Genomic DNA, 56,498 nt, shown 5'->3' on the forward strand with positions numbered 1-56,498 from the left:
TCGGCCTGCGCGGAAGATGTAACGGGGCTCAAACCATACACCGAAGCTACGGGTATCACTTAGGTGATGCGGTAGAGGAGCGTTCTGTAAGCCTGTGAAGGTGAGTTGAGAAGCTTGCTGGAGGTATCAGAAGTGCGAATGCTGACATGAGTAACGACAATGGGTGTGAAAAACACCCACGCCGAAAGACCAAGGTTTCCTGCGCAACGTTAATCGACGCAGGGTTAGTCGGTCCCTAAGGCGAGGCTGAAAAGCGTAGTCGATGGAAAACAGGTTAATATTCCTGTACTTCTGGTTATTGCGATGGAGGGACGGAGAAGGCTAGGCCAGCTTGGCGTTGGTTGTCCAAGTTTAAGGTGGTAGGCTGGAATCTTAGGTAAATCCGGGATTCTAAGGCCGAGAGCTGATGACGAGTGTTCTTTTAGAACACGAAGTGGTTGATGCCATGCTTCCAAGAAAAGCTTCTAAGCTTCAGGTAACCAGGAACCGTACCCCAAACCGACACAGGTGGTTGGGTAGAGAATACCAAGGCGCTTGAGAGAACTCGGGTGAAGGAACTAGGCAAAATGGCACCGTAACTTCGGGAGAAGGTGCGCCGGTGAGGGTGAAGGACTTGCTCCGTAAGCCCATGCCGGTCGAAGATACCAGGCCGCTGCGACTGTTTATTAAAAACACAGCACTCTGCAAACACGAAAGTGGACGTATAGGGTGTGACGCCTGCCCGGTGCCGGAAGGTTAATTGATGGGGTTAGCTAACGCGAAGCTCTTGATCGAAGCCCCGGTAAACGGCGGCCGTAACTATAACGGTCCTAAGGTAGCGAAATTCCTTGTCGGGTAAGTTCCGACCTGCACGAATGGCGTAACGATGGCGGCGCTGTCTCCACCCGAGACTCAGTGAAATTGAAATCGCTGTGAAGATGCAGTGTATCCGCGGCTAGACGGAAAGACCCCGTGAACCTTTACTATAGCTTTGCACTGGACTTTGAATTTGCTTGTGTAGGATAGGTGGGAGGCTTTGAAGCGTGGACGCCAGTTCGCGTGGAGCCAACCTTGAAATACCACCCTGGCAACTTTGAGGTTCTAACTCAGGTCCGTTATCCGGATCGAGGACAGTGTATGGTGGGTAGTTTGACTGGGGCGGTCTCCTCCTAAAGAGTAACGGAGGAGTACGAAGGTGCGCTCAGACCGGTCGGAAATCGGTCGTAGAGTATAAAGGCAAAAGCGCGCTTGACTGCGAGACAGACACGTCGAGCAGGTACGAAAGTAGGTCTTAGTGATCCGGTGGTTCTGTATGGAAGGGCCATCGCTCAACGGATAAAAGGTACTCCGGGGATAACAGGCTGATACCGCCCAAGAGTTCATATCGACGGCGGTGTTTGGCACCTCGATGTCGGCTCATCACATCCTGGGGCTGAAGCCGGTCCCAAGGGTATGGCTGTTCGCCATTTAAAGTGGTACGCGAGCTGGGTTTAGAACGTCGTGAGACAGTTCGGTCCCTATCTGCCGTGGACGTTTGAGATTTGAGAGGGGCTGCTCCTAGTACGAGAGGACCGGAGTGGACGAACCTCTGGTGTTCCGGTTGTCACGCCAGTGGCATTGCCGGGTAGCTATGTTCGGAATAGATAACCGCTGAAAGCATCTAAGCGGGAAACTAGCCTCAAGATGAGATCTCACTGGGACCTTGAGTCCCCTGAAGGGCCGTCGAAGACTACGACGTTGATAGGTTGGGTGTGTAAGCGCTGTGAGGCGTTGAGCTAACCAATACTAATTGCCCGTGAGGCTTGACCATATAACACCCAAGCAATTTGCGAACTCGAAAGAGGCCAGATTGCGGTGTGTGAAGACGAAACGAACCGAAAGTTCGAGCTGCTCACAAACACCGAGATCTATCACATACCCAATTTGCTGAAGCGAGACCAACAGGTCACGACTCAGTACCTGAATTTCTTGACGACCATAGAGCATTGGAACCACCTGATCCCATCCCGAACTCAGCAGTGAAACGATGCATCGCCGATGGTAGTGTGGGGTTTCCCCATGTGAGAGTAGGTCATCGTCAAGATTAAATTCCGAAACCCCAATTGCGAAAGCAGTTGGGGTTTTGTTTTGCCTGCGAGAAAGTGCTCATCGGCTGCACCAACGTCCGACCGTCGTTTTGGCCGTCAAGGACAGCCACTTGGGAAATTCCCTCTAAAGTGGTCGCGCAGTTTTTGGTATGGTGCAGCTCGTTTTTTAATGGACTGATGTCACGCGCAGGGAATGGCGTTTAACCCGGTCAAAGAGTTGCTGTAGAAATGCCCGAACCGATTCCGATCAAGGACCACGAAAAAGAAACGCGCCTGGTCAACAAACGGCTGTTGGCCTGCGCGCTGTTCGTGGTTGCAATTACCTGCGCGCTGGTTGTGCGCATGTACGTCCTGCAAGTGGTCGAGTTTGACTATCACTCGACGATCTCTGAAAACAACCGGGTACATGTCCTGCCCATTACCCCGACTCGCGGCCTGATCTATGACCGCAACGGCGTACTGCTGGCCGATAATCGGCCAAGCTACAACCTGATCATCACCCGCGAACGCGCAACCGATGTGAAAGGCGAGCTGGACTCGGTAGTCAATCTGTTGCACTTGCCTGCTGAAGACCGCGCACTGTTTGATAAGGCAATGAAGCAGGCGCGCCATCCCTTTGTTCCGGTCACCTTGTTTTACGAACTGACCGAAGAGCAGATTGCGACACTGGCGGTGAACGAGTTCCGCCTCCCAGGAATCGACGTTGAACCGCAGTTCGTGCGCAACTACCCGCTGGGTGCGCATTTCGCCCACTCGATCGGTTATGTCGGGCGTATCAACGAGAAAGAATCCAAGGCACTGGATACCGTCGAGTACCGCGGTACCCAGTCGATCGGCAAGACCGGTATCGAAAAATTCTACGAGTCCGAGCTGCATGGCCATGTCGGCTATGAAGAGGTCGAAACCAATGCCCAGGGCCGGGTGCTGCGAGTGCTCAAGCACACTGATCCGATCCCTGGAAAAAACATCGTGCTCAGCCTCGATGTAAAGCTTCAGGAAGCGGCAGAAGACGCGCTGGGCGACCGCCGTGGTTCAGTGGTTGCTCTCGATCCGGCCACTGGTGAAGTGCTGGCAATGGTCAGCAAACCGAGCTTTGACCCGAACCTGTTCGTCACCGGCATCAGCTTCAAGGAATACGCGGCGCTGCATGACTCCATTGACCGCCCACTGTTTAACCGGGTCTTGCGTGGGTTGTATGCGCCAGGCTCGACGATCAAGCCGGAAGTGGCGATTGCCGGGCTCGACACCGGCGTGGTGACGGCGTCCACCAGGGTCTTTGATCCGGGTTACTACCAACTGCCGGACTTCGACCATAAATACCGTAACTGGAATCACAGCGGCGACGGCTGGGTCGACATGGACGCAGCGATCATGCGTTCCAACGACACCTATTTTTACGACCTGGCACACAAACTCGGCATTGATCGCCTGCACGATTACATGGCGATGTTCGGCCTTGGCGAAAAAGTCTCGCTGGACATGTTCGAAGAGTCCCCCGGGCTGATGCCGTCCCAGGCATGGAAGCGCGCTACTCGCCGTCAGCCGTGGTTCCCCGGTGAAACGGTGATCCTTGGGATTGGCCAGGGTTATATGCAGGTGACACCGCTACAACTGGCTCAGGCGACTGCGCTGATCGCCAACAAAGGGGTGTGGAACCGACCGCATCTGGCCAAGACGATCGATGGCGTGGCACCGGTGGATGAGCATCCGATGCCGAACATCCTGCTGAAAAATCCACACGACTGGGAGCAGGTCAACCACGGCATGCAGATGGTTATGCACGATCCGCGCGGTATCGCCCGTGCGGCGGCCGTGGGGGCGCAATACCGGATTGCAGGCAAGAGCGGCACTGCACAAGTGGTGGCAATCAAACAGGGCGAGCGTTACGACCGTTTGAAGACCCGCGAGCGTAACCGCGACAACGCCTTGTTCGTCGGTTTCGCCCCGGCCGAACATCCGCAGATCGTGATCTCGGTGATGATCGAGAACGGCGAGGCCGGCGGTCGCGTTGCCGGCCCTGTGGTGCGGCAGATCATGGATGCGTGGCTGCTGGACAAGGACGGTCACCTGAAGCCGCAATACGCGAGCCCGAGCAAACCACCCAGCGATCCTCACGTTTGACGCGCTGAAAGCTACAGCACCTGCTCATGCCTGTTGAGCAGGTGCTGGAAGCTTTCCAGGAACACTGTTTCGGCCTGAGTCATTTTCTGCTCGCGATTCCAGAGCAACCGAATATCCAGATCCACCACACCCTCCTCAGGCGGCAAACGCCATAGCAACCCCTGCTCGACATCTCGCAGCACCAGGTGAACGGGTAAACAGCCGATCCCAAACCCTGCGCAGATCAGCCGGTGAATCTCTTCGAAGCTGGTCGATGATGCGACGATCTTGCCGGTAAAGCCTTGCTGGTCGCGAAACAGCGTCAGCGGCGAAAGGTTGCCGCCCAACTGGTCGCTGGTGAAGCTGACGAAGTGCTCGGCGGCAAGTTGTTCCAGCCTCAGATTTGTCTGCCCGAACAAACGGTGGCGTTGGCCGCAGAAGTACCCATATCGCTCGCGAAACAGCACCCGTTGCTCCAGCCGCGGTTGCGGCAGTCGGGATAAACCGATGCCGACCGTCGCAGTCTTTTGCAGCAGGGCACTGATGATGTTCGAACTGCCCATCACCTCGACTTCCAGTTCGACATTCGGATGGCTCTTATGGAAGTCCGCGAGGAACTCATCGTAGTGCGGGGACTGGATACCGCTGATGGTCAGGATCCGCACCTTGCCCACCACGTCATCGTGAGGACTCTCGATCACCGGCCCCAGGCGCGAAATATCACCATAGACATCGGCCGCGATACGCAGCACTTCTTCACCGGTTTCGGTGAGGTCGAAACGCCGGCCGCTACGGACAATCAGCACGCAGTCGAGTTGCTCTTCAAGACGCTTGAGCGCCTGGCTCACCGCCGATTGTGTGATGTGCAGGCGTGCAGCAGCGCGGCTCATGCTGCCTTCCTGGGCGATCACCAGATAGGTGCGCAACAGGTTCCAGTCGAGCCGGTCATTGAGAAAGCGTCGGCTGGATTGGGGGAGGGGTGAGGGCATAAGGAATCCTGCTATTAGCCAGGCTAATAGTTAGGTTAAGAATTTGAAAATTGACTAATCCTAGCCCGGCCGCGATAAAGCTCACAAGCACACCGTGCTGTTGATACCCGGCGTCTGCGCTTTGCCCGTCCAAGGGCAACCCGCTCGCCATCACACACAAAAAGAGGTGATTTGGTGGATAAGCCCGAGCACATGAACACCATTGAATGGCAGGCCCGCTGCGAGTTGGCGGCCCTGTATCGGTTGGTTGCGCACTTTCGCATGACCGACCTGATCGACACCCACATCACATTACGGATTCCAGGACCCGAACATCACTTCCTGATCAATCGCTACGGGGTGATCTTTGATCGCATGCGCGCCTCGGATCTGGTGCGCATCGACCAACAGGGCCGAATTGTCGATCCGGCGTATGCGGATCATCGGGTCAACACGGCGGGCTTCGTGATCCATTCGGCGATCCACATGGCGCGTTCCGATCTGAACTGCGTGATCCACACCCACACGGCGGCGGGCATGGCGGTGGCTGCGCAGAAGCGGGGCCTGCTACCGATCACTCAACACGCACTGAAGTTCTACGGCAAGCTGGCTTATCACACCTATGAAGGTATCGCTTTGTCGCTGGACGAGCGCGAGCGGTTGATTGCCGACCTGGGACCGCACAAGGCGATGATCCTGCGCAATCACGGACTGTTGGTGGGTGGCGCCAGTGTGGCTCACGCGTTTCAGGAAATTTACTTTCTGGAGCGTGCCTGCCAGGCGCAGGTACAGGCGTTGGCGGGCGGGTGTGAACTGAATTTTCCGTCGCCGGAGGTCTGTGTCCACACGGCTGAACAGTTCGAACAGGACGATGCCGAAAACATTATCGAGCTGGCCTGGTCGGCGGCATTGACCCTGATCGAATCGCAACGCGAGTCATATTGCTCATGAACACCGAGTCAGGCGCTCTACGGCACTTGCCAGTCTCTTGACGTTAACGTAAAGATAAGCGCTGGCGCCGAATTCCCATGGCGCAGGTTTTGCGTGAGGGAAGGGCTGTCCGAGGTCTCGGGCAAACTTCCCTTTACTGCCATCTGAACCGGGTAGATATTTCCCCATGACGTGCGTGCTTCGTCGCATGTCGGGAAGTGAACCGGCCAGAGACTGGGCGGACCAATCCGGAGCGCTTGATGACTCTTATAAAAACAATAACGCCACAACCGCAACATGAAGCCCGGCTGGCCCGGGAGAAACTTCACCTTGAAGGCGAAGTCCCGAACGGGGTGTTGCGCGCTGAAATCGATGCCTCATGGCGGCGCAGCTTAAGCCATGGCGTGCACTTCAATGGCAAGCATGAGTTGGCGCTGGAATCGAGCGCGAGTCTTGAGGTGTTGCTGGCGAGCAATCGCTTGCTGATCGACGCCGCGATGCCGGCCATCGATTACCTGGCCGAGCGTCAGGGCAAGGAAGGGCTGATCATCCTCGCCAATTCCGAGGCGACCATTCTCGCGGTCGAAGGCCGCGCCGACCGCCTCAAGGGCAGCGGCCTGCAAGACATCACCCTGGGCGCCTGCTGGAGCGAAGCTGCTCGTGGCACCAACGCCCTCGGCACTGCGCTGGTGGAAGCCCGGCCGACGCTGATCGACTGCGGCGAACATTACCTCGATCGTCTCAGCGATTTCTCCTGCAGTTCGGTGCCGATTCACTGCCCTCAAGGCGACATCCTGGGCGTACTCGATCTGACCCGCGAAGGCCCGTTGGGCCGGGCGCATGACAGCACCGCGTTGTTGGCGATGGCAGTCAGTCAGATTGAAAGCCGGGTGTTCAACGCCAGCTTCCCCGAACAGATCGTGCTGGCCTTTCATAGCCGTCGACAGTACCTCGAATCGCCCTGGCAAGGGCTGTTGGCGGTGAGCCTCGGCGGGCAGATTCTGGCGGTCAGCGCCCAGGCCTGTCAGTTGCTCAATGCCGAGCGTTCAGCCTTGGTTGGTCACCGCTGCGAAGAGTTTCTCGGGGTAGATGGCCTGCAACTGCTGGCGCGTCTGCAACAAGGCGGGATCGGCAGTCTGCAAACCGCCAAAGGCGAATTTTTCTACAAAACCCTGCGTGCGCCGCAGCGTTCGATCAATGTCACCAGCACTCCACGCAGTGTCGTCAAAAATCCAAAACCTCAACCCAATCTCGAATCCCTGGCCGGCAGCAATGCGCGGTATGCGCGTGCGTTGCGGATGGCCCGGCAAGGCCTGGCCAATGAGTTGCCGGTGTTGCTGCTGGGGGAAACCGGCACCGGCAAGGAAGTCATCGCCCGGGCATTGCACATGGCCGGCAGCCGTTGCGACAAACCCTTCGTTGCGGTCAATTGTGCGGCGATTCCCGAAGGCCTGATCGAGTCGGAACTGTTCGGCTACCGCGAAGGCGCGTTCACCGGCTCGCGGCGCGGCGGGATGATCGGCCGTTTGCAACAGGCCCATGGCGGCACGCTGTTCCTCGATGAAGTCGGCGACATGCCGCTGGCACTGCAAGCACGCCTGTTGCGGGTGTTGCAGGATCGCAAGGTCGCACCGCTGGGCGCCGGTGAAGAGCAAGACATTGACGTGGCGCTGATCTGCGCGACTCACCGCGACCTCAAGCGTCTGGTCGAGGAAAAACACTTTCGTGAAGACCTGTTCTACCGGGTCAATGGCATCAGCGTGATGCTGCCGGCGCTGCGTGAGCGCGATGATTTCAGTGAGTTGGTGAACCGTCTGCTCGGCAAACTCGATGCCCCGATGGTCAAGCTCAAGGACGACCTGAGCAGCCTGCTCGCCGGTTACCACTGGCCAGGCAACATCCGTCAGCTGGAAATGGTGCTGCGTACCGCGCTGGCGATGCGCGAACCCGGTGAAAGCGTGCTGAGCCTGGAGCATTTGCCCGACAGCATGCTCGACGAGTTGAATGCCTGCGAGCGTTCGACCTGCGGCAGTATCCGCGAGAACGAACTGGAGCTGATCCGCCAGTCCCTCGACAATCATCACGGCAACGTTTCGGCGACGGCCGATGCGCTGGGCATCAGTCGAGCGACGCTGTATCGCAAGCTCAAACAGTTGCGCAGCTGATGCGGCGCTTGATCGTCAGGCTGGTCGACAGTCACAACCCCCAGGCACTGGACGCCGCCTTACAGTGGCTGTACGGCTTCGTGCGCCCGCATCGGCTGGCGATTGCCGGGCTGCTCGGGTTGTCGGTGTGCGCCTCGTTGCTGGTGCTGGTGCAGCCCTGGCTGACTAAATTGCTGATTGACGATGGGCTATTGGCGCATAACTTTTCCATGCTGGTGCTGATCGCCGGTTTGATGATCGTCGCCGGATTGCTTGGCACCGCGTTGTCGGGGATCAATCGCTACCTGCACACACGATTGTCAGGGCGCATTCTGTTTGCCCTGCGCGACGACCTCTATCGGCATTTGCAGACCTTGTCGCCAAGCTTCTACGGGCAACGGCGGATCGGCGACCTGATGTCGCGTCTCGACGGTGATGTCGCGGAGATCCAGCGCTTTGCCGTCGACTCGCTGTTCTCGGCGGTTTCCAGCGTCATCGGTCTGGTCTGCGCGGTGGCGATGTTGCTGACCCTGTCGTGGAAACTCTCGCTGCTGGCGTTGGTGCTGATCCCGCTGGATGTGCTCTGGCTGCGCTGGATGCGGCGCAAGGTCGAGCGTGATGTGCGGCAGTTGCGTGAGCGTTCGGCGGACATGTCCTCGTTCATGGTCGAAACCTTGCCAGTGATGAAATTCATTCAGTCGGCTGGCCAGCAACAGCGCGAAGCACGGCGCCTCGAAACATTGGGGCAGGGCTACATGAGCCAGTTACTGCGCCTGCAAGTCACCGAGTTTTTCACCCAGGCGGTGCCCGGCACACTGACTTCGTTGTCGCGGGCCTGTGCGTTTTTGATTGGCGGTTACTGGGTGGTGCAGGGTACGTGGCAGCTCGGCGCGTTGATCGCGTTTTCGACGTATCTGGGGATGGCGGTCGGGCCGGTGCAGAGCTTGCTCGGGTTGTACGTGGCGATTCAACGGATGACCGTCAGCCTCGGTCGGGTGATGGAGCTGCGGGGTGAACAGCCGAGCGTCGTCACACCGGTCGCACCGCAGCCAATGCCGAGCTCTGGCGAACTGTGTTTTGAGGCGGTGCACTTCAGCCATCCCGGGCGGCCGACGACCTTACGCGGGATCGACGCGCGGATTCCCTACGGTTTGAAAGTTGCCCTGAGCGGCGGCTCCGGGGTTGGCAAGTCGACGCTGATCGACCTGCTACAGCGGCATCACGACCCGCAGTCTGGTCGGGTGCTGCTGGACGGGATCGACCTGCGCGAGCTTGCATTGTTCGAGTTGCGTCGGCGGATCGCTGTGGTCAGCCAGGACATCGTGCTGTTTCGCGGCAGCCTGGCGGATAACCTCGCCTATGCGGTGCCGGACGCCAGTCGTGAGGCGGTGGCCGAAGTGGCGCGGCTGGCGCAGCTCGACAGCCTGATCGCGTCCCTGCCCGAAGGCCTCGACAGTCCGTTGGGCGAGCGCGGTCAGCAGTTGTCCGGCGGACAGAAACAGCGGATTGCCATCGCCCGTGCGCTGTTGCAGGATCCGCTGATTCTGGTGCTCGATGAAGCCACCTCGGCGGTCGATGAGGCCACTGAACGGGAAGTCATCGAGGCCATCGATCGACTGTTTGCCGGACGTACACGAATCCTGATCAGCCATCGCCCCTCGACCCTGGCCGATGCGGATCTGCGCTTTGAGTTGTTTGACGGCGTGCTGACGCAAGTTAAGGTGCTGCATGAAGCTTGAGCTAAGGATTGGCGTGGTCGACAGCGGACATTCCGTGGCACAACGCGGACAAGTGAGCTCCGGGCGACGGTTTTACCTGGTCGAGGACGGACTCGCCGAAGACGAACTGCGTGACGATCCGCTCGGCCACGGCAGCGCAGTCGTCGAGGCGATCAGCCGGCGTGCAGCCTCGGCACGGTTTTGCGTCGCGCAAGTGTTCGACCAGCGTGGGGTCACCAGCGCCTTGCAGATTGCCACGGCGATCGATTGGCTGGTGACGCAAGACGTGCGAGTGATCAACCTTAGCCTGGGCTTGCGTCAGGACCGCAATCTGTTGCGTGAAGCCTGTTCGGCGGCATTGGCCCGTGGTGTTTTGCTGTGCGCCTCGAGCCCGGCGCAAGGCGAAGGCGTGTACCCGGCGAGTTACCCACAGGTGTTGCGGGTGACCGGCGATGCCCGTTGCGGCGAGCACGAATGGTCGTGGCTCAACAGCCAGCAGGCCGACTTTGCCGCCTGTGTTCAGGGCATGTACCCAGGGCAATCCGGTGCCAGTCTCGGTTGCGCGGCGTTGACCGGGCATATCGCCAACTTCCTTGCCGGGCACCTCGACGCGAGCAATGCGCAGGTCCTTGAATGGCTACGAGACAACGCCCGTTATCGCGGACCTGAGCGGCGAGTCTGGCAATGAGCGCCATCCTGATTCTCGGCGCCGGGCCTGCGGGCGCGGCGGTGGCGTTGGGTCTGCGCCGGCTGGGTTATGCGGTGACGCTGGTCAGTGACTGGCGTCGTTTTGCGGCGCTTGAAGGTGTTTCGCAGCGGGTGCTCGAAGCCCTGCGCGGTGCAGGATTGAATCAGGCACTGGCGCAGGTGGCGTTGCCGTCGCAGCGACAGGTGTCGTGGAACGGCCAGCAGCATGCGCAAAACATCGAGTTTCTGCTGGATCGGCCGAGCTTTGATCGCGGCCTGCGTGAGGATTTGCGCCTGGCCGGCGTCGAGTTGATCGAAGGCCGGGTGTTGGCGGTTCACTCCCAGGCGTCGGGCCATCGGGTTGAGGTCGAAGGTCATGCTGAGCTGAACAGCGAGTTTCTGGTGGAGGCTCGCGGTCGTCAGGCGCCAGCGCTTGGCAAAGGGCAACGTGGACCGGAGACGGTCAGCCTGCTCAACCGTTGGCAGGGCGCACCAGGCAGCACCGCCAGCGCGGTGGAAAGTTTGCCGGACGGTTGGGCCTGGATGGCACGGCGGGCCGACGGTCAATGTTATTGGCAGTTGACCGTGGATGTGGCCAGCGCCGAATTGCCGGGCAAAGCGCAGTTGCTCGACTACTGTCGCCAGCGCCGGCAGGACTCGCCGTTGGCCATCGATTTTTTCGGATCGCATCCTGAAATCGACCTGCAACTGCACGCCCGCAGCAGCACGGCGATTCTCAATCCGCAGGTGTGCGGCGATAACTGGGTTCGGGTTGGCGATGCGGCCATGGCGGTTGATCCACTGTCAGGCAACGGCATCTTTCAATCCCTGTCCTCAGCCTTGCAGGCGCCGGTGGTGATCAACACCTTGCTGGCTAAACCTGAGCGGGCTGCCTTGGCCCAGCGCTTCCATCAACAACGGGTCGAGCAACTGTTCTTGCGCTTTGCGCGCATTGGTCGGGACTTTTATGCCGACGAACTGCGCTGGTCGGAGCAACCGTTCTGGCGTGCACGTCGACAGTGGCCAGACACGGAGCTGGCTCATGCACCCGCAGATTTTGCGTCTCTGAGCATTGAGCGGGCGCCGGTGCTACACGATGGGTTTGTCGATGAGGCCGAGGTGGTGATCACGGCGGATCAGCCGTTGGGGATCTGGCATGTGCAAGGGGTTGAGTTGGCACCTTTGCTGCGGCGATTGCAAACCGAGCCGGCTGACCAGGCGTTGGAAGGTTTGACGGTGGAGCAGGAGCGGGTGGTGCGCGGGTGGCTATTGTCCCAAGGCTTCAAACCCCAACCGAATTGATCGTTCCCACGCGTGGGAACCGATCGTAGGCTCAGGGCTGCTGTTTACGCCCCGCCATATGCTTCAAATACCCCACCAGCAACGTCAGTTCCTCATCCGATAATACCTGTGTCGAGAACCCCGGCATTTTTGCCTGTGGCCATTGGCGCAAGCTTTGCGGGTCGCGGATATAGCGTTTGAGGAATTCAGCGCCAAAGTACTCGGTAGGGCTGAAGGGAATGTTCAGGTCCGGACCAAACTGCGCATCGCCCGCGCCGTTCAGGCGGTGGCACGCCAGGCAGTTTTTCTGGAACAACGCATAGCCCAGATTCACCGGGTCATTGGCGGCGAGCGCCGGGTCTGGAAGCAGGGCAGGGAAGCGTACGCCGACCGCCGCCAGGCGTTTGATACTGGCGACCTGGAATGGCCATTGCTCAGGGCTGATATGGCCAGCCTGAGGGTTGGTCCACACCAGATAAAACGGTCCGGCACTGGGTTTGCCTTCCGCCAGCGCTGGCCAAGGGTTGACCGGGTCTTCAATGGCCAGCCACGCCTGCGCACCCACCGTGTTGAGCAACGGTGCGGCAGCCAGTTCGGCAGCAAAACCGTCCAGGGCCACGGCTTGCAAGTGGTCGTCAGCCTTGATGCCAGTCAACAATACCGCCAGCGGCACCGCGCGATAACTCATGTTCCTTTTGTAGGAAACATCGTCGGTGATTTGAATCGTCTGGACCTGAGGATGCTTGAGCAGCTCCTCGGTTTTCCAGGTTCGGCTGCCGGTACCCAGGTCGAGCACCAGCTGTGCGGCATACGAGGGCGTGCTGAGCAGCAAGGCCCCAAGCAAAAGTAGAGCTTTCAAGTGATCGCCATCCTGTCGAAGGTATGCCGTAAAGGTTGGCACACACATGCAGGCCCGGAAAGCGAGCGAGTCAGTTTTTTAGTGAGGCGTCGTCAACAACCACGCTTGATTATCCGATCACCTTGGTAAGGTTCGGCAAAATCAGTAGCAGCGTAGTGGCGAACAAAATGAGCCCGGCTTGACGCACTTTCGAATGTTTGAACATGGCTGTTTGCCTTTTTTTGTTATTTCCTGAGCGTCGAATGCTTGCCTGCATTTCTCCATGACGGCAAAGCGCTGTAATTCCTTTCTCACGAGCGCCTCGGCAAAACCCGACGACAACTTCGTAAGGTTTACCTTAGGGGCCCCGCAGGCTGTGCTTTAGATCCATTTAGTATCAACTAAGAGCAAACTGCTTCTAAAAAGCTATGAGGCATACTGCCAGCTGCTTTACCGGCCTTTTGCTAGACCGTTCCGTGACCTGCATCGATTAATCCGATAGCTGACTACCGTTCGTCTGAGCGTGACCGTCAAGGCCGTTGAGCGCTTCGGTCATTGAATCCGCCGCTGCTGAGCCTAAGGTGAGAACTCGCTAATTATTCACCTGCCCAGCGGTACGAGGACGTCATGACCCAAGCTTTGATTTTCGACGCGTTACGTACGCCCCGTGGCCGTGGCAAGGCTGACGGCGCCTTGCACAGCGTCAAACCGGTGAACCTGCTGGCAGGCTTGCTCGGTGCGCTGCAACAGCGGACGCAACTCGACACCCGCGAGGTTGATGACATCGTGATTGGCTGTGTCACGCCGATTGGCGATCAGGGCGCCGATATCGCCAAAACCGCGGCGCTGGTGGCCGACTGGGACGTTAGCGTCGCGGGTGTGCAAATCAACCGCTTCTGCGCATCCGGGCTGGAAGCGGTGAATCTTGGGGCGATGAAAGTCCGCTCCGGTTTTGAGGACCTGGTGGTGGTCGGCGGCGTCGAGTCCATGTCGCGGGTGCCGATGGGCAGCGACGGTGGTGCCTGGGCGCTGGATCCGCAGACCAACCTGCACAGCCATTTCACCCCGCAAGGCGTGGGCGCCGACCTGATCGCCACGATTGAGGGCTTCAGCCGTCAAGACGTCGATACTTACGCGCTGCACTCTCAACAGAAGGCTGCGCGGGCACGGGCGGACGGCTCGTTCAAAAAATCCCTGGTGCCGGTGCAGGATCAGAACGGCATCGTCCTGCTGGATCATGATGAGTTCATTCGCGCCGAGTCGACGCTGGAAGGTTTGGGCAAGCTCAAGCCGAGCTTCGAGATGCTCGGGCAAATGGGCTTCGACGCTACCGCGTTGCGGGTCTACAGCCATGTGGAGCGAATCAATCACGTTCACACGCCCGGCAACAGCTCGGGGATCGTCGACGGCGCGGCGCTGATGTTGATCGGCTCTGAGGCCAAAGGTCGGGCACTGGGCTTGCAGCCACGGGCGCGAATCGTCGCCACGGCGGTCACCAGCACCGATCCGACCATCATGCTCACCGGTCCGGCGCCGGCCACTCGCAAGGCCTTGGCCAGGGCCGGGCTGCGGGTCGAGGACATCGATCTGTTCGAGGTCAACGAAGCGTTCGCCTCGGTGGTGCTCAAGTTCATCAAGGACATGGCCATCGATCCGGCCAAGGTCAACGTCAACGGCGGCTCTATCGCCATGGGCCACCCGCTGGGCGCCACCGGTTGCGCGATCCTCGGCACCTTGCTCGATGAACTGGAAGTGCGGCAGTTGCGCTACGGCCTGGCGACCCTCTGTGTCGGTGGCGGCATGGGCATTGCCACCATCATCGAACGCCTCTGAGCCCCGACTTCAAGGAAGCACCTTTATGACTGATGCCATTCGTTACGAAAAAGGTCAGGACCAGATTGTCGTCCTGACCATCGACATGCCGGGCCAGAGCGCCAATACCATGAACGCGGTGTACCGCGAGGCGATGGCTGATTGCGTTGCGCGGCTGGTGGCCGACAAGGACTCGATTGCCGGAGTGATCATCACCTCCGCGAAAAAAACTTTCTTTGCCGGCGGCGATCTCAACGAGCTGATCAAGGTCGGCAAGCCTCAGGCCAAAGCCTTCTACGACATGGTGTTGCTGCTCAAGGCTCAGCTTAGGACTCTGGAGACGCTCGGCAAACCGGTAGTCGCTGCGATCAATGGCGCAGCGCTGGGAGGCGGATGGGAAATCTGTCTGGCCTGCCATCACCGCATTGCGCTGGACAATTCGTCGGTGCAGATCGGTTTGCCGGAAGTCACGCTAGGGCTGTTGCCGGGTGGCGGTGGGGTAGTGCGCATGGTGCGCCTGCTGGGTCTGGAGAAGGCGCTGCCGTATCTGCTCGAAGGCAAGAAGGTTCGGCCGCAACAAGCCCTGCAAGCCGGTTTGGTCGATGAGCTGGCGGCGGATCGAGATGAACTGCTGGCCAAGGCACGCGCCTGGATTGCTGCCAACCCGACGGTCAAGCAGCCTTGGGATATGAGCGGTTACCAGATTCCCGGCGGAACACCGTCGAGCCCGAAAGTCGCGCAGATGCTGGCCATCGCGCCGTCGATTTTGCGCAGCAAAACCCAGGGTTGCCTGCCGGCGCCGGAGAAGATCCTCTGCGCCGCGGTTGAGGGCGCTCAGGTCGATTTCGACACGGCGCAGTTGATCGAAACCCGCTACTTCACCGAGCTGACTACCGGCCAGGTGGCGAAGAACATGATCGGCACCTTCTGGTTCCAGCTCAACGAGATCAACGCTGGCGGCTCGCGTCCTGCGGGTTTTGCGCCGCACGCGACGAAAAAACTCGGAGTGCTCGGCGCGGGCATGATGGGCGCCGGGATTGCCTACGTCAGTGCCGTGGCCGGTATCGACGTGGTGCTCAAGGACATCAATCTGGCGGCAGCCGAGAAGGGCAAGGCTCATTCGGCGGCACTGCTGGACAAAAAAGTCGCCCGTGGCCAGCTAAGCGCAGCGCAGCGTGACGCCACCCTGGCACGGATCAAGACCAGCGAGCAGGACGCCGATCTGGCGGGCTGTGATCTGATCATCGAAGCCGTGTTCGAAGACCGCGAGCTGAAAGCCAGGGTCTCGTCGGCCGCACAAAAAGTCGTCGGGGCCGATGCGGTCATCGCTTCCAACACCTCGACCTTGCCAATCAGTGGTCTGGCGACCGCCGTGCCGGATCAGTCGAAATTCATCGGCCTGCACTTCTTCAGCCCGGTCGACAAAATGCCGCTGGTGGAAATCATCAAAGGTGCCAATACCAGCGATGAAACCCTGGCCCGTGGTTTTGATTTCGTCCTGCAAATCAAGAAAACCCCAATCGTGGTCAACGATAGCCGTGGCTTCTTCACCTCGCGAGTGTTCGGCACGTTTACCAATGAAGGTATCGCCATGCTCGGCGAAGGCATCTCGGCGCCGATGATCGAAACCGAGGCGCGCAAGGCTGGAATGCCGATAGGTCCGCTGGCGATCTCCGACGAAGTTTCCCTGAGCCTGATGAGCCATATCCGTCAGCAAGCCGCCAAGGACCTGCAAGCCGAAGGCAAACCGCTGCCCGCGCACCCGGCGTTTGCGGTGATCGATCTGCTGCTCAACGAATGCCAGCGTCCCGGTAAAGCCGCGGGTGGCGGTTTCTATGAATACCCGGCCGGTGGACAGAAACATTTGTGGCCAGAGCTGAAAACGCGTTTCGAGAAAGCTGACGGACAGATATCGCCACAGGATGTACGTGATCGCTTGCTGTTTGTGCAAGCCATCGAAACCGTGCGCTGTGTGGAGGAGGGCGTGCTGCTGTCGACGGCCGATGCCAACATCGGTTCGATTTTCGGCATTGGTTTCGCCGCCTGGACGGGCGGGGCGTTGCAGTTCATCAACCAATACGGCGTGAAGGATTTTGTCGCCCGTGCCCAATACCTGGCCGAGCAGTACGGCGAGCGCTTCACACCGCCGGCTTTGTTGCTGGAAAAAGCCGCGAAGGGCGCGTTGTTCTGAGGGTGTCGCTCTGACGGATTGGCGGTGCGCACCGGGCTTGCCTGACCCCGCGTTTCAAGGCAGGCTCTGGGTGTGCACTATCGCCTCTATCGTGTCAGGTATTTTTTATGTCGTTACGCATCTGCATTCTGGAAACCGACATCCTGCGTCCAGAGTTGGTCGATCAATATCAGGGTTACGGGCAGATGTTCCAGCGTCTGTTTTCGCAGCAACCCATCGCTGCCGAATTCACTGTCTACAACGTCATGCAGGGCGAATACCCAAGCGATGAGCTGAGTTTCGATGCCTATCTGGTGACCGGCAGCAAGGCTGACTCGTTCGGCACCGACCCGTGGATTCAAACCCTCAAGACTTACCTGTTGTCGCGCTATGAGCGCGGCGACAAGCTGCTGGGCGTGTGCTTCGGCCATCAATTGCTGGCGCTGCTGCTGGGTGGCAAAAGCGAGCGCGCGACCCAGGGCTGGGGTGTCGGCACCCACAAGTACAAACTGGCCGCCAAAGCGCCGTGGATGAGCCCGGTGAAGGAAGAACTGACACTGCTGATCAGTCACCAGGATCAGGTCACCGCGCTACCGGAAAACGCTACGGTGATCGCGTCCAGCGACTTTTGCCCGTACGCCGCGTATCACATCAATGATCAGGTGCTGTGCTTCCAGGGCCACCCGGAGTTCATTCACGATTACTCGCGGGCGTTGCTGGAAATTCGCCAGCAACACCTTGGCGAACAGGTCTATCAAAAAGGCATTGAAAGCCTGGCAAATGAGCACCACGGCACCACCGTTGCCGAATGGATGATGCGGTTTGTGGCCCACAAACCCGAAACCAAATCGGTTTAAATCCTGAAAGCATCGCGGGCAAGCCACACTCCCACAGGATTTAGGTGTACCTGTGGGAGCGTGGCTTGCCCGCGATCGAGCGCGAAGCGCTCGCCATGCATCCTGCCGTTATAACCACCCCGACCGCTTGAAGCTCGCCCACAACGCGAAACATCCCACGGTCATAAACCCCATCACCACAAAATAGCCGTAGTGCCAGCTCAGCTCCGGCATGTTCTGAAAGTTCATCCCGTAGATCCCGGCCACCGCCGTCGGGAACGCCAGAATCGCCGCCCAGGCCGCAAACTTGCGCTGCACCACGCTTTGTCGGGCCGCTTCCAGCAATACACCAATCTCGATGGTCTGGCTGGCAATATCACGTAACGTCGTCAGGTCTTCCATCTGTCGCGTGACGTGGATCTGCACATCACGAAAGTACGGGCGCATGTTCTTGTCGATGAACGGGAAGTTCAGCTTCTGCAGCTCTTCGCTGATCTCCACCATCGGCGCCGCATAACGGCGCAGGCGCAATACGTCGCGCCGCAAACCATGAAGGTTCTGAATGTCCTTTTCGTTGAGCGTGCTGCACAGCACGTTGCGCTCCAGCTCATCGATCTCGCTATGGATCGCTTCGCCCACTGGCTGATAGTTTGCGATGACGAAATCGAGCAGGGCGTAGAGCACGAAATCTTCGCCGTGCTCAAGCAACAGCGGACGCGCCTCACAGCGTTGGCGCACATGCGCGTAGGACGCCGAGTGACCGTTACGGCAGGTGATGATGTAACCCTTGCCGGCAAAGATGTGGGTTTCGATGAACTCCAGTTTGCCCTCATGGCGCACCGGCGAGTACGTGACGATAAACAGCGCATCGCCAAAGGTTTCCAGCTTCGATCGGCTGTGTTTATCCAGGGCGTCTTCAATCGCCAGTTCGTGCAGGCCGAACTGGCGTTGCAGGTTGGCCAGCTCCTGGGCGTTCGGCTCTTCGAGGCCGATCCATACAAAGTGGCCTGGTTTTGCAGCCCAGGCGGCGCCCTCATCAAGGGTGATATCGGTGACTCTCTTACCGGCACTGTAGACCGCAGCCGCAACGACTCTACCCATAATTCTTATTCACTTCTTCTTGGCAAATGGCAATGACAGGCAATGACCAGATTATCCTGCTCTTAAGCTTGAGAGTCAGCAAAATCAGCGAAGTTCGCCGGCAAAAAGAAGCCCGCACGAGGCGGGCTTCATTCAGGCTGCTTGCAGCTGTCGATCCATCGATTCAATGCACTCGCGCATCTGTTCACGGCACTGGGCGATCAGCATCGGCATGTCGTCCATGCTCAAGCCGGCAGTAGGAATCGCCGGCAACGAGCGGATCAGGATCTTGCCACTGCGCCAGCGGTTCAGGCGCATATGATTGATGTAGCTGCTGACGCACACCGGCACGATTGGCACCCCGGCAGCGATGGCCATCTGGAACGCGCCTTTCTTGAATGGCAGCAATTCTTCACCCAGGTTGCGCGTGCCTTCCGGGAACACCCAGATCGAGGTGTCCTTGTGCTGCAAGGTGTTGGTGGTCGTGAGCATCGACTGCCGAGCCTTGTGCGCATTGCCACGGTCGATCAGCACATTACCGGCCAACCAGAACAACTGCCCGAACAACGGCACCCACTTCAGGCTTTTTTTGCCGATGCACACGGTGCGGTGCGGCACCACATTACCCAGCACAAACAGATCGTAGTTGGACTGATGGTTGGCGATTACCACGCAGCTTTGCGTCTTGTTCTTCAGCCCATCGACGTCGGCCTTTACCCGCAAACGCAAAATACACATCGCTGGCCAGGCATAAAGACGCGCGCACAAACGGCTGTTATCCGGATTGAACGGTCGGCACAGGCCAAGCACCACACCGAGCACACCCGCTACAGCAAAATGCAGACCCATCAATAACATGCGAAACAGATACAGCATCTACAGGCCCGCCGGGACAAAAGGTGGCGCAGTGTACGGATGTGCACTGTTTTCGGCAATTGCTGCTATAGAGGTAGGAGATAGGCGATGTTTAAGCGCATGTTTCAGACTGATAGCGTCAGATGCGGAGTAGAGCGGCTGAAGGACTGTAAACAGATCAGCCAAGAAAAAGCCCGACTCGGCGGTCGGGCTTTTCGTTGTAGCGCTTTCGGGATTAAACCAAGTGTTCCTGATCCTGGATGATCGCGTTGTCCAGGGTCTCCAGCAGGGCCTTGCGTACTTTGAGCTTGGTGTTCTTGTGCGCGGTCATGTTGATCTTTTTCAACTGACGCGCCATGGCCAGTGCTGCACCTTGCAGTTCTTCGGCAGAAACGACCTTGTCGAGGAAGCCAGCATCCACAGCGCCCTGCGGATCGAACATCTCGGCGTTGATCACCGAGCGGTGGAACGCCGACTTGCGCAGACGATCACGAGCCAGCTCGATGCCGGCGTGGTGCATGGTCATGCCAATCTGCACTTCGTTCAGGCCAATGCTGAACGGACCGTCGACACCAATCCGGTAATCGGCCGACAACAGAATGAATGCGCCCTTGGCTACCGCATGCCCTGGGCACGCGACGATCACCGGGAAGGGGTGCGACAACAGACGACGGGCGAGGGTCGAACCGGCAGTCACCAGGCTCACGGCTTCTTTAGGGCCGGCCGTCATCACCTTCAAGTCATAACCGCCCGACAGAATGCCTGGCTGACCGGTGATGATCACCACCGCGCGATCCGTCACCGCCTGATCCAGCGCAGCATTAAACGCGGCAATCACGTCCGGCGAGATGGCATTGACCTTGCCATTGCTCAAGGTCAGGGTCGCGATACCGTCTTCGAGGTGGTAGGAAATCAACTCACTCATGACGCTATTCCTTGTATTGAAGTGGGGCAGACGTTACCCACCGTCGTAGGCCAGGTAAAGCGCCATGACTGACCGGCCAGTCAGCCAATTCACGCCCGCCCAGCGTAGCCGGCCATACGTACCGCGCATTGCCCTCTATATAGAAACATTCACCCGGCCGAAGATTGGCAGGTTTGCCATGCCTCCAAACCCGCCCGAACTCGTAAATCGCTTAACCGCATGAAAATTCTGAAAAAAATATTTGCCATCGGAAAAGCTTTCGACTACATTAGCGCGCCTCGACAGACAGAACATGTTTGAAGAGATACGGTGAAGTGTCCGAGTGGCTTAAGGAGCACGCCTGGAAAGTGTGTATACAAGAAATTGTATCGAGAGTTCGAATCTCTCCTTCACCGCCAAATTCTGAAAGCGCAAACCCCTGATTTTCCTAGAGAAAGTCGGGGGTTTGTGGTTTTTGGCGTCTGAAAAAAGGCGATATGGGACCGCTATGGGACTGGCGCTCTATTTCGGTGCGTAAAAAGCAGGCTCTGACGAGAAGGCTTTGGAGTTTCCAATAAACGAGGGTGAAATTCCCGTGCTTCAGCGGTTCCCTTTGGTTATGGTTCTGCGCAATAGTGGCGTTTTGTTATTGCTTTCAGGAAGAGCTACTTACCTGGAAGCTCATCGGCAGTTCAACGCAGGGAAGCGCAGTGAAGACAGTTGTCACGACGGTTCTATTTTTGGGGTTGTGCGGCTGCGGTTCCGACTTTCGTAGCTCTGCGCCGACACTCTGGACAGATGGCATCATGCTGGAGCAGAAGAAGGTCACCGTAGATGATCGACATGCCAAAGTGATCATGCAGGCATCAGGCGATACGGCCAACCCAGTAGATTTTGAAGTGGTCCGAGGTAACGACCCGGATACACGTCCCGATCATCTGGGGACAGTAGTCAAACCGTTTCGCAATAAAGTCGGCGGCTGGTTCAGTCGTCTCAGCAGCGCGGTCTCCAAGCATTTCCCCCAGCTGGAAATACAGGCCGATCCCGGCCAGATTTTGCAGGTGGGCGGGTCATCGACGATTAGTAGTCAGATTCCGGCACCGGGTTACCGGACGCTTTACAACGAAGACTATGTATTCAACTCGTCGAAGAACAAGTTTGAGAAAAAGGTAACCGCCAATCCGACCGTCTCGTCGTATTACGCCTGTGGGCCGATCACAAGTACCTTTATTCCCGAGAAGCAAAAGGTCTATCTGGCGGAGTTTGTCTTCGTAGATCGGGGGGAAGGGTGTGAACTGCAGGTCTATGACATCACACAACCCGAACTACGTGTCCCGGTCGTTGCCATCAAGGGCGCGCAGCCCTCGTCCCGCAGGTCGTACCACTCCCCATAGGCTCTGTAGGAAACTTGCTTGATCGCCGCTCGGCGAGTTTTCGTAACGACCCTAATGAGCTTGAGAGGCACCTTGGTAGAAGGTGTGTTTCTGTTCCCCCACCCTCTCGCTCAGTCTATTGAGCGTACTGACAAGCCAGCGTTCGAGATCATCCAAACCCGATCTGGATACCCGCGGGCACAAAGGACCAGACTCTCCAAAAACGTCGACCCCATGCCGCAGATGTTCGATCTCTTCGATGATCGTCACCCCTGCATTACCGCCAAAAAACTCGCTGCCCAACGACCCGCGCTCTCCGCTGCGAAAGCCGTTTTGTCGGAGATTCCGCCTCGTCTTCGATGCTATGCGGTCTGTTTAACGCTAAGCGTTGGGTGCCGGAGGCCCGAAACCTGAATCCAGGTGTATCAGTTGGCTGATGGTCTGGCCGACCTTGCTCACGGCCATTTCGATTTTTCGATTAGGTGCGTTGGCGAAGTTGAGCCGAATGCAGTTGCGGTATTTGCCGGCCGCCGAAAAGATGTTGCCGTTGGCGACTTGTACGTCTTGGGCTTCGAGCAGGCGGTTGAGGGAATAGGTGTCGAAATCTTCCGGCAGTTCGACCCACAAGGTAAAGCCGCCCTGCGGCTGGCTGACGCGGGTGCCTGCCGGGAAGTAACGACTGACCCATTCGGTCATCAGGTCGCCGTTGCGTTTGTATTGCTTGCGCATGCGTCGTAGATGCAGCAGGTAGTTACCCTTGGCGATGAATTCGGCGACGGCTAGTTGTGGCTGGGTCGCGGTGGTGCCGGAGCCGATGTATTTCATGTACAGCGCTTGTTGCAGGTAGCGCCCCGGTGCAATCCAGCCGACGCGCAGGCCAGGCGCCAGGGTCTTGGAAAATGAACTGCAGAGCAGCACGCGGTTGTCTTCATCAAAGGACTTCAGCGTGCGCGGCCGTGGATAACGATGGGACAGGTCGCCATAGATGTCGTCTTCAATGATCGGCACATCGAAGCGTTGGGCCAGGCGGATCAGAGTGCGCTTGCGGTCGTCGGGCATGATGTAGCCCAGCGGATTGTTGCAGTTGGCGGTCACCTGGATGGCTTTGATCGGCCACTGTTCGAGGGCCATTTCCAGGGCTTCCAGGTTGATGCCGGTCACTGGATCGGTGGGAATCTCCAGGGCCTTCAAACCGGTGGCATTGAGGATTTGCATCATCCCGTGGTAGCTCGGCGAGGCGATGGCAATGATGTCGCCCGGCACGCAAATCGCCCGGATGGCGGTTGACAGGGCTTCCTGGCAACCGCTGGTGACGATGATCTCGGCCGGGATCAGGCGGCAGCCGGAGTCGATGGCCAGCCGGGCGATTTGTTCGCGCAGGACCGGCACCCCTTGGAGGTGGTTGTATTGCAGGCTCTGGCTGTCGCTGCGCCGGTTGATGCGTGCCATGGCGGTGAGCAGCGGCTTGAGGGTAGGGGCGGTGACATCCGGCATGCCGCAACCCAGCTGCACGACGCTGGCGCTTTGTTCGAAACGCATCAGCTCCTGCACCATGTCCCACTGGGAAATGTCCACCGGCCGCAAGGTCGGGCGGCCCATCTGCGGCAGTTCCGGCATGCGTCGGTCAGTCGGCACGAAGTAACCGGACTTGGGGCGCGGTATCGCCAGCCCCGAAGATTCAAGTACGCGATAGGCCTGTTGCACGGTGGTCAGGCTGACGCCGTGTTCCTGGCTTAGCGTACGCACAGAGGGCAGGCGCTCGCCTGGCCCATAAAGGCCCTGCTCGATGCGGCTGCTGATGAATTCGGCGAGGTTCAGATAGAGAGTCATGGATTTGACTGTAGCGTGTCATCTGTAGCTTAAGAAGCTACAGATTGGACTTATTTTGAAATATTTTTCTCCAAAAAAAGCCAACTGTATTAAAAAAAATAGCCGGCGCTGTATCTGCAATACACACAGACACCTTGGGATGATAGTTCTTCTGGGGTGCAGAAATGTTCAGTAGAGACGCTAGTCGCAACATTCCAGGGCGGCACCCCGTGTTTTGGGAAAAATCCTACAAATTCAGACGTCTGGCAGCGGCTTAGAACGCTTCCGGCACATGATCAGCGATTACTGATGAGGATGAAGGCGGTATGACGGCAAGGATGACACTCACTCCGCAGATGGCTGAATACGAGCAAAAGTTTACTGACGGCGGCGAAGTCCGCTGGTTACCGTATTTGATGTATTTCCATCCGGCCAACCACCGCTCGCCGGTGGTCAACACTGACAGTGTGGGCTTTCGCTACTCTGAATCTCTGGGTGTCGAGTATTCGGCGGCTGATTGCGACAAAAGCGGCAGTGTTCGCTTGTTGGCTGGCAGTTCTACGGTATTCGGTATTGGTGCCAGTTCCGACAGCTGCACCTTGTCTTCGCGCCTGTCGGCGAACGATCCGCGCGGTCAACGCTGGCTGAACTTCGGCGGTCGCAGTTTCAACTCAACCCAAGAACTGATGCTCTTCACGCTTAACCGCCACCTGCTGCCAAAGGTGGATGAGATCGTGCTGTTTTCCGGGTTCAACAACCTCGGCTTGGCACGCCAGCCAAAGGAGTACCGCGGTGAGCACGGGGCCTTTTTCAACTGCCATCAGTTCTTCAGTGCATTCGCGCCCGAGCAGCCAACGCACAGCTCGTGGAGCCTGACCAACCTGTTCGGCAAGACCCAGGAGCCAGAGCCACCGGCTCCGCCGTCGATGGGAGAGCAGATCGACTACGCGGCCAACCTGACGCTGCAACAATTGGATATCTGGCGCGCCCTGGCCAAGGATATGGGCGCGAAGCTGACCTTCATTTTGCAACCGCTGGCCGGCTGGATTCGGGCAAAAGGTTGCAGTGAAGAGGAGCAACTGTTTGCCGAACTGGACCAGGCCGGAAATTTCACTGAGATGTATGGCGATATTTTGCAGACCCGTGTGCGTGAAGCCTATGCCGCACAGTTGCGCGAAGGGGCGCACAAAATGGGTGTGGGCTTTGTCGATATCACGCCGTTGCTGGCCGAAGCGCTAGGCCCGGATGACTGGCAGTTCGTCGACCGGATTCACTTCACCGACAAAGGCAATGACCTCGTTTCAAAGCTCATTCTTGATGCCACTCACTAAAAGGAAACTGTGATGAAATCGATCAAAAAATTTATCCAACGCCTCTTCGGTAAAAAGAAGAAAAAGCCCGATTCCTCCATTTATCCGATGTTCTGACGTTCGCTTGATAACGTCACTTGCACTGAACAGGATGTTGGCAATGGATGGCTCGGTTTCAATTCACGCAAGGGCAGGGGATGTGTGGCGCCAGCTGTATCGCTCGGCGATCAGTCCCGAAAGCTTCCTGGATGACGTGTATCTCAAAAGCCTGATGCAGGCGTGCGCGTCGGCTACCGGTGAAGCCAGTCCTGGCTTGTCGGAGCTGGCGCAACAGATCGACCGCTGGCGGGTCGAACAGGGCGCGGCCTATAGCGCCGTGGCCGCTGCCGCTGCGCAACACGGAAATGCCAAGGAATTTGCCCAAGCGCTGGCTATTTACTCGGCGCCGATGGCGTCGATTCTGGGTTGCTGGCTGCAAGGCATGAGTGCGCCCGGGGTCTTCGAAGACAATGCACAGCTGAAAATCATGCAGCTGTTTGCTCATGACGTCGGCGTGGGCCGCCCCCGGGCCTCACGCGCCGATCACTTCAAGGCGCTGCTTGGTCAGCTGGAGCTGAAGTCCTATGCGGTAGCGCCTTTCGAACTTTCGATGTTACCCGACTTAAGCGATGAGGCCTTTGAGTTGCCGGCGCTGTTGCTGGCCCTCAGCCGTCGCAGCGATGAGTTTGGCGATGTGCTTTGCGGCATTGATTGGGCGCTGCGTACGGTTGGCCTTTGCCCTGGCTGGGCCGTCTTGGGGCAGATTGAAAGCCTGCCGTTGGACATCCGGCGGCTGGATTTGAACGAGCCGTTCGGGGGGCTGGACGAGACCTCGCCGCTGGCGACCGCGCAGTGGATCAGCAATCAAGTCGCCGTTCAAGGCGAAGCCCGGCACACCGAGCTGATCCGGGGTGCCACCTGGTTGTTCTCGGCGCTGCGGCGCTGGAATGCCCAGCTCTACAACGCGGTACTGGTAGCCTCGTCACCGCAGCATGCGATGGCGCAACTGATCCAGCGGCTGGCTCGGGTTGGTGCGGTTTATCACCAGAATTACCTGGTGGAAGGACGTAGCCTTTCCGAGTGGCTCAAGGATGCGCAAACCGATCCGCTGCCGCTGTTGGACGTCCTGTCACGCAGCCGTTTGATCGTGCCCGGCAATGCGCAAAAAAGTATTTTGGTCACCAGCCTGGTTGCGCCGACCGGGCGTATGTTCCGAATCTTCAGCGACGCCGACCTGAGTGTGATTCGTAAATGGATCGACTGGCTGCCCCAAGCAGCACATAGCGAACCCTTACCTCGACAGTCGATCATCAACCCTACCGATGCAAGCGTTATCCGCTCCCTGGCCGAGACCCGCCATACGTCTCTCGGTCACTGGCCGAAAAGCCTGCGCGAGGCCTATTTTATCTTGCAGGGGCGCGCGCTCGGGCCAACCACCCAAGCCTTTGCCCACGCCTACGTGACACGTTGGCTGGAGCGCTCAAGCCGTTCGCTGGAGACTTCCGGGCGTCCGCTACCTGAGTACTGGGGCGTGAACGTGTTGCGCTCTTGGTTGCTGGACAAACATGACCAGAACGGCGAGCAGTTCGATGAAAGCGATCCAGAACAACTGCCGACCCGTGAAGAAATTGTCGAGTCGACCCTACAGTTGGCGCCCCTGACGTTAATCGACGGCGCTTGGTTGCAGGGTTTCACCGACCTTGACCTGGCGTCCTCGCCTATTGGCTATGCGCTGTTTCAAACCTATTGGGATGAACTGGGCAACGGCGTTTACGCGTTGAATCATCCAAAGATTTATCGCGACGGTTTACGTCAGATGGGGCACGAGTTGGCGCCGACCGGCAGTCGTGAGTTTGCCCAGGACCCGCGTCTGGACGAGGACTCGTTCCGCTTGCCGGTGTATTGGCTGTGCCTGGGCAAATTGCCGGTGACGTTTATGCCGGAGACGCTCGGCATGAACCTGGCGATGGAATTATCTGGCGTGGGTGGCAGTTACCGTTTGGCGCGGCGTTTCCTGCGCCATTACGGTTTCAGCACGGCCTTTGTGGACTTGCACAACACCATCGACAACGTCTCCACCGGGCACTCGGCCTGGGCCGCCGATGCGATTGACGCCTACATGCGCAAGATTGCCGCAGGCGGTGCGCAGTCGTTGGCCGAGCATTGGCAGCGGGTGCGGGTGGGCTATGAATCCCTGGCACCGATGCCGGGCAAGTGGGCTTCGGTGTTGCGCCGGTTGGGGGTCGGGTCCGCCGGGAGGGTGTTGCCGCGTGCCGGACGCCAGGCCTCTTCGCAACAGCTCTTCCACCATTTGCCAATCACCCGCAAGACATTGGTGGAAGTGGCCGGCTAATAACCGGCTAATAAAAACAACAAGGAGCTACACATGTCTCTGGTCAATGTGCACAACGAGTGGGATCCCCTCGAAGAGATGGTTGTTGGCATCGCCACTGGCGCGCGGGTGCCACTGCCTGATAAGGGCTTATTCGCCCTCGACTATAGCGAGCACCACACCGATCAAGAGGACATTCTGCCGATCGGCCAGACCCTCATCGAAGCACCGATGGCCTTGCGTAGCCGGTATTTCGAACCCTTCGCCTATCGCAAGCATGTGCAGGACTATTTCGCCAGCGGCGCCAACTGGATCTCGGCACCCAAGCCGCAATTGGCCGATTCCATTTATCGAGTCAACCCGTCACTGGCGGTGATCAATGACCAGCAGGTTCCGTTGATCCGCGCGTTGGAAAACAGGGTGTCGACGTGGCGCCATTGAAGATGCGCCATGCTCGTAGTTTGAGTGGTGGTTTCCATTGTGTGTCGCTCGACATCCGTCGGCGCGGGACGCTGGAAGATTACCGTTGATAAGGGTGTGACGATGCAAACCCTGGATTACTACTCGATCATTTTGTTTGTCATCGCCACCTGCGTCACGCCGGGGCCTAACAACGTCATGTTGATGTCGTCGGGAGCGAACTTTGGCATCGGGCGCACGATGCGCCATGTGGCGGGGATCAACATCGGTTTTCCACTGATGCTGATTGCCGTCGGGGTGGGGGCCGGGGCGATTTTTCAACAGTACCCCAGGCTTCACGATGTATTGCAGGTGGTGGGTGCGCTGTACCTGTTGTACCTGGCCTACCAGATCGCCAGCGCGCCGACAGTGGACCTTGACGACAAGTCTGGAAAGCCCTTGGGCTTCACCCATGCGGCATTGTTTCAGTGGATCAACCCCAAGGCCTGGGTGATGGCGGTGGGTGCGGTGCTGACGTATACCTCGCCGGTCGATGCCTACGGTTTTCAGATTTTGCTGATCGCGCTGCTGTTCTTTTTGTTCGGCTCGCCGTGTTCGATGGTTTGGGTGTTTTTTGGGCAATACCTGCGGCGCTTCTTGACTCACCCGCAGCGTTTGAAGGTGTTCAATATCACCATGAGCCTGGTGCTGGTGGCGTCATTGATACCGGTATTGAAAAGCTTGCCGTTCGGCGAGTGGTGGTCTTGAAGGTATTTATAAAAGCAAGAGTTACCGAGAAGCCAGTAGATGCGTCTGGCGAAAGGGATTCCATGTATTGGCATGATGCTAAGAGGATGCACGTTTAAATGGCTATTTATGTATTAGGGATCTCTGCCTTCTATCACGACAGTGCTGCCGCCTTGGTGAAAGATGGCGTCCCGGTTGCAGCTGCCCAGGAAGAGCGTTTCACCCGCGTGCGACACGACGCGGCATTTCCGGCCCAGGCGATTCAGTATTGCCTGGATGCCGAGGGTATTACCCTGGATGACCTGGAGGCCGTGGTCTATTACGAAGACCCCCAGGAGAAGTTCTCACGGGTCATTTCCTCCTTTGCCAGTGGCGGCATCGGTGGCGCGCGAACGTTCATCAATGCGATGCCGGAATGGATTCGTTGGAAGTGGAACGTACTCAAGTTCGTCGATGAAAAACTCGAAGAGCTGGAGCGAGGCAAAGCCCCGCGCACCCAGGCGTCCCAGCACCATCGCTCCCACGCCGCTGCGGCGTTCTACCCGTCGCCGTTCGAGAACGCCGCGGTACTGTGCATTGACGGAATCGGCGAATGGCACTCGACCACTATCTGGCAGGGCGAGGGCTCCAGGCTTGAGCTGAAGAACTCGATTTCGTACCCGCATTCGGTGGGTCTGTTCTATTCGGCGATGACCTATTACTGCGGCTTCAAGGTCGATTCCGGCGAATACAAACTGATGGGCCTGGCGCCTTACGGTCAGCCGATCTACGCCGACAAGATTCGCGATGAGCTGATTAATATCCGTCCTGACGGCTCCTTCACCCTGAACATGAAGTACTTCGAATACCTGCGCGGCGAGCGCATGGTGGGCGAGGCCTTTGAAGAGCTGTTCGGTGGGCCGATCCGTAAACCGGAAAGCCCGATTTCCCAGCGTGAGTGCGACCTCGCGGCTTCGGTCCAAAAAGTCACGGAAGAGGTGGTGCTGGGGTTGGCGACCGCTGCGGTCAAGCAGACCGGTAAACGTAATCTGTGCCTGGCCGGAGGCGTGGCGTTAAATTGCGTGGCCAACGGCGTGCTCAGCCGTTCCGGGCGTTTCGACTCGATCTGGATCCAGCCGGCGGCCGGCGATGCCGGTTGCGCGCTGGGTGCGGCGATGGATTATTCGGTCAAGCGTACCGGGCGCCCACACCTGACCGGGAGCAAGACTGACGCCATGAGCGGTAGCCTGCTGGGGCCAGGATTTGGCGACGAAGAGATCGAAGCGTTCCTGCGCGAAAACAACTACCCCTACACTCGCTACGACGATGCCCAGCTGTATGACCAGGTCGCCAGCCGTCTGGCTGACGGTGCGGTAGTCGGCTGGTTCCAGGGGCGTATGGAATTTGGTCCGCGGGCCTTGGGCGCACGTTCGATTCTCGGCGATGCACGCAACCCCGAGATGCAGCGCACCATGAACCTGAAGATCAAGTACCGCGAATCGTTCCGGCCATTTGCGCCAGCGGTCCTGGCTGAAGACGCCAAGACCTATTTCGATATCTGTGAAAGTAGCCCGTACATGTTGATGGTCGCGCCGGTGACCGACTCGATCAAATCCGAGACTTCGCTCAAAGAGGGCGGTCCCGCGCGTGGGTTGGGCAGCATCAACAATATTCGCTCGCAGTTGCCGGCGGTGACTCACGTCGACTTATCGGCTCGGGTGCAAACCGTGACCGAAGAAAATAACGCACCGTTCACTTATCTGCTGCGTAGTTTCAAAGCGCGTACCGGTTGTTCAGTGTTGGTTAACACTTCGTTCAACGTGCGTGGCGAACCCATCGTGTGCAAGCCGCAAGAAGCTTATGCCTGCTTCATGCGTACGGAAATGGACGTGCTGGTGCTCGGCCGTTTCGTGCTTGAGCGTCCTGGTCAGCCAGCGTTCGTTGAAGAAGTCGACTGGCGCAGCGAAATCCCGCTGGATTGATGTTCACCTTTAACAATAAGGAGATTTTTTTCGTGCTCAGATTCCTCGCGTTTCTTATGTTCATCGTTGTACTGCTGCCCATTGGACTGACCCGCTCGGTCTTTCATTCATCGCGTTTTGGCCGGAATTTTCACCAGGCCCCGACGGCATGGGATCATCCGGCAAAGGGAAAATAGCCCCAACAGCCCAAGGACTCACGCCCATGTCAAAGGTCATTTACAAAAACCTGAATATCTCACCGATCCTCGCCGTCAAGGGGACCGGTGTCTGGCTCGAAGATGTTTCAGGCAAGCGTTACCTTGATACCTGTGGTGGTGTAGCGGTGTCGAGCCTTGGGCATGCGCATCCGCGTATCGTGGCGGCTTTCGAGCGAGAAGCGAAAAAGCTCGCTTGGGCCCATGCCGGCAGTTTCACCACGGCAGCCGCCGAAGAGCTGGCTGAACAGTTGGTGGACGCTTCCGGTGGCTTGGCGCGGGCGCAGTTTCTGTCGGGCGGTTCGGAGGTCATGGAGTTGGCGATGAAAATCGCCTACCAATATCAATGTGAGCGTGGCTTGCCCACCAAGTCGACGTTCATTTCGCGGCGCCAGAGCTATCACGGCAGCACCTTGGGCACCCTGAGTATTTCCGGGAATGCCCAACGCCAGTCGGTGTTCGGGCCACTGTTGCCGCCCGCTGAATTTGTTTCGCCGTGTTATGCCTATCGCGAACTACGTGTAGGCGAGAGCGAAGAGCAGTACGCCACGCGTCTGGCCCAGGAGATGGACGACAAAATCAACGCGCTGGGCAGCGAAAATGTCGCCGCGTTCTTCGCTGAAACCGTTGTTGGCTCGACCAACGGGGCGGTTCCTCCCGTCCCCGGCTACTTTCGCAAAATCAAGGAGGTCTGCGAGCGTCACGACGTTCTGCTGATCCTCGATGAAGTGATGGCGGGCATGGGCCGTACCGGCCAGATGTACGCCTATGCCGATGACGGGATCGTGCCGGACATGGTGGCCGTGGGCAAGGGGCTTGCGGCCGGTTACATACCCATTTCAGCGTTGCTGGTTAGCGACCGGGTGCATTCGGTCATGGCCCAGGGGTCCGGGGTGCTGGGCAACGGCCAAACCCATGTCAACCATCCGCTGGCGTGCGCGATTGCTTTGGAAGTACAGAAGGTCATCGCTGAAGAAAACCTGTTGGCAACGGTTCGCACCCGTGGCGAACAATTGCGCAGTTGGCTCAGAGAAAGCCTGGCTGACGTTGATACCGTTGGCGATGTGCGGGGCCGTGGTTTGTTTGTCGGCCTCGAATTCGTCGAAACCCGCACGGGTAAAGAGCCGTTTCGTGGTGGCGGGGCGTATGCAGCCGCCCTCAAGCAGGAAGCCTTGAAGCGCGGTCTGCTGATCTATCCCGGCAGTGGAACCGTCGATGGCACTCACGGCAATCATGTGCTGTTTGCGCCGCCCTTTATTTCCAGCGAGGCCGAAGTCGCCGAGATGGTCGAACGTTTCAGTGCAGTTGTAAGGGCCGTCGGTCAATGACGGTTCGCCCTTTTTGCGCAGGCGCGAGCACGTTCGCGACTGTCGTTCAGCGCTTGCCGGTTTCACCGTTATTACTCGTTGATGGGGAATAGAAGATGCAGATGATTGAGCCATGCAAGGACAAAGTCCTCCTTTCGGTGTGCACCATGGACTGGTGCGATCACGGAGTCGAGTTCGCCAAAACCGTGTTTTCCAACCTTGAAGTGTTCTGCTGGGATCCCGGCGATCCTTATCCCTATCACCTGGATGACTGGGAAGGCGATTGGATCATTTCCTATCGCGGCGACTTTATCTTCCCGGAAAGTATTTATAAGAACGCCCGCAAGGGCGCGATCAACTTGCACCCAGCCCCGCCTAAATACCGTGGGCTGGGCAGCCAGCACTATGCGATTTACTACAACGATGAAACCTACGGTTCGACTTGCCATCACCTGGCGCCTTCGGTCGACAGCGGGGAGATCATCCATGTCGCGCGCTTTAACGTTGCTCCGGCCGAGACAGCGTCTTCGCTCCGTTTGCATGTGGGCGCGTATTGCTTGCAGCAGTTTATTCATCTGCTCACCGATTACATCCTGCAAGGGCGGTCGTTGCCGGTTTCACCGGAGCGCTGGGGCGAACGGCTGTACAAGCAATCCGAGCTGAAACCCTGGATGGAAAAAATTCGCGCCCAGGAGCCCGATCATCGTTGCTTCAAATAAGTGCTTTTTTGGGGGGGGCTTCAGGCCGATAGCGGCCTGAAGGGTGTGCATTGCGCGCGTTGGTGCGACTGATAAGAGACCGTCATATGTTTGATCTTTCGAGCTTCGGAGCCGCGCTGGCGGTCTATGTCATCGGCACCGCCAGCCCCGGTCCGGGTAACCTGGCGATTGCCAATACCTCCCTGAACTTTGGGCGTACGCCTGGGCTGGCGTTGGCGGCGGGGGTCATTTCCGGTTCGCTGTGCTGGGGGGCAATGACCGCGGCTGGGGTATCGGCGTTGCTGCTTTCCTACACGCAGATTCTGGTCTGGCTGAAAGTCCTTGGCGCCTGCTATTTGTTCTTTCTGGCCTACAAGTCGATTCGCGGTGCACTGGCACACAATGCCACCACGGTTGCTCGAGCTCGCTCCAAACAGACCAGGAACATTGGGTATTATTTACAAGGACTGGGTATTCACCTCACCAACCCAAAAGCCGCCTTGACCTGGTTCACCGTGACCACGGTCGGGCTTAGCGCGAATGCACCCGCCTGGGCCAGTTTTGTCCTGGTGGCCGGTTGTGCCGTACTCGGGTTCCTGATCTTCAGTACTTACGCGTTGGCGTTTTCAGCCCATTCGGCTGAACCGTTTTTCACTCGAACGCGAAAATCGTTCGGGATGATCTGCGCAGCCTTCTATTCGATCGTCGCGATTGGGTTTATCAGCTCGTTGTTTTAATGCTGATGCAAAAACCAGATGTCACGCCGCATTCTTCACGCCTTCCTGACCCCCGACGCCAAAGGCGATGGTGTCCATCTGAATTTGGACTGCACCCCAAAGGTTAGACATAACCGATGGGGTGTTCCATGGGAAAGCACACGGGGCAGGCGAAGCGTTCAGCGGTGCAGGATTACTGCTCTGGTATCAGGTGGATCAGCGTTGGCGATCCGCGAGAATGCTTAACCTGGCATTGTCCAGGATTGCAGCGTGTAACCCTCCTGGCTCAACTCGGTGCGCACCTCCTCCAGCAGGCGTTCCAGCTGCGTCGGGTCGGAATAGGCACTGCTTGGAATCAGTTTGCGACAAATACGCGTGTTGGCCTGGTCGATGACACTCAGGCTCAATTCGCCATTACCGTCTTGCGGAGCCCAAGCGACACATTGAAACGGTTTGAATGCGTGGCCGGCAATCAAAAGTGCTTCGTTGATGCGGAACGGGGTGCTCACGGGTCGTCTCTCCTTAGTACCCAAATAAATGATGTGTCGCGCTCTGGCCCACCGCAGCCTTTCATTGCTTTACATAACTGCCTGGCGCCGGCTCCAGAGGCGGGTATTTGTCATTCCCGGTGTGCGCAACCGCGGGTTGGCGCTCGCCGGAGTGTCCCGCCAGCCAGTTGAACCAATCGTTCCACCAGCTACCGGGTTGCTGCTCGGCATTCTTGAACCAGGTCTCCGGGTTTTTCGTGACCCGATTGTTGGTCCAGTAATGGCGCTTCTGCTTGGCGGGTGGATTGATGACACCGGCGATATGCCCGGAAGCGCCCAGTACAAAGCGCTTGGTCCCGGAGAGCAGGTTGGTACTGGCGTAGGCGCTTTTCCAGGGCACGATGTGATCGTCATGGGTGGCGAGGATGTAGGCGGGAGCGTCGATTGCACGCAAATCCAGTTTGACCCCACAGCACTCAAGCTCACCTGATTTCAAATCGTTCTGCAGATAGGTGTGGCGCAGGTACCAGCAGTACATCGGGCCCGGAAGGTTGGTGCTGTCGTTATTCCAGAACAGCAAATCAAGTGGAATCGGCTTCTGACCCTTGAGGTATTTGTCGACGTTGTAGTTCCACCACAAGTCGTTGGGGCGCAGCAGGGAGAAGGTATTGCCCATGTCCTCGCCACGAAACAGGCCGATAGGGCCATTCATGCCGCCGATGGTGCGCTCTCGATAGGCCACCAGCTCTTCGTCGACGAAAATGTCGATGGGACCGGTATCCAGGTAGTCAAGGAACGTGGTCAACAGGCTCACGCTGGCAATCTCTCGATCACCGCGTGCAGCCAGTACGGCCAGCGCCGTGCTCAACAGGGTGCCGCCGATGCAGAAACCCACGCAATTGAGTCGCTGTTCGCCACTGATCTCACGGGTCACTTGCAGGGCGTCGATGACCCCATGCTCAATCAGGTCATCCCAGGTGGTGCCCGCGTGTTCCTCATCAAAGTTGCGCCAGGACATCAGGAATACGGGATGTCCCTTTTCCAGCAGATGGCGGACCATCGAGTTGTCCGGGCGCAGATCAAGAATGTAGTACTTGTTGATCGACGGCGGTACGACGAATACCGGATGTCGGTACTGGGTCTCGCTTTGCGGGTAGTACTGAATGAGCTGGAAGAGGTGATTTTCGAAGACGATTTCGCCCGGAGTGTTGGCCAGATCGACGCCAACCTTGAAGGCACCGCTATCACACTGGCGCATTTTGCCTTCGTTCATGTCGCTGGCCAGATGCTGCAGACCGGTGATCAGGCTGGCACCTTTTGTCTCAACCGCACGCTGGAGCGCATCAGGGTTACTGACCAGAAAATTGCTTGGCGCACTGGCGGCAATGGCTTGCTCCACCAGATAGCGCAGGCGTTGGCGCGGTTTCTTATCGTCGATCAGCAGCTTGTCGAGCAGTTTCAGGAGAAAGCTGGAGTTGAGCAGGTAAAACGCAGCGAGGGAGCCGAACAGTGGCTCGCTCCAGTTGCCGCTGGCGAAACGTCGATCATCGAAGCTGAAGGATTGGCCGGTCAGCAGTTTTTGGCCGAGTTGACCCCATTCAACCTGGTAGTCCGCTTGAAGGCTGTCCAGCGTTTCGCGAGGCAGCTCGAACCAGGCGCTGTGCTCATGTCCGGAAAACCAGGGATTAGTGCTGACCCATAGGCGCAATTGTTGCACTGCCAAGGATGCGATGAACGGAACCTGGCCTGACCAATAGGTCTTGAATGTATGCGCGTTGTTGTCCATTAAAGTTCCTTGCCCATACCGATGAGCCGGGCAGAAAAAAGCCGCGCTTTGCCGGACTCCGGCGCAGCGACGGCAGGAATGCAGGCGGTTTTGTTTGACGCCAGCCTGATGCGCGGAACAAGGTCCCAGGTCCCAGTTCCGCGCATTGGCTACTCAAATGCCGTTGGTTAGCGCTCGATAGCCAGGCCGACGCCTTGTCCGCCACCGATGCACAAAGTGGCCAGACCCTTCTTGCCGTCGCGACGGATCAGTTCGTGCACCAGCGACACCAGAATCCGTGCCCCTGACGCGCCGATCGGATGGCCAAGGGCGATCGCGCCGCCGTTGACGTTGACCTTGCTGGTGTCCCAACCCAACTCTTTGCCAACCGCCAGCGCCTGGGCGGCGAAGGCTTCATTGGCTTCGATCAGGTCCAGGTCCTCGACGTTCCAGCCAGCCTTTTGCAGGGTCAGACGCGTAGCCGGGACCGGGCCGATGCCCATGATCGACGGGTCCACACCGGCGCTGGCATAGGCTTTGATCCGTGCCAGTACCGGAAGGCCCAGCGCTTGTGCTTTAGCGGCGCTGGCCAGCAACAGTACGGCGGCGCCATCGTTGAGGGTCGAAGCATTGCCGGCGGTCACGCTGCCGTCTTTCTGGAATGCCGGTTTGAGTTTGGCCAAGGCTTGCGCAGTACTGTCGATACGCGGCTGTTCGTCAGTGTCGAAGACCAGCGGTTCGCCCTTACGCTGAGGAATCAGGATCGGGGTGATTTCGCTCTGGAATCGCCCGCCCTCAATGGCAGCGGCGGCCTTCTGTTGCGAGGCGGCGGCGAAGGCATCCTGCGCTTCACGAGAGATCTCGTACTTTTGCGCCAGATTCTCAGCGGTGATACCCATGTGGTAGTCGTTGAAGGCATCCCACAGGCCATCCTGGATCATGCTGTCTTGCAGTTGCGCATGACCCATGCGCAGACCCGTGCGTGCCTTGGGCAGAACGTAGGGAGCCAGACTCATGTTTTCCTGACCTCCAGCTATCACCAGTTCCGCGTCGCCGCAACGGATTGCCTGGACGGCGAGATGGACCGCCTTGAGACCCGAGCCGCAGACCTTGTTCAAGGTCAGGGCAGGCGTGGTGTGTGGCAAGCCGGCCTTGATCGCTGTCTGGCGGGCCGGGTTTTGCCCAGCGCCGGCAGTGAGTACCTGGCCGAGGATCACTTCATCAATTTGAGCAGCATCGATACCCGTCTGCTCCAGCAAGCGGCGAATCACTGCGGCACCCAGTTCGGTCGCGGGAATTGCAGACAAAGCACCCTGGAAACTGCCGATGGCGGTACGAGTAGCGGCAACGATTACGACTTCGTTCATGCGTGACCTCATTGAAAAGACAAAATTCGTCGAACACACCAGGGCATTCATGCCCTGGTTGGGCTTACTGCATGTTCATGCCGCCGTTTACCGAGAAGTCGGCACCGGTGCTGTAGGCGGACTCATCGGAGGCCAGCCAGGCCACGATCGAGGCGATCTCTTCGGGTTGGCCAAGGCGACCCACCGGAATGCCGGCAATCATGCCGTCCAGAATGTCCTTGCGGATTGCCGCAGTCATGTCGGTCTGGATGTAGCCTGGGGAGACGGTGTTGACGGTCACGCCCTTGCCGGAAACTTCCCGGGCCAGTGCCATGGTGAAACCATGGATGCCAGCCTTGGCGGCCGAATAGTTGGTCTGACCGAACTGGCCACGCTGGCCGTTGATCGATGAGATGTTGATGATCCGCCCCCAACCCTTGGAGAGCATGCCTTCGATGACTTGCTTGGAGGTGTTGAACAAACTGTTCAGGTTGGTTCCGATCACCGCGTTCCAGTCTTCCGGGGTGAGCTTGCGGAAGGACGCGTCACGAGTAATGCCCGCATTGTTGACGAGTACGTCGATCGGCCCGAAGTGTTCGCGCACCATCTCAAAGGCCTTGCGGGTCGATTCCCAATCGGTGATATCGGTTTCGACGCATTCGAATTGATAGCCTGCTGCAAGCTGTGTTGCCATCCAGTCATCCTTGCGGCTGGAGTTGGCGCTGCAGCCGACAATGACTTTGAAGCCTTCCTTGTACAGACGTTGGCTGATGGCTGTACCAATGCCGCCCATACCACCTGTTACTACCGCAATACGACTACGCAACTCCATATTTCAACTTCCTTTTTTTTGCGCTGCAGGAGCGAAGATTGTTCGATATCAACGGTTCGTGCGGAAGTGTTGGTAGGTGACGTATTCGTGTCCATCGGTGCCACACAGGCGTTTTAGACGGCTTGCAAAAAATGAGGAGTACCTATACTGGGATCAATACTTGAAACGGAACGGATAATTAATATTCGTGAAACATGGCTGAAATATGTTCAGCGTAGGTCAATATCGGCTCCGGACAGGATGTTCGGTTCCACAGGTTATTGAGGGCGCTATGTATAGAATGAGTTCAGGTTATGCAGGCATGCTGGCGAATACGCTTTTGGCTCAAGGACTGGACGTTACCGGTCTGTGCCAGGAGGCGGGACTGGACGTCGAGTTCGTGAATAAACCTGGAGCATACTGCGAGCGAAGCGTTATCTATCGTCTTTGGGATCTGGCTGCTCAGGCCTCGGATGATCCGAACATCGGTTTGAAAGCCTACGGGAGTTTCCACCCCGGCGTTTTTCAGATCGTGGGCTACACGATGATGTCCAGTTCGAATCTGAAGAGGGCGCTCGAACGCCTGGTTCGTTTCAGCCCGTTGATAAGTACCGGATTCAGCCTTTTCTTTGTTCAGGAGCAGCAACATTTCCGTCTGGCCAGCCTCGATCATCAGCAACGTGGCTCGGTCAAACCCCGGCAATATACGGATGCAGGCCTGGCTTCGCTGCTGGGTTTCTGCCGCTGGCTGGCGGGTGGCAAGTCGCCGCAGCCGTTGAGTGTAGAGTTCGCTTATCCCGAGCCTGAAGATACGTCGGAGCATCAGCGGCTTTTTGGCTGCCCGCTGCGTTTCGGGGCGGCTTATGACAGCATCCTGTTCGATGGCGAGGAGCTTCTGAGTCCTTTGAGTATGGCCAACGAGGCGCTCGCCGTACTCCATGACAGTTTTGCCGAGGCTCAACTGGACCAGTTGTCCGGCTGCTCTATTGTTGGCAGGATTCGCGCGCTGATTATCGAGCGCTTGAGCCAGGGGCAGGGCCAAGGGCAATGTGATATGGAATCGATTGCGGCGGCACTGAACGTCAGCAAACGAACGCTTCAGCGAGGCCTTGAGAAGGATGGCACGCAATTCAAGGATGTCCTGAACGATGTGCGCCGGCAGTTGGCCGACTTCTATTTGCGCCATTCTCGTCTCAACATGAAGCATGTGACGTATCTGCTCGGCTTTCATGATCACAGCAGCTTCCATAAGGCATGCACCCGTTGGTTCGGCATGCCCCCCGGTCAGTATCGAACCGATGAGTCGTTGTTTGCGCTCGAGAAAGTCGAGGCCGTGCCGGTGCCGGTCCGAGCCATGAACTCTGTCGGTCTGCGCAGAGACCATAAAATTGCAGGCTTCGCCAGCGCCTACGCCGAACGGATACACCGCTAATCCCTATGGCGGGTCATTGAGGCTTTGGACCTTTTGTTGCTTTGCGCTTTGGGGCTTTAACGACGATGGCGGGAGCGGGTAGGGGGACTTCGAGCAGCGTGTGCAGTTCACGCCAGAATTCGCCTTCGGTTCCCGCAGTCGAGAGCAACTCAGGCATTAATTGCCCAACGGCTGTCAGTACCTGTTGGCGTTCCTTGGCCTCGGTTAGCAACAAGGGCAGGCTGCGCAAGCTTTCTTGCGGGTGGGCAAAAACCAGCAGGTTCTGCAATCGGATGGCTTCGCGCAGGGCTGTGGGCTCAGTGCTGTAGTCCTGGACCAGCAAGTGCACCTGCTGGATCAGTTTCTCTATGCTTTCCTTGCCTGCCTTGTCGCTGTCGCGGCCCAGCAAAAACAGAATCCGCACCAACGCTTCCAGGGGGCCGCCATGGGGCAGCGCATCCTGCAGGCGTTCGATCAGGGCCTGGTCCTGCTGGTCGGCATGTGCCTGGAGATTTCGCACCGGACTGTTTCCGGTGAGGGCACCCAGTGCGCCGTAGATACCGTAAAAACACAGCTCCTGAGTGGCGTCACGCACATCGCGATAAGCATTCAGGGCGTCTTGTATCTGGTTGGAGAACAGCTCCTGCCACGCCAGCAGCGGGTTGTCCTGGCGTGCGGGACGACGATCGCTGCTCACTTGGGAGGCGGCCCCGGCTAACCACCACAGCGCCGGATTCAGGCTGCTCCATAGTAATTGCTGCTGATGGAAGGGGTGCGTCCTGCGTATCAGTTCGGCAATGGGCTCGTTGACGACCTGACGCAGCCACGGGCGTATGAACCCGTCGTAAAACTCGCTGTTGATTTCAGAGGCATGCTCCACCAGAGAGAATTCGCGATCGTCATCACGGGCTGGCTCGACGTCATTATGGATATCAGCGATTCGCCTTGATTCGAAACTCACGCTGTATTGCACGTCACCGCTGCCTGAGGGGGCCGGCAGATCGTCGATCAGCATTTCGTATAGCCCTGCCGGCAGCGCGTTGATGGCTTCGACCGCACCGAGCAATCCACGGTGTTCACGTCGAGCCACCTTACCGGAAACAAAGATGCCCAAATGGCCGATGCTGGCGTGTCGCAGGTAGACGATGGTACGTCCTGCATCATGCAAGGCGAGATCGCTGGGATAGACATCGGCGATCCAGTTCAACGCTTGCTGGGGAGGGGTGATGTTGTCGCCGTAGGAGCAGAACACCACCACCGGTACTTCGATCCGTTTCAGGTCAATACCGGAGCTCTTGCGGCCAAGGCCGCCGGACAATTGGTTGCCGATGAAAAGGTCATCGACAATCATCTCGATCTCTTCGCCGTTGAGCAGGGTCGGGCTGCCCCACCAGCGTTCGAAGTCGAGAAAGCGCGCAGCCTCACTGTCGATCTGGCTGAACAACTGGTAGTACTTGCCCCAATAGGTGTTGGCCGGGTCCAGGTTTTCGAAATTGCTGACCAGCCAGGTGCCGTCGAAACGGTTATTGCCCAAGTCGCTGCCCAGGCGAGCCATCCAGCCACCACCCAGCAGGCCACCGGTGTAACGCATCGGATTGCGTCCATTGACACCGGCCCAGTACGACAAGGGGGCACCATTGATAATGATCAATCCCGGCAGTTCCGGCCGTGTTGCCGCCAATCCCATTAAGGCCCAGCCGGCCTGGCAGTTGCCGATAATGATCGGCTTGCTGTTGGTTGGGTGAAGGGCGCTGACGACCTCGATGAACCGGGCCTGGGCTTCGACGATATCGGCCAGGGTTTGCCCAGGCTGTGGTGAGTGGCTGAAAGAGATGAAATAAGTGGGGTGGCCGGCTCTGAGGCTTTCGCCTAATACCGAATCCTGTTTGAAGCCACCGATTCCCGAGCCATGGCCGCCGCGTGGGTCAATGATGATCACCGGCTGGCCATTGCTGTCGATTTTTTGCTCGGGACCCAGGAGGATTCGCAGCAGTGAATAGTTGACCGGGCGCGGGAGGTCGGCGCCTGCGATCAGGGTTTCATGATCGAACTTGAGCAGCAGCGGATACCCGGCGCGTTCATGGGCCAGCGTATTGTCGCCGCGCTGGCGCAGGGTGTCCCAGAACAGCAGGCAGCGTTGGCCAAGGTCGCTGACATATTCCTGCCATTCAGCGGGCGTAGGTTGTCTGAGTTGACCCTGCTTCAGCGGCGCGAAGGTTTTTTCCTGACGCTGGCGCAAAGCATCAAGGATGTTCAGCGTATTGAGGCGCTGCAGATGGCTCAGGTGTTCGAACAGGCCGCGTTGAGAGAAGGGTTTTTTATATTGCGATGCAATAATATCTTCCTGGCCCATGGTGATCTCCTGAGGTTATGCATGCGAAGCAGCGGCCTGCGGCTCATTGATGAATGAGACTCAGGCTGTCCGCTTGATGTCAGGAGTCTATAGCGAATATCAGCCGTGGTGGAAAAACTTTTGTGCACTGCACAAAAAACCATTGCCAAAAAAAATTGTGCGCTGCAATATTAAATCTAGCGCGATGACCGGCAGGATCGCTATCGCGTCCTCAGGCCTATGCCGGCCTTTCAGAATCAGGAGATTCAAGCATGTCTTTTTTCAACTCGGAAAAATTGCAAGACGCTCAGAAAGCCAACCTAGACCTCCTGCAGCAAATCAGCGGCAAAATCTTCTCCAGTGTTGAACAGCTCAGCCAATTGCAGTTCAAGACGCTGCAGGCCTCCACCGAGGAGCAGTTCGAGGTCTTTCGCAAGCTGCTGGCAGTCCGTGATCCACAAGGGTTCGCTGAGCTCCAGGCTTCTTTCACCCAGCCAAATGTGCAAGCCGAACGCCTGGCTGAGTTCAATCGCCAAGTGCAAGCGTTGATTGTCGGCACTCACTCGGAAATCACCAAGCTGGCCTCGCGTCAGGTCGAGGCGGGCACCCAGCAGGTGCAAGAGTTCGTTGACGTGATCAGCAAGAATGCACCGGCTGGCTCCGAGCCTGTTGTGGCCGCATTCAAGTCGTCGCTGGCGAATGCCGGTACCGTTTTTGAAAGCGCACAGAAAGCCGTAAAACAGGCTGCTGACGTTGCCCAGAGCGGTTTTGAGGCAGCGACCGCAGCAGCCGGCAAAGCCGCTCCAGGTGCCAAGGCCACAAGCGGCAGCAAGTAAGTCACATTAGAGCGGTTGAACGGATGGCGATGGGTTTACTCCCCATCGCCATTTTTTTTCGTCCCGCCACCGGCACCCGGCTTGCCTGGTGGCATGCCGCCGAACAGGCCGAAGAGGTTCTGAGTGTTCAGGTAGAGGGCTTTCGACTGGTCGACATACTGGCGCATCAAATCCTGCATGACCGGTGCTTGCTGGTGCATGAACTCACTCCAGGCTTCAGAGGACTGAGCTCCGGTCTGGGACTGGATGTCGATGACCGTCTGGATGCTTTTATCCAGGTAGCTGCCGAGGACACTCTGGTAGGGACCGTAGAACTGGATAATCCCCATGAGCATCTCACTGGAGAATATCGGCTCACCGCCACTTTCGGCTTCCAGAATGACCTGCAGCAAAATACTTCGGGTCAGATCCTCGCCGGTCTTGGCGTCGACCACCTCGAACGGGATTTTATCGACGACCAATTGGCGTATATCCGCAAGGGTCAAATGACTGCTGGTGTGCGTGTCATATAGACGGCGATTCGGGTACTTCTTGATCAGACGGGTGGTGTTCCGACTGTTATCTGTCATGCGGGGCTACTCATGGCGAGCCTGATTTACAGGCATCTTATCCTACTCTGACCACTGCCACTCCAATGCGTCGCCCCCACGCGGCCCGCACTGGGTGTTCAGAGTAAGGACTTGTTTCATCTTTTGAGTGCGATCCACGCTACGGGCCTTTTGCTTGTGCTTTTTTTTGCAGGCGTTAACCGAAGAGGCCTACCGCTCGATCGTCTTGCTCCAACGCGCATTCCATTCCGGCCGCCGTTGGTTGACCGGATCCCAATCGATAGAGATGGCCTTCGCAAATATTCGGTGGGCAGGGCTGAAATCTCATTCCGCGTTGTTAGAGATGATGCGAACTTTCAGGTCGTCCATGACAGTCTCCTGCCTGTTTGAAACGCTATTTATCCAGGGTATTCAGCGAGATAGCGATAAGCTGTCTTGGATCCAATTTAATCGAATTGGTATAATGCAACTCATTGTTATTAAAGGGTTTTTTTGAAAGTCCAGCTAACCTTTTCCTGATGCCTGCCGATGGCACTATTACAGGACACAGGGAGCAGTAGGAATGAGAAACAACCAACCCGTTACGCAACGTGAAATCGCGCTTGCACCTCAACAAAAACTGATCTCGACAACCGATGTCCGAGGCGTCATCACTTACTGCAATGACGCCTTCGTCGAGATCAGTGGTTTCGACCGAGCCGATCTGATTGGCGCCCCTCAAAACATCGTTCGCCATCCTGATGTGCCACCCGCGGTTTTTGCCCATATGTGGGGCGCTCTCAAGCAAGGCAATCCCTGGATGGGGATCGTCAAGAACCGCTCCAGGAATGGCGATCACTACTGGGTCAACGCTTACGTCACACCGATTTTTGAAGGCAGCCAAGTGGTTGGTTTTGAGTCGGTCCGGGTCAAACCTACCGCCGAACAGATCCGCCGCGCCGAAGCCCTCTACAAGCGCATCAGTCAGGGAAAGCCGGCCATTCCCACTCGAGACAAGTGGCAACCTGTCCTCCAGGATTGCCTGCCGTATCTGGTTATGGGGCTGGTGGGCACTTTGGGGGGGATGTTCCTCGATTCCACGCTGGCTTTTGTCGTCGCGGCAGGCGTCTCGGTTCCATTCGGCCTGATGACGTCCCGCTGGCAACAGCGAGGCACTCTGCGTCTGTTGCAGATGGCTGAACCTTCCACGTCCGATCAACTCATCGCACAGATGTACAGCGATGAGCGGGGGCCTCAAGCACGATTGGAAACGGCTTTTGTCAGTCAGGACGCGCGCCTGAAGACCTGCCTGACGCGCCTTCAAGACACTGCAGAGCAACTCAGCGGGCTTGCCGGAAGATCCAACGTTCTGGCGTCCGATAGCTCGCAAGGTCTTGATCGACAGCGTGTCGAAACCGAGCAAGTGTCCGCCGCGGTCAATCAAATGGCGGCGACCACGCAGGACGTTGCTAGCCATGTCCAGCGCACCGCTGACGCCACCCAGGAGGCTAACCAGCTGACCGGGCGCGGACGCGATGTGGCCAGAGACACCCGAGAAGCCATCGAGCGTCTTTCTGCCGTGGTCGGTGAAACCGGGCAAACGGTGGCGCAGTTGGCCAAGGACAGCAATGAAATCGGAACAGTCGTCGACGTGATCAAGGGCATTGCCGATCAAACGAACCTGCTGGCCCTGAATGCCGCGATCGAAGCGGCACGTGCTGGCGATATGGGTCGAGGCTTCGCCGTGGTGGCTGACGAGGTTCGTCAGTTGGCGCAGCGCACGTCCGAGTCGACGACACAGATCCATGGCCTGATCACCAAGCTCCAGACGTCCTCCAATAACGCTGTGCAGACCATGGAAAGTGGTCATCGTCAGGCCGAAGAGGGCGTGGCGTGGGTACTTGAAGCAGACAAGGCGTTGGTGGGTATCAGCGAAGCCGTAGCCAATATCACCGACATGACCACTCAGATTGCGGCCGCTACCGAAGAGCAAACTGCCGTTGCCGAGGAAATCAGCCGCAATATCAGCACCATTGCGCACCTGGCAGATCAGACTTCAGAGCAAGCCCATCACTCGGCAGAGCTCAGCAACGAGCTGACTAAAACGGCGGCCACTCAGTACTCACTGGTCGAGCGGTTCAATCGATAGCCTGCCTCTCTTTGCGTATGGCAACAGTGCCGCGGGGTTGGTCTGGCACAAGGCGTACAGGGAAGGTGCGTTTGGATAGCACCGTGGGGTGAACGAAAGGGGAGGGCTTACGAGTCTTCCCCTTTTGTTTGTTAAATAAATCCTCACCTTCTTTTACGATCAAAACGAGCTCGTTGAGCGATTAACCGAAGTGGAACAACATGAGTGCCGTTAAGGCCGGCAAAAGCAGCCCATTGGCTAATGTCGGTCAGTCGGGAGACTCAGGGCACGATGCTGATGCTTGACCTGTAGCAGCAGGCTTCGCCAGCTGCGGTGCGTGATACGGCTTAACTGATTGGCAACAACACTATGGTCCTCGATTCCGAAGCCCAGCCTAGCGCTGGGCTTTTTCATTAGGCCATTACGGGGGGACTTCCGAAATTGCTGTAGGGCAAATGATGGAGGTGTGGGAAGTAACGCTGAAAAGCCGGGTGCTTGAGCGCTTCCATGGGTTTGAGCGCTTCACACGAAACCCGTCCGGAAGGGGTATTCATTTCACATCATCAGGGTAGAAAATGAATCAAAGCGCAGCGTACCCGACGCAATCCGCCACCCGAAAGGACGAACGTTATGCAGGAGCTGACAATGCAACAGGCCGAACTGGAAAAGGTTCACGTGGAAATCGTCAAGCTGATGGCTGAGCAGCGCAAGCTGAACGCCGAGGCCGGCAAGATGACCCGTGAAACTTTCTGGTATCCGGTTGCCGTTGCGACTGGCCTGATCGGCACGGTGGCTGCGGTCACTGCGGTGTTGATCAAGCTTCTCTAAAAGCCCCTTGCCGGTTTCCCGGCAAGAGGCAGGGCTTTCACCGGCTCATTCGCCTTTGATGATCAGGCTGCCGTCGGCCATTGTCACCTCTCCTCTTGGTCGATTCCCGAGATGGGGTGCGAGCATCCCGCTTCCAGATGTCGATAGGTGTCGATATCTGTCAGGCAGAGCATTTTCCTGCCATCCCTGAGCTCAATCCAGAACGTCACGTCTGCATCAGCCCGGGCCATGGCGGTGTCTGTCACGGACCAGGTGGGGGCAATAGCCATCGCAGCGGCCAAGCCCATTCCGGCACAGCGTTGTGTCAGTGCGATCGGAGTTTGGTTTATGACGTTAATGTGTTTGATATCGGTAACCGGGACACTGATACCTGGCCACGGATAGAGTGCTGTCTCGATACTGACAACACCGGAGTCGTACGCCCCCACTCCATGAAGAAAATCACCAGCTAGAACTTTTATTTTAGCCATGTGGAAATCCTCCCGACATCTGTTGCATCAGGGGCTATTGATGTTTTGTGATGACCGCGACGCTGCCCATTTGATGCAGGGCATCGCAACCCGGTTCGCCACCAAACGTCAACACATCCAGAATATTCCACGCCCCAAAAAGGGGCGCGTCAACGACTCTGCGACGAAATACTGTTGAACTGATGTCGGAGAGGGAGATAGAAGTCCGTGAGGGCAAGGGCTGTCATCGGCTAATAACCGCCACCACCCATCCCACCCATACTGCCGGATGGTTCTCTGGCCTTTTGTTGCACGTGACTCCATTCCGCGCACGTCATAAAACTCTTATGGTCGACTTTGCCTCGAGCATCGAAACTGACATTGAACGTGTGCTTTTGGCCGGCTTGCGTGAGCATGTAGTCAAAACAGGTGCCGGGCTCGACGGTGCGATCACTGATTGATAAGGGTTTGCCGCCGATTTGCTGGACTTGATCCTTGCTCATGCCCATTTCTACCTTTGCGACCAGCGGTTGCTCTCGATAGACCGATGTCTCGGAGCTGCATCCAGCCACCGCGGACAGCACGACGACCAGTGCGAATAGATGGGTGTTCATGACTGGGCTCCCGAAAGTGAGTGTCGTGAAAAAACTCTTGGGTGCATCAATAAAAGTAAAGTCGAGTTCGGTGGTGTACGCCAAATATCCTCAAGGCTGGGGCATTGGCGTGCAAGGGAAGGGCAGATAACAGGAAACCCACGCGTGGCGGGGTTTGCGACAAGAAGCAGAGCGACTTTCAGAAACGCGCGAAAGCGTTCCTTTTCGATAGGTTTGTTCTCAATACTGCAACAGTACGTTCCCTTAATTACGCTGGATGTCTACCCGGCCACACGTTACATTTGCCACATTTTATTGCAGAGAACAATTATGCGAGTTTTGATAGGTGCGCTTGCTGTTGCAGCGTTGGCTGGGTGCTCTTTGCCGGCTTCCTTGGTGCCGGGTGAGCCAAATGTCAGCGAGATCACTGCCAAGGTTCCCAAGGATTACGCCCAGTGCGTTCTGCCGGCCTGGCAGCGCGAGATTCCTAAAACCACCCAGACCTCGATTTCAAACGGCTACCGGATTACTGCGCCGAGCGTTGTGACGGCCGATGAGACGCTGGATATCGTGAAGTACAAGAATGGGAGCCGCGTATCGCTGTATCAAGGCCCGCCGTGGGCCAAATCCCGCGCTCTGATGAAGTCGGTGCACGACTGTTTGTAATTCCTGCCTGATGAATTGACGTTGGAATGATGCCGGATGCGCGCACTGCTGCTTTGGCCGTCTGTTCTGGTCACGAATGTTTATTGATTGCCTGCTTGCCAAAAAGCCGGGTCGAAGGGGGATGACCTGATGTCGTCCCCCTCAATAAACTCATAGATGCAACCACGCCAGCGAACCCAGCACGACGCTAATGCCAGCGGCACTGTACGCGACCCGTTTCAGCCACTCCTTACGCGTCAACAAAGTGATCGCTGCCAGCGAAATGGCAATCTGAATCGCCGTCATTGCCTGTGCCCAACGGTGATGCTGATGCAATACCAATTCTGATTTTTCATCCCACTCGCGAGCTTCTGCTTCGAGGGCTTCCGCTTTCTTGCGCACTTCTTCTTTTTCGGTTTTGTAGCGTTGCGCTTCGGCGGTGTAGTGCGCGGCATCGAGGCCGGGGATGTGAATCGCCAGTTCAGAGAGGTTTTGTCGGCTGGATTTCGCCTGGTAGTAATTCCATTCGTTGGAGGCTTCGGTTTTTTTGATGGCGGCGTTGTTCTTGTCCATGGCCGCTTCGCTTTCCGTGGAGCCCGCCTGGTAGCTGAGCATGGCACCGATGGTTGCCATGATCGCCGTCATCACCGCTATCTTGCTGGCGAAACTGTCCCCTCGGGCCTGGGCGTGTTCGGTCGCGTGTTCCAGATGCTTTTCGTGGGGGCTGGGGACTTCGAAGTCTTCAGTCATGGCTGTGAGTCTGCAGGAGTGAATAGGTATCAAATTGTAACTGGAGTGGATGTCTAAGGCGCTATCTCAATCATCCTGCCCATCCGGACTTGCATACCGCTGCAACCCTTCAACCAGCGCGTCGAAGGTCGCGCGGCATCGCGGGCTATTGCGCAAGTCTTCATGCATGGTGACCCAGGTGTCCAATCCCAGCGAAAACGTCGTCGACAGCACGCGTTGCAATGCTGCATCACGCTTGGCCAGCGGAACCTGGCAGAAGCCGATACCGGCCCCCGCGCGTATCAATGCCAGCTGCGCCAGATCGCTGTCGCTGCTCAGTGAGAAGAGCTGGCGGTCAATGCCTTTGATGGACTTGGTGATATTGCGGATAAAGGCGTTCGGCTGGTCGTAGCCGATGATCGAATGGCCGGCCAGTTCGTTGAGGTCGCGCGGCATGCCATGTTGGTTCAAGTACTCGGCACGCGCATGTAGCCCAAGTTCGATTTTACCGATCCGACGTGCCACCAGCTGCTCTTGGCGGGGGCGCATCATGCGCACGGCGATGTCGGCTTCGAGCTGCAAGAGATCGACCACGCGGTTAGTCAGTACGAGTTCTACTTTTAACGCCGGGTGTTGTTGGCGAAGCCGGGTGATGATGGGTGGCAATACTTCGACGCCAATCACGTCGCTGGCTGAAATACGGACAATCCCGTGTACAGCCGCGCCTTGACTTGAGGCGGCTCGCTCAATCGAGGCCGCTGTACTTTCCATGGTTTGTGCGTGGGCGCGCAGGGTCAGTGCCACTTCGGTGGGCATCAGCCCTGTTTGTGATCGTGTAAACAAAACGACATCCAGCGCTTTTTCGAGCGCGGCGATGTGCCGGCCGACCGTTGGCTGTGTGATGCCGAGCAAGCGCGCCGCGCCCGACAGCGATCCTTCATTGAGTACGCCCAGGAAGGATCGATAGAGCTCCCAACCAATATTCGATGCCATGCATAAATGTATAGCGTCCCGCTGATCTTCTGCAATTTATCTATAGCGCCCATTCGCTCAGTATCAGCCCTCTATAACCTTGAGGTGTCGGGCATGAACAGCAATAAAGTGCTGGTACTGGGAGCGACAGGAGGGATTGGCGGGGAAGTGGCGCGTCAATTGAAAGACGCCGGTTGGGAGGTGTGCGCACTAACACGTCATCTCGAAAAAGCTGTCGATCAACAAGTGGACATCACGTGGTTACTCGCTGATGCGCTGAATCGGCAGGAGGTTATCGAGGCCGCGAAGGGCTGCTCGGTGATTGTGCATGCGGTCAATCCGCCGGGCTATCGTCGATGGCCGGAGCTGGTGTTGCCGATGCTCGACAACACCATCGCTGCGGCCGTGGTCGAGGGTGCAACCATTGTGCTGCCCGGTACGGTTTATAACTTTGGCCCTGATGCTTTTCCGGTATTGCATGAAGACTCACCACAGCAGCCGCTTACCCGAAAAGGCGCTATTCGGGTGGAGATGGAGCAGCGCTTGCGCAAGGCTGCTGACAAGGGGGCTCGTGCGTTGATCGTTCGCGCCGGAGATTTTTTCGGGCCGCGAGCCGGTAACAACTGGTTTTCCATGGGCTTGATCAAGCCGGGGAGACCCGTCAACGCAGTGAGTTATCCAGGTGAGCAGGGCGTTGCTCACCAGTGGGCCTATCTGCCTGACGTTGCGCGGAGCATGGTCGAGTTGCTGGAGCGGCGCACCACACTCCAAGCCTTCGAAAGATTTCATATGGCTGGTCATCTGGATACCGACGGTACCCGAATGAGCCGTGCTATCCAGCGTGTTGTTTATCGGCACGCGGGCATGGAGCCGCGAGTGACAGCGTTCCCGTGGTGGTTGCTGACACTGGCTTCGCCTTTTGTCGTGACCTTCCGTGAAATGCTGGAAATGCGTTATTTATGGCGCACGCCAGTGCAGATGGACAATGCGCGATTGATCGAGGTGCTGGGGCGCGAGCCGCATACGCCGTTGGATGAAGCTGTCGAAGCGGCGTTGCTGGGCATGGGGTGTATCCGTCGAGACGGCTTGGCGACTTTTTCCTGATGCAAGAACACTAACAGGTGTCTTCATTGGCGGTCACTGACCGACTTGAGTTTCGCAGACAAAGTAATTGCTCTTTCGATTCTTGGCGGTGAGATCGATCGTCAGCTTTTTGGCTGCGGCCATGCATTGTTTGTAAGCATCAGCGTGTACCCAGTGTTCCACGGGTATCACCTGGCAGTCAGTGCGGGAGGCGTCAGTGCATAGGTACAGCAGCAAAAATACCGTCATACGACCTCCTGTGCACCCAACATCAAAACCGCGGGATGAACTTAGTCCTTAGTATGTATGTCTCTCCAGCTTCAGCCAGCAGCATGGCTGACACTCAGTCAATAAAGGAATGCCACGTGATCATAACCACCACCCAATCCATCGAAGGTCGTCAGATCGCAGCCTACCTGGACATTGTCAGCGCCGAATCCGTGCAGGGCATCAACGTTGTGCGGGATATGTTCGCCGGAATGCGGGATTTCTTCGGCGGGCGTTCCCAGACGTTGGAAAGGGCGTTGAAGGAGGCGCGAGCCCAGGCAACGGATGAGCTCAAGGAGCGTGCGCAGAGTCTTCGGGCGGATGCGGTGGTCGGGGTGGACTTCGAGATCAGTATGCCCTCGGGCAGGGGCAGCATGCTGGTGGTGTTTGTGACCGGAACGGCGGTGACGCTCAAATAGGCTGATTGACGTTTTATCTGTCAGAAACAGGTAGAGGAAGTCAGAGGCTTTTCCTGGCCGTTCGTCGGGTGTTGCGCATTTGAATCATTGGTCTGGGAATGACCGGCTAGTCTCAGAAACCTTGGAGGTCGGTATTTTTTTAGGCAATCAATTGCTTGCCGGTATCGATCTGTCTGGAGGGACTGATAGATGAGCATTCCTTACATTGAAGATGATGGCGCTGAGTATCCGGTCAACAATTGTGTGCAATGTGGCCAGACGGATTATGTGGCGGGGTTTGGTGAAACACCGACCAAACCGGGCAAGGCCAGGCTGCCTGCGGTGACAAAAAACACCGCAAAGCCGTTTATGCCCAAGGTCTCCGTGCCTGTACGCAAGTAATTGAAAATTAGACTGACCCCGCCATTGAGCGGGTTTTTTTTGTGAGTGGTGTCTGAGCGTGTGGAGTGGTGCAGGAGGTTAGTGGGAGCTTGTGACGTGTCATGCGCGGTATCAACATTATTGATTTTCGGGCGTTTCTTTCACGCTTCTTTCACAAGCATATCCGTAGGCTCAACTCATCCGTTAAAAAGCAATTCCATTAGCCCGTCTCCCCAGCGGGCTTTTTTTTTGCCTGCGATAAAACTCTTTGCGTATAAACTGTCCAACCCTCGCGCTCATGAGGGTTGGGCCGGTTCTTTGACTGAACCGACGGCCTTTTTAAGCATCCGGTTTTTTACTAATCAGTACCCTTTTTGAGGTTCATGTCATGCGTTTAACTTTGCCTGCTCTGGTTCTGGGTCTTCTGGTCGCTCAAGGCGCAATGGCCGGTGATGGTAGCGCAGCGCTCGGCGGCGGCCTGGGTGGTGCGCTGGGTAATGTGGTCGGTCAGAAGCTCGGTGGCAGCACCGGCGCGGCGATCGGTGCAGGCGTTGCAGGCGCGGCAGGCAGTGCTGCCGGCGCGAAAAAGGGCCATCGCGCTAAAGCAGCAATCGGCGGTGGTGTAGGCGCAGCGGGTGGTTCGGTCATCGGCAACTCGCTGGGCGGCAAGACCGGTTCCGCCATTGGTGCTGGCCTTGGTGGCGCAGCCGGCGGCGCGCTCATGGGCAAGTAAGCGCACTGGTTCCAGCGATACGATTTGAAAAAGCCCGGCTGATTGCCGGGCTTTTTCGTTTTGGGTGACTCGACCCCTGGCACCCCATGCTAGTGCGCTACCTGAATCCAGAGCCTGCAATGACCCGGACTTCACAACTCCAGCTGATCAGCCCTGATCCCGAACGCCATGGCGATCTTTTCCCGAGTGGCGCGGCGCGGTTTGTTCACCGCCTCCTGCTGGGCGAACGCAGGTTGTGAAATTCCCATCCGCTTTGCGACTTCTTCCTGCGTCAGGTTCAAGTGTTCACGCCAGGCGCGGATTGGGGTGGCGCCGTCGACAATACGACTGACCACCTGATGAGGAATCAGCTCGGTGTCGCCGTGTTGAGCGACATATTGCTGGTAGGGGATGACCACAAAGGCTGGCTCACCGTCCGGGCCGTTGATGATTTGTATGTCAGTAGGTGCGTTCGTCACGTTTTTTGACCTCTTGAATGCTGACCACCTGGACCGAGCCGTCCCAGTCAAACAGAACCCGGTAGTTACCGACTCTCAGGCGATACCCGCAATTGTGCAGGGCCAGCGCCTTGACGTTGATTGCGTCGGGCATGCGCTCCAACTGCGTTACGGCATCGCGGATTTGCACCCGGTGCTCCGTGTGTACCCTGAGCAGTTGCTTTACGGCTTTGCGGGTCCAGTAGATTTCGTTCATGAGAGCTTAATAAGTCTTCCATAAGTTGTGCAATGATTTTCTTATATTTCTATAAGTGACAGTGCGGCGCTTTCCCTGCGCTCACTACACACCCTAGGCCGTGATCTGAGGGGGAGGTGCGGCAAACAGTTGCCGCATGTGAGCCGCGCTCGTTATGCTGCTGTGCCCTTTGGTCGATCCTTTTTTCGGTCGATCAAGGCACTGGCCGTACCTGAGCCGCTTCCCGGAATGTTGTGTTGATAACGGATCAGATGCGATGAATGCACCGCTCGACTTCGGCCCGATCAAGGCCGTGATTTTCGATATGGATGGTCTGTTGCTCGATACCGAGGGTATCTACACCGAGGTCACGCAAATCATTGCTGAACGCTACGGCCGAACTTTCGACTGGCACATCAAGCAGAACATCATCGGCCGCGGTGCTGGCGATCTGGCGCGCTATGTCGTCGAGGCGCTGGAGCTGCCGATCAGCGCCGAAGAGTTTCTGCTGATCCGCGAGCCATTGATGCGTGAACGTTTCCCGCGTGCGCTGGCGATGCCGGGGGCGCAGGAGCTGGTTCAGCATTTGAAGGCGAACAATATTCCGATTGCCGTGGGCACCAGCTCTTCGAGTCAGTCATTCGGGCAGAAAACCACCTTGCATGGCGATTGGTTTGCGCTGTTCGACACCATTGTGACCGCTGATGATCCTGAGGTCGGCGCGGCCAAGCCAGCGCCGGATATTTTCCTCATCGCTGCGCAACGCTTGGGGGTGGCACCGCGCGATTGCCTGGTGTTTGAAGACTCGCCATTTGGCGTCACAGCAGCAAAAGCGGCGGGAATGACCGCGATTGCCGTACCGGATGCGGCCATGGCCGACGAAAAGTACGCGCATGCCGACAGCATTCTGCGTACGTTGAAAGCGTTCCAACCGCACACCTACGGCTTGCCGGCACTCGAACAGGTGTAACGAACGCTGAACGACAAAACGCCGGGCAACCTGATCAAGGGTTGCCCGGCGTTTTTTTATGCTGCAAAAAAGCTGAATCAGGCGCCAAAACCACCGTCGATGCTCAGGCTGGCACCGGTGATGTAGCCGGCCTCCGGGCCGACCAGGTAAGCAACGAAACTGGCGATCTCGGCGGCGGTGCCATAACGACCAACAGCCATCAAAGGAATCAGGCTCTCGGCGAAATCACCGTGGGCCGGGTTCATGTCGGTATCGACCGGGCCAGGCTGCACGTTATTGATGGTGATGCCGCGCGGGCCCAGGTCGCGGGACAGGCCTTTGGTCAGGCCGACCAGCGCCGCCTTGCTCATGGCGTAAGGGCCGCCACCGGCGAAGGGCATGCGGTCGGCGTTGGTGCTGCCGATGTTGATGATGCGACCGCCTGCGGTCATGTGTTTGGCCGCTTCTTGAGTCGCGATGAACACACTACGTACGTTGATCGCCAGGGTTTGGTCGAAGTCTTCGAGTTTGAAGTCTTCCAGCGGGGCGACGGCCAGCACACCGGCGTTGTTGACCAGAATATCGAGGCGACCAAAGGTTTCGACGGTGCTGTTGACGGCATTGCGAATGGCGGCCGCATCAGCGCTGTCGGCCTTGATGGCCAAAGCTTTACCGCCGGTAGCAGTGATGCTGTTTTGCAATTCTTCAGCCTTGGCAGCCGAGCTGACGTAAGTGAAGGCAACCGCTGCTCCTTCAGCGGCCAGGCGTTTGACGATGGCGGCGCCGATACCGCGGGAACCGCCCTGGATCAGAGCTACTTTACCGCTGAGGTTCTGAGTGGTCATGTCTATCTCCAAAGTCCCGAGGCGAAATGTCTCGGTTGATGGAGCCTAGTATCGATACTGGATTACCCCCTGTGTAGACGGTCATTGCTATAGTCTGTGTAAACCAGAAGTTTATAGTGGCGACCATGGAAACCTTCAGCAGTATCGAATGCTTCGTGCGCAGCGCTGAGGTCGGCAGCTTCGCCGAAGCCGCGCGGCGCCTGAGCCTGACCCCCGCCGCGGTAGGCAAAAGTGTCGCCAAACTTGAGGCGCGCCTGGGTGTTCGGCTGTTTCAGCGCAGCACGCGCAGCCTGACGTTGACCGAAGCCGGTCAGTTGTTTCTCGGCGAAGTCAGCGCCAGTCTGCACACCATTCAAAATGCCGTGGCCAATCTGGCCAGCGCTGAAGGGCGTCCGGCCGGGACGCTGAAAGTCAGCATGGGCACGGTGTTTGGACGGCTGTACATCGTGCCGCTGCTGGGTGAGTTTCTGCGGCGTTTTCCGGCGATCAATCCGGATTGGCATTTTGATAACCGCCAGGTCGATTTGATCGGCCAAGGCTTCGACGCAGCGATTGGTGGCGGTTTTGAACTGCCGCCAGGGGTAGTGGCGCGCAAGCTGACGCCGGCTCACCGGGTGTTGGTGGCATCCAGGGATTATCTGGCGCAGCGCGAGGCTATTCGTGAGCCGGATGATTTAAGTGACTGCGACGGGATTCTGATTCGTTCACCGCAGACCGGTCGCGTGCGTTCCTGGCAATTGACCAGCCGTCGTCAGGAACACAGCCCGCTGAGCCTCAAGGCGCGGATGACCATGAGTGACTCCGAAGCGGCTTGCGCTACTGCGGCGCAAGGCTTGGGGATTGCGTTGGTGAGCATGCCGTTTGCGGTCGGCTACCTGAATGCCGGCACTTTGCAGCGCGTGCTTGCGGACTGGTACGTCGATGATGGCAACATCTCGATCTACTATGCCGAACACAAACTGCTGCCCGGCAAGACGCGGGCATTCGTTGATTTCATCATCGAGCAGTTCGCCGAGCAGCAATTGGCGCAGCGGTTCAGTGCTGTTTGAGTAGGCCTGCGGACCGAGTCGCTGCCATCGCGGGCAAGCCGCGCTCCCACATGGGATCTCGAGTGCACATTTTGCATACGACACGGAGCTGATGTGGGAGCGTGGCTCCCACGGGGGGATTTCGCAGGGCGAGGGTCAGGCTTTCTGGATGATGTTGCCCGCGTGCAAGCCGCACTCTTTCTGCGTGGCTTCTTCCCACCACCAGCGACCTTCGCGCTCGTGCTGGTTTGGCAGTACCGGGCGGGTGCACGGTTCACAGCCAATGCTGATGAAGCCGCGTTCATGCAGGCTGTTGTACGGCAGCTCCAGCATGCGGATATAGCCCCAGATCTCTTCGCTGGTCATTTGTGCCAGCGGGTTGAATTTATACAGAGTGCGCTCAGGCGTCGAGAACGCGCTGTCGATTTCCAGTACGGCAACCTGGCTGCGGGTGCCCGGGCTCTGGTCGCGGCGCTGGCCGGTAGCCCAGGCGCTGACGGTGGACAGCTTGCGGCGCAGTGGTTCGATCTTGCGGATGCCGCAGCATTCGCCATGGCCATCCTTGTAGAAGCTGAACAGGCCTTTTTCTTTGACGAACGGTTCGAGCTTTGTATGGTCCGGGGAGACCAGTTCGATCTCGATCTTGTAGTGCTCGCGCACCTGATCGATGAAGCGATAGGTTTCCGGATGCAGGCGTCCGGTGTCGAGGCTGAAGACCTTGACGTTCTTGTTGATTTTCCAGGCCATGTCCACCAGCACCACGTCTTCGGCGCCGCTGAAGGAGATCCACAGGTCGTCCCCGAACTCGGCAAAGGCGAGTTTGAGAATGTCCTGGGCGGATTTGGTGGCATAGGTCGCGGCGAGTTCAGTAACGTCGAACGATGGGCTCATCAGGGCGGTTTCCTACAGGTCGGTGGCGCTAAGCGCTCTATATGGTGGCGATGGTAGCAAAATCCCGAAGCGACAGGGGCGCTCCTCTGCGTTGCGTCGGTCGGTATGTCTCGCTAG

50 protein-coding genes, 1 tRNA gene and 2 rRNA genes (1 of these 53 cut by a window edge) are annotated in these 56,498 nt (G+C 57.7%); 32 read left to right on the forward strand and 21 right to left on the reverse strand.

What is annotated here, in order from left to right; translation table 11 throughout:
• From AABM55_RS09395 to mrdA, 3 genes are all read left to right on the forward strand, one after another.
• Window positions 1-1,789: ribosomal RNA gene (locus AABM55_RS09395) — 23S ribosomal RNA — on the forward strand (it extends 1,103 nt beyond the left edge of the window).
• A 157-nt stretch (window positions 1,790-1,946) separates the two neighbouring features.
• A 5S ribosomal RNA gene (gene rrf, locus AABM55_RS09400) occupies window positions 1,947-2,062 on the forward strand.
• 232 nt (window positions 2,063-2,294) lie between these two features.
• Window positions 2,295-4,187 carry a penicillin-binding protein 2 gene (gene mrdA / locus AABM55_RS09405; RefSeq protein WP_054596418.1) on the forward strand — a complete coding sequence of 631 codons (1,893 nt, stop codon included), beginning with the start codon at window positions 2,295-2,297 and terminating at the stop codon, window positions 4,185-4,187.
• Between the two features lie 11 nt (window positions 4,188-4,198).
• On the opposite strand, the gene AABM55_RS09410 is transcribed toward mrdA, so the two are convergent.
• Window positions 4,199-5,155 carry a LysR family transcriptional regulator gene (locus tag AABM55_RS09410; protein WP_347929389.1) on the reverse strand — a complete coding sequence of 319 codons (957 nt, stop codon included), beginning with the start codon at window positions 5,153-5,155 and terminating at the stop codon, window positions 4,199-4,201.
• Between the two features lie 174 nt (window positions 5,156-5,329).
• On the opposite strand from AABM55_RS09410, the gene AABM55_RS09415 reads away from it, so the two are divergent.
• The 5 genes from AABM55_RS09415 (at window position 5,330) to AABM55_RS09435 (ending at window position 11,915) form a co-directional block, all read left to right on the forward strand.
• Window positions 5,330-6,085: a class II aldolase/adducin family protein gene (locus AABM55_RS09415; protein ID WP_347929390.1), complete on the forward strand. Its 756-nt coding sequence runs from the start codon at window positions 5,330-5,332 to the stop codon at window positions 6,083-6,085.
• A gap of 239 nt (window positions 6,086-6,324) precedes the next feature.
• Window positions 6,325-8,229: a sigma-54-dependent Fis family transcriptional regulator gene (locus AABM55_RS09420; protein ID WP_347929391.1), complete on the forward strand. Its 1,905-nt coding sequence runs from the start codon at window positions 6,325-6,327 to the stop codon at window positions 8,227-8,229.
• Window positions 8,229-9,947, forward strand: a complete 1,719-nt coding sequence (locus AABM55_RS09425; protein WP_347929392.1) for an ABC transporter ATP-binding protein — start codon at window positions 8,229-8,231, stop codon at window positions 9,945-9,947. Before AABM55_RS09420 ends, AABM55_RS09425 begins: the two co-directional genes overlap by 1 nt.
• Window positions 9,937-10,614, forward strand: coding sequence for a S8 family serine peptidase (locus AABM55_RS09430; protein ID WP_347929393.1), 678 nt, complete (start codon window positions 9,937-9,939; stop codon window positions 10,612-10,614). Before AABM55_RS09425 ends, AABM55_RS09430 begins: the two co-directional genes overlap by 11 nt.
• Window positions 10,611-11,915 carry an FAD-dependent monooxygenase gene (locus AABM55_RS09435; protein WP_347929394.1) on the forward strand — a complete coding sequence of 435 codons (1,305 nt, stop codon included), beginning with the start codon at window positions 10,611-10,613 and terminating at the stop codon, window positions 11,913-11,915. The genes AABM55_RS09430 and AABM55_RS09435 overlap by 4 nt, the downstream gene beginning before the upstream one ends.
• A 31-nt stretch (window positions 11,916-11,946) precedes the next feature.
• Here AABM55_RS09435 and AABM55_RS09440 read toward each other — a convergent pair whose 3' ends face one another.
• Window positions 11,947-12,801, reverse strand: a complete 855-nt coding sequence (locus AABM55_RS09440) for a cytochrome c (protein ID WP_347929395.1) — start codon at window positions 12,799-12,801, stop codon at window positions 11,947-11,949.
• A 558-nt stretch (window positions 12,802-13,359) separates the two neighbouring features.
• On the opposite strand from AABM55_RS09440, the gene AABM55_RS09445 reads away from it, so the two are divergent.
• From AABM55_RS09445 to AABM55_RS09455, 3 genes are all read left to right on the forward strand, one after another.
• Window positions 13,360-14,565 carry an acetyl-CoA C-acetyltransferase gene (locus tag AABM55_RS09445; protein ID WP_347929396.1) on the forward strand — a complete coding sequence of 402 codons (1,206 nt, stop codon included), beginning with the start codon at window positions 13,360-13,362 and terminating at the stop codon, window positions 14,563-14,565.
• A gap of 25 nt (window positions 14,566-14,590) precedes the next feature.
• Window positions 14,591-16,735, forward strand: coding sequence for a 3-hydroxyacyl-CoA dehydrogenase NAD-binding domain-containing protein (locus tag AABM55_RS09450; protein ID WP_347929397.1), 2,145 nt, complete (start codon window positions 14,591-14,593; stop codon window positions 16,733-16,735).
• A gap of 107 nt (window positions 16,736-16,842) precedes the next feature.
• Window positions 16,843-17,571: an amidotransferase gene (locus AABM55_RS09455; RefSeq protein ID WP_347929398.1), complete on the forward strand. Its 729-nt coding sequence runs from the start codon at window positions 16,843-16,845 to the stop codon at window positions 17,569-17,571.
• Between the two features lie 108 nt (window positions 17,572-17,679).
• Here the strand turns inward: AABM55_RS09455 and AABM55_RS09460 are convergent, their stop codons facing one another.
• The 3 genes from AABM55_RS09460 to AABM55_RS09470 form a co-directional block, all read right to left on the reverse strand.
• Window positions 17,680-18,651: a magnesium and cobalt transport protein CorA gene (locus AABM55_RS09460; protein WP_054593308.1), complete on the reverse strand. Its 972-nt coding sequence runs from the start codon at window positions 18,649-18,651 to the stop codon at window positions 17,680-17,682.
• Between the two features lie 132 nt (window positions 18,652-18,783).
• Window positions 18,784-19,506 carry a 1-acylglycerol-3-phosphate O-acyltransferase gene (locus tag AABM55_RS09465; protein ID WP_054593307.1) on the reverse strand — a complete coding sequence of 241 codons (723 nt, stop codon included), beginning with the start codon at window positions 19,504-19,506 and terminating at the stop codon, window positions 18,784-18,786.
• A gap of 214 nt (window positions 19,507-19,720) precedes the next feature.
• Complete coding sequence (locus AABM55_RS09470) at window positions 19,721-20,410, reverse strand: crotonase/enoyl-CoA hydratase family protein (RefSeq protein WP_054593306.1); 690 nt, start codon at window positions 20,408-20,410, stop codon at window positions 19,721-19,723.
• 308 nt (window positions 20,411-20,718) lie between these two features.
• Here AABM55_RS09470 and AABM55_RS09475 point away from each other — a divergent pair.
• Window positions 20,719-20,808, forward strand: a tRNA-Ser gene (locus tag AABM55_RS09475).
• 291 nt (window positions 20,809-21,099) lie between these two features.
• Complete coding sequence (locus AABM55_RS09480) at window positions 21,100-21,783, forward strand: hypothetical protein (protein ID WP_347929399.1); 684 nt, start codon at window positions 21,100-21,102, stop codon at window positions 21,781-21,783.
• Between the two features lie 360 nt (window positions 21,784-22,143).
• On the opposite strand, the gene AABM55_RS09485 is transcribed toward AABM55_RS09480, so the two are convergent.
• Entirely contained in the window at window positions 22,144-23,592 is a 1,449-nt protein-coding gene (locus tag AABM55_RS09485) for a PLP-dependent aminotransferase family protein (protein WP_347929400.1), read from the reverse strand.
• A 305-nt stretch (window positions 23,593-23,897) separates the two neighbouring features.
• Here AABM55_RS09485 and AABM55_RS09490 point away from each other — a divergent pair, with 305 nt between their 5' ends.
• From AABM55_RS09490 to AABM55_RS09525, 8 genes are all read left to right on the forward strand, one after another.
• Complete coding sequence (locus AABM55_RS09490) at window positions 23,898-24,902, forward strand: SGNH/GDSL hydrolase family protein (RefSeq protein WP_103315406.1); 1,005 nt, start codon at window positions 23,898-23,900, stop codon at window positions 24,900-24,902.
• A 139-nt stretch (window positions 24,903-25,041) separates the two neighbouring features.
• Window positions 25,042-27,273, forward strand: a complete 2,232-nt coding sequence (locus tag AABM55_RS09495) for an iron-containing redox enzyme family protein (protein ID WP_347929401.1) — start codon at window positions 25,042-25,044, stop codon at window positions 27,271-27,273.
• A 33-nt stretch (window positions 27,274-27,306) separates the two neighbouring features.
• Complete coding sequence (locus AABM55_RS09500) at window positions 27,307-27,693, forward strand: hypothetical protein (protein WP_054593301.1); 387 nt, start codon at window positions 27,307-27,309, stop codon at window positions 27,691-27,693.
• Window positions 27,694-27,795: 102 nt separating this feature from the next.
• The gene (locus AABM55_RS09505; RefSeq protein WP_054593300.1) at window positions 27,796-28,419 is read left to right on the forward strand and encodes a LysE family translocator; all 624 of its coding nucleotides are present in this window, start codon (window positions 27,796-27,798) and stop codon (window positions 28,417-28,419) included.
• 98 nt (window positions 28,420-28,517) lie between these two features.
• A complete protein-coding gene (locus AABM55_RS09510) occupies window positions 28,518-30,359 on the forward strand; it encodes a carbamoyltransferase (RefSeq protein WP_054593299.1) in 1,842 nt (613 codons plus the stop codon).
• Between the two features lie 202 nt (window positions 30,360-30,561).
• Window positions 30,562-31,881 carry an aspartate aminotransferase family protein gene (locus tag AABM55_RS09515; RefSeq protein ID WP_347929402.1) on the forward strand — a complete coding sequence of 440 codons (1,320 nt, stop codon included), beginning with the start codon at window positions 30,562-30,564 and terminating at the stop codon, window positions 31,879-31,881.
• Between the two features lie 95 nt (window positions 31,882-31,976).
• Complete coding sequence (locus tag AABM55_RS09520; protein WP_103315401.1) at window positions 31,977-32,579, forward strand: formyltransferase family protein; 603 nt, start codon at window positions 31,977-31,979, stop codon at window positions 32,577-32,579.
• An 86-nt stretch (window positions 32,580-32,665) separates the two neighbouring features.
• Window positions 32,666-33,295, forward strand: coding sequence for a LysE family translocator (locus AABM55_RS09525; RefSeq protein WP_347929403.1), 630 nt, complete (start codon window positions 32,666-32,668; stop codon window positions 33,293-33,295).
• Window positions 33,296-33,516: 221 nt separating this feature from the next.
• On the opposite strand, the gene AABM55_RS09530 is transcribed toward AABM55_RS09525, so the two are convergent.
• From AABM55_RS09530 to phbB, 4 genes are all read right to left on the reverse strand, one after another.
• Window positions 33,517-33,783 (reverse strand): hypothetical protein, encoded by a 267-nt coding sequence (locus AABM55_RS09530; RefSeq protein WP_054593295.1) that lies wholly within the window; start codon window positions 33,781-33,783, stop codon window positions 33,517-33,519.
• A 61-nt stretch (window positions 33,784-33,844) separates the two neighbouring features.
• On the reverse strand, window positions 33,845-35,548 hold the full coding sequence (gene phaC / locus AABM55_RS09535) for a class I poly(R)-hydroxyalkanoic acid synthase (RefSeq protein WP_347929404.1): 1,704 nt from the start codon (window positions 35,546-35,548) through the stop codon (window positions 33,845-33,847).
• Between the two features lie 167 nt (window positions 35,549-35,715).
• Complete coding sequence (locus AABM55_RS09540; protein WP_103315398.1) at window positions 35,716-36,894, reverse strand: acetyl-CoA C-acetyltransferase; 1,179 nt, start codon at window positions 36,892-36,894, stop codon at window positions 35,716-35,718.
• Window positions 36,895-36,958: 64 nt separating this feature from the next.
• Complete coding sequence (phbB, locus tag AABM55_RS09545; protein ID WP_347929405.1) at window positions 36,959-37,705, reverse strand: acetoacetyl-CoA reductase; 747 nt, start codon at window positions 37,703-37,705, stop codon at window positions 36,959-36,961.
• A gap of 271 nt (window positions 37,706-37,976) precedes the next feature.
• On the opposite strand from phbB, the gene AABM55_RS09550 reads away from it, so the two are divergent.
• The gene (locus AABM55_RS09550) at window positions 37,977-39,116 is read left to right on the forward strand and encodes an AraC family transcriptional regulator (protein ID WP_347929406.1); all 1,140 of its coding nucleotides are present in this window, start codon (window positions 37,977-37,979) and stop codon (window positions 39,114-39,116) included.
• Between the two features lie 13 nt (window positions 39,117-39,129).
• On the opposite strand, the gene AABM55_RS09555 is transcribed toward AABM55_RS09550, so the two are convergent.
• Window positions 39,130-41,448, reverse strand: coding sequence for a DUF3141 domain-containing protein (locus AABM55_RS09555; RefSeq protein WP_347929407.1), 2,319 nt, complete (start codon window positions 41,446-41,448; stop codon window positions 39,130-39,132).
• Window positions 41,449-41,699: 251 nt separating this feature from the next.
• On the opposite strand from AABM55_RS09555, the gene phaP reads away from it, so the two are divergent.
• Entirely contained in the window at window positions 41,700-42,263 is a 564-nt protein-coding gene (gene phaP, locus AABM55_RS09560; protein WP_054593289.1) for a TIGR01841 family phasin, read from the forward strand.
• A 35-nt stretch (window positions 42,264-42,298) separates the two neighbouring features.
• Here the strand turns inward: phaP and phaR are convergent, their stop codons facing one another.
• A complete protein-coding gene (gene phaR / locus AABM55_RS09565; protein WP_347929408.1) occupies window positions 42,299-42,832 on the reverse strand; it encodes a polyhydroxyalkanoate synthesis repressor PhaR in 534 nt (177 codons plus the stop codon).
• Between the two features lie 541 nt (window positions 42,833-43,373).
• On the opposite strand from phaR, the gene AABM55_RS09570 reads away from it, so the two are divergent.
• Both AABM55_RS09570 and AABM55_RS09575 read left to right on the forward strand, forming a co-directional pair.
• A complete protein-coding gene (locus tag AABM55_RS09570) occupies window positions 43,374-44,939 on the forward strand; it encodes a PAS domain-containing methyl-accepting chemotaxis protein (RefSeq protein WP_347929409.1) in 1,566 nt (521 codons plus the stop codon).
• A 624-nt stretch (window positions 44,940-45,563) separates the two neighbouring features.
• On the forward strand, window positions 45,564-45,746 hold the full coding sequence (locus AABM55_RS09575) for a hypothetical protein (RefSeq protein ID WP_081013684.1): 183 nt from the start codon (window positions 45,564-45,566) through the stop codon (window positions 45,744-45,746).
• A gap of 83 nt (window positions 45,747-45,829) precedes the next feature.
• Here AABM55_RS09575 and AABM55_RS09580 read toward each other — a convergent pair whose 3' ends face one another.
• Window positions 45,830-46,216 carry a hypothetical protein gene (locus AABM55_RS09580; RefSeq protein ID WP_347929410.1) on the reverse strand — a complete coding sequence of 129 codons (387 nt, stop codon included), beginning with the start codon at window positions 46,214-46,216 and terminating at the stop codon, window positions 45,830-45,832.
• Window positions 46,217-46,446: 230 nt separating this feature from the next.
• Window positions 46,447-46,809 (reverse strand): osmotically-inducible lipoprotein OsmE, encoded by a 363-nt coding sequence (gene osmE, locus AABM55_RS09585; RefSeq protein WP_347929411.1) that lies wholly within the window; start codon window positions 46,807-46,809, stop codon window positions 46,447-46,449.
• A 309-nt stretch (window positions 46,810-47,118) separates the two neighbouring features.
• On the opposite strand from osmE, the gene AABM55_RS09590 reads away from it, so the two are divergent.
• Window positions 47,119-47,454: a hypothetical protein gene (locus AABM55_RS09590; protein ID WP_347929412.1), complete on the forward strand. Its 336-nt coding sequence runs from the start codon at window positions 47,119-47,121 to the stop codon at window positions 47,452-47,454.
• 150 nt (window positions 47,455-47,604) lie between these two features.
• On the opposite strand, the gene AABM55_RS09595 is transcribed toward AABM55_RS09590, so the two are convergent.
• Window positions 47,605-48,183 carry a DUF4337 domain-containing protein gene (locus AABM55_RS09595; protein WP_054593280.1) on the reverse strand — a complete coding sequence of 193 codons (579 nt, stop codon included), beginning with the start codon at window positions 48,181-48,183 and terminating at the stop codon, window positions 47,605-47,607.
• Window positions 48,184-48,249: 66 nt separating this feature from the next.
• Window positions 48,250-49,155, reverse strand: a complete 906-nt coding sequence (locus AABM55_RS09600) for a LysR family transcriptional regulator (RefSeq protein WP_347929413.1) — start codon at window positions 49,153-49,155, stop codon at window positions 48,250-48,252.
• A gap of 93 nt (window positions 49,156-49,248) precedes the next feature.
• Between AABM55_RS09600 and AABM55_RS09605 the strand changes: the two genes are divergently transcribed.
• Window positions 49,249-50,238, forward strand: a complete 990-nt coding sequence (locus AABM55_RS09605) for an SDR family oxidoreductase (protein WP_347929414.1) — start codon at window positions 49,249-49,251, stop codon at window positions 50,236-50,238.
• A gap of 33 nt (window positions 50,239-50,271) precedes the next feature.
• On the opposite strand, the gene AABM55_RS09610 is transcribed toward AABM55_RS09605, so the two are convergent.
• Complete coding sequence (locus AABM55_RS09610; RefSeq protein ID WP_054593277.1) at window positions 50,272-50,466, reverse strand: hypothetical protein; 195 nt, start codon at window positions 50,464-50,466, stop codon at window positions 50,272-50,274.
• A 116-nt stretch (window positions 50,467-50,582) separates the two neighbouring features.
• Here AABM55_RS09610 and AABM55_RS09615 point away from each other — a divergent pair, with 116 nt between their 5' ends.
• The 3 genes from AABM55_RS09615 (at window position 50,583) to AABM55_RS09625 (ending at window position 51,996) form a co-directional block, all read left to right on the forward strand.
• A complete protein-coding gene (locus AABM55_RS09615; protein ID WP_054593276.1) occupies window positions 50,583-50,903 on the forward strand; it encodes a YbjQ family protein in 321 nt (106 codons plus the stop codon).
• A gap of 189 nt (window positions 50,904-51,092) precedes the next feature.
• The gene (locus tag AABM55_RS09620) at window positions 51,093-51,284 is read left to right on the forward strand and encodes a hypothetical protein (protein ID WP_054593275.1); all 192 of its coding nucleotides are present in this window, start codon (window positions 51,093-51,095) and stop codon (window positions 51,282-51,284) included.
• A gap of 367 nt (window positions 51,285-51,651) precedes the next feature.
• Window positions 51,652-51,996: a hypothetical protein gene (locus AABM55_RS09625; RefSeq protein WP_054593274.1), complete on the forward strand. Its 345-nt coding sequence runs from the start codon at window positions 51,652-51,654 to the stop codon at window positions 51,994-51,996.
• Between the two features lie 131 nt (window positions 51,997-52,127).
• On the opposite strand, the gene AABM55_RS09630 is transcribed toward AABM55_RS09625, so the two are convergent.
• Window positions 52,128-52,454: a helix-turn-helix domain-containing protein gene (locus AABM55_RS09630; RefSeq protein WP_054593273.1), complete on the reverse strand. Its 327-nt coding sequence runs from the start codon at window positions 52,452-52,454 to the stop codon at window positions 52,128-52,130.
• Window positions 52,435-52,689, reverse strand: a complete 255-nt coding sequence (locus AABM55_RS09635; protein WP_103315387.1) for a type II toxin-antitoxin system RelE/ParE family toxin — start codon at window positions 52,687-52,689, stop codon at window positions 52,435-52,437. Before AABM55_RS09635 ends, AABM55_RS09630 begins: the two co-directional genes overlap by 20 nt.
• Before the next feature lie 256 nt (window positions 52,690-52,945).
• Between AABM55_RS09635 and AABM55_RS09640 the strand changes: the two genes are divergently transcribed.
• A complete protein-coding gene (locus tag AABM55_RS09640; protein WP_347929415.1) occupies window positions 52,946-53,638 on the forward strand; it encodes an HAD-IA family hydrolase in 693 nt (230 codons plus the stop codon).
• Between the two features lie 77 nt (window positions 53,639-53,715).
• Here the strand turns inward: AABM55_RS09640 and AABM55_RS09645 are convergent, their stop codons facing one another.
• Window positions 53,716-54,462 (reverse strand): 3-oxoacyl-ACP reductase family protein, encoded by a 747-nt coding sequence (locus tag AABM55_RS09645; protein ID WP_347929416.1) that lies wholly within the window; start codon window positions 54,460-54,462, stop codon window positions 53,716-53,718.
• A 125-nt stretch (window positions 54,463-54,587) separates the two neighbouring features.
• Between AABM55_RS09645 and AABM55_RS09650 the strand changes: the two genes are divergently transcribed.
• Window positions 54,588-55,511, forward strand: a complete 924-nt coding sequence (locus AABM55_RS09650; RefSeq protein WP_347929417.1) for a LysR family transcriptional regulator — start codon at window positions 54,588-54,590, stop codon at window positions 55,509-55,511.
• Between the two features lie 135 nt (window positions 55,512-55,646).
• Here AABM55_RS09650 and AABM55_RS09655 read toward each other — a convergent pair whose 3' ends face one another.
• On the reverse strand, window positions 55,647-56,381 hold the full coding sequence (locus AABM55_RS09655) for a phosphoadenylyl-sulfate reductase (protein ID WP_054593268.1): 735 nt from the start codon (window positions 56,379-56,381) through the stop codon (window positions 55,647-55,649).
• Window positions 56,382-56,498 lie beyond the last annotated feature (117 nt).

The sequence above is a fragment of the Pseudomonas helvetica genome, from assembly GCF_039908645.1.
GTDB lineage: Bacteria > Pseudomonadota > Gammaproteobacteria > Pseudomonadales > Pseudomonadaceae > Aquipseudomonas > Aquipseudomonas helvetica.

What these genes read in the sequence shown, in the direction of transcription:
- mrdA (WP_054596418.1), top strand. Translation starts at nt 2,295, where the DNA reads ATGCCCGAACCGATTCCGATCAAGGACCACGAAAAAGAAACGCGCCTG.
- AABM55_RS09410 (WP_347929389.1), bottom strand. Translation starts at nt 5,155, where the DNA reads ATGCCCTCACCCCTCCCCCAATCCAGCCGACGCTTTCTCAATGACCGG.
- AABM55_RS09420 (WP_347929391.1), top strand. Translation starts at nt 6,325, where the DNA reads ATGACTCTTATAAAAACAATAACGCCACAACCGCAACATGAAGCCCGG.
- AABM55_RS09425 (WP_347929392.1), top strand. Translation starts at nt 8,229, where the DNA reads ATGCGGCGCTTGATCGTCAGGCTGGTCGACAGTCACAACCCCCAGGCA.
- AABM55_RS09430 (WP_347929393.1), top strand. Translation starts at nt 9,937, where the DNA reads ATGAAGCTTGAGCTAAGGATTGGCGTGGTCGACAGCGGACATTCCGTG.
- AABM55_RS09435 (WP_347929394.1), top strand. Translation starts at nt 10,611, where the DNA reads ATGAGCGCCATCCTGATTCTCGGCGCCGGGCCTGCGGGCGCGGCGGTG.
- AABM55_RS09440 (WP_347929395.1), bottom strand. Translation starts at nt 12,801, where the DNA reads ATGTGTGTGCCAACCTTTACGGCATACCTTCGACAGGATGGCGATCAC.
- AABM55_RS09445 (WP_347929396.1), top strand. Translation starts at nt 13,360, where the DNA reads ATGACCCAAGCTTTGATTTTCGACGCGTTACGTACGCCCCGTGGCCGT.
- AABM55_RS09450 (WP_347929397.1), top strand. Translation starts at nt 14,591, where the DNA reads ATGACTGATGCCATTCGTTACGAAAAAGGTCAGGACCAGATTGTCGTC.
- AABM55_RS09455 (WP_347929398.1), top strand. Translation starts at nt 16,843, where the DNA reads ATGTCGTTACGCATCTGCATTCTGGAAACCGACATCCTGCGTCCAGAG.
- AABM55_RS09460 (WP_054593308.1), bottom strand. Translation starts at nt 18,651, where the DNA reads ATGGGTAGAGTCGTTGCGGCTGCGGTCTACAGTGCCGGTAAGAGAGTC.
- AABM55_RS09465 (WP_054593307.1), bottom strand. Translation starts at nt 19,506, where the DNA reads ATGCTGTATCTGTTTCGCATGTTATTGATGGGTCTGCATTTTGCTGTA.
- AABM55_RS09470 (WP_054593306.1), bottom strand. Translation starts at nt 20,410, where the DNA reads ATGAGTGAGTTGATTTCCTACCACCTCGAAGACGGTATCGCGACCCTG.
- AABM55_RS09485 (WP_347929400.1), bottom strand. Translation starts at nt 23,592, where the DNA reads ATGACTCTCTATCTGAACCTCGCCGAATTCATCAGCAGCCGCATCGAG.
- AABM55_RS09490 (WP_103315406.1), top strand. Translation starts at nt 23,898, where the DNA reads ATGACGGCAAGGATGACACTCACTCCGCAGATGGCTGAATACGAGCAA.
- AABM55_RS09495 (WP_347929401.1), top strand. Translation starts at nt 25,042, where the DNA reads ATGGATGGCTCGGTTTCAATTCACGCAAGGGCAGGGGATGTGTGGCGC.
- AABM55_RS09500 (WP_054593301.1), top strand. Translation starts at nt 27,307, where the DNA reads ATGTCTCTGGTCAATGTGCACAACGAGTGGGATCCCCTCGAAGAGATG.
- AABM55_RS09505 (WP_054593300.1), top strand. Translation starts at nt 27,796, where the DNA reads ATGCAAACCCTGGATTACTACTCGATCATTTTGTTTGTCATCGCCACC.
- AABM55_RS09510 (WP_054593299.1), top strand. Translation starts at nt 28,518, where the DNA reads ATGGCTATTTATGTATTAGGGATCTCTGCCTTCTATCACGACAGTGCT.
- AABM55_RS09515 (WP_347929402.1), top strand. Translation starts at nt 30,562, where the DNA reads ATGTCAAAGGTCATTTACAAAAACCTGAATATCTCACCGATCCTCGCC.
- AABM55_RS09520 (WP_103315401.1), top strand. Translation starts at nt 31,977, where the DNA reads ATGCAGATGATTGAGCCATGCAAGGACAAAGTCCTCCTTTCGGTGTGC.
- AABM55_RS09525 (WP_347929403.1), top strand. Translation starts at nt 32,666, where the DNA reads ATGTTTGATCTTTCGAGCTTCGGAGCCGCGCTGGCGGTCTATGTCATC.
- phaC (WP_347929404.1), bottom strand. Translation starts at nt 35,548, where the DNA reads ATGGACAACAACGCGCATACATTCAAGACCTATTGGTCAGGCCAGGTT.
- AABM55_RS09540 (WP_103315398.1), bottom strand. Translation starts at nt 36,894, where the DNA reads ATGAACGAAGTCGTAATCGTTGCCGCTACTCGTACCGCCATCGGCAGT.
- phbB (WP_347929405.1), bottom strand. Translation starts at nt 37,705, where the DNA reads ATGGAGTTGCGTAGTCGTATTGCGGTAGTAACAGGTGGTATGGGCGGC.
- AABM55_RS09550 (WP_347929406.1), top strand. Translation starts at nt 37,977, where the DNA reads ATGTATAGAATGAGTTCAGGTTATGCAGGCATGCTGGCGAATACGCTT.
- AABM55_RS09555 (WP_347929407.1), bottom strand. Translation starts at nt 41,448, where the DNA reads ATGGGCCAGGAAGATATTATTGCATCGCAATATAAAAAACCCTTCTCT.
- phaP (WP_054593289.1), top strand. Translation starts at nt 41,700, where the DNA reads ATGTCTTTTTTCAACTCGGAAAAATTGCAAGACGCTCAGAAAGCCAAC.
- phaR (WP_347929408.1), bottom strand. Translation starts at nt 42,832, where the DNA reads ATGACAGATAACAGTCGGAACACCACCCGTCTGATCAAGAAGTACCCG.
- AABM55_RS09570 (WP_347929409.1), top strand. Translation starts at nt 43,374, where the DNA reads ATGAGAAACAACCAACCCGTTACGCAACGTGAAATCGCGCTTGCACCT.
- AABM55_RS09575 (WP_081013684.1), top strand. Translation starts at nt 45,564, where the DNA reads ATGCAACAGGCCGAACTGGAAAAGGTTCACGTGGAAATCGTCAAGCTG.
- AABM55_RS09580 (WP_347929410.1), bottom strand. Translation starts at nt 46,216, where the DNA reads ATGGCTAAAATAAAAGTTCTAGCTGGTGATTTTCTTCATGGAGTGGGG.
- osmE (WP_347929411.1), bottom strand. Translation starts at nt 46,809, where the DNA reads ATGAACACCCATCTATTCGCACTGGTCGTCGTGCTGTCCGCGGTGGCT.
- AABM55_RS09590 (WP_347929412.1), top strand. Translation starts at nt 47,119, where the DNA reads ATGCGAGTTTTGATAGGTGCGCTTGCTGTTGCAGCGTTGGCTGGGTGC.
- AABM55_RS09595 (WP_054593280.1), bottom strand. Translation starts at nt 48,183, where the DNA reads ATGACTGAAGACTTCGAAGTCCCCAGCCCCCACGAAAAGCATCTGGAA.
- AABM55_RS09600 (WP_347929413.1), bottom strand. Translation starts at nt 49,155, where the DNA reads ATGGCATCGAATATTGGTTGGGAGCTCTATCGATCCTTCCTGGGCGTA.
- AABM55_RS09605 (WP_347929414.1), top strand. Translation starts at nt 49,249, where the DNA reads ATGAACAGCAATAAAGTGCTGGTACTGGGAGCGACAGGAGGGATTGGC.
- AABM55_RS09610 (WP_054593277.1), bottom strand. Translation starts at nt 50,466, where the DNA reads ATGACGGTATTTTTGCTGCTGTACCTATGCACTGACGCCTCCCGCACT.
- AABM55_RS09620 (WP_054593275.1), top strand. Translation starts at nt 51,093, where the DNA reads ATGAGCATTCCTTACATTGAAGATGATGGCGCTGAGTATCCGGTCAAC.
- AABM55_RS09625 (WP_054593274.1), top strand. Translation starts at nt 51,652, where the DNA reads ATGCGTTTAACTTTGCCTGCTCTGGTTCTGGGTCTTCTGGTCGCTCAA.
- AABM55_RS09635 (WP_103315387.1), bottom strand. Translation starts at nt 52,689, where the DNA reads ATGAACGAAATCTACTGGACCCGCAAAGCCGTAAAGCAACTGCTCAGG.
- AABM55_RS09640 (WP_347929415.1), top strand. Translation starts at nt 52,946, where the DNA reads ATGAATGCACCGCTCGACTTCGGCCCGATCAAGGCCGTGATTTTCGAT.
- AABM55_RS09645 (WP_347929416.1), bottom strand. Translation starts at nt 54,462, where the DNA reads ATGACCACTCAGAACCTCAGCGGTAAAGTAGCTCTGATCCAGGGCGGT.
- AABM55_RS09650 (WP_347929417.1), top strand. Translation starts at nt 54,588, where the DNA reads ATGGAAACCTTCAGCAGTATCGAATGCTTCGTGCGCAGCGCTGAGGTC.
- AABM55_RS09655 (WP_054593268.1), bottom strand. Translation starts at nt 56,381, where the DNA reads ATGAGCCCATCGTTCGACGTTACTGAACTCGCCGCGACCTATGCCACC.